The 52,834-nt window shown below is 53.4% G+C and carries 47 protein-coding genes, 1 other RNA gene, 1 pseudogene and 1 riboswitch (1 of these 50 running past the window's edge); of the genes and pseudogenes, 24 read left to right on the forward strand and 25 right to left on the reverse strand.

Translation table 11 applies throughout. The features are described 5' to 3' along the window. Nucleotides 1-618, reverse strand: partial view of a 3,4-dihydroxy-2-butanone-4-phosphate synthase gene (ribB, locus tag OB87_RS15575; protein ID WP_033570330.1) — the 5' portion only. 36 nt of this gene lie to the left of the window's left edge; 618 of the gene's 654 nt are visible here — the first part of the coding sequence; its start codon is at nt 616-618; its stop codon lies off the left edge, out of view. 126 nt (nt 619-744) lie between these two features. After that, nucleotides 745-906: riboswitch (FMN riboswitch) on the reverse strand. Between the two features lie 158 nt (nt 907-1,064). Here ribB and ubiK point away from each other — a divergent pair. After that, nucleotides 1,065-1,349: a ubiquinone biosynthesis accessory factor UbiK gene (gene ubiK / locus OB87_RS15580; RefSeq protein ID WP_033570374.1), complete on the forward strand. Its 285-nt coding sequence runs from the start codon at nt 1,065-1,067 to the stop codon at nt 1,347-1,349. A gap of 39 nt (nt 1,350-1,388) precedes the next feature. On the opposite strand, the gene yjeH is transcribed toward ubiK, so the two are convergent. Together yjeH and zipA are read right to left on the reverse strand one after the other, a co-directional pair. Then, nucleotides 1,389-2,642 carry an L-methionine/branched-chain amino acid transporter gene (gene yjeH, locus OB87_RS15585; protein WP_033570331.1) on the reverse strand — a complete coding sequence of 418 codons (1,254 nt, stop codon included), beginning with the start codon at nt 2,640-2,642 and terminating at the stop codon, nt 1,389-1,391. Nucleotides 2,643-2,870: 228 nt separating this feature from the next. Next, nucleotides 2,871-3,830 (reverse strand): cell division protein ZipA, encoded by a 960-nt coding sequence (zipA, locus tag OB87_RS15590; RefSeq protein WP_033570332.1) that lies wholly within the window; start codon nt 3,828-3,830, stop codon nt 2,871-2,873. 222 nt (nt 3,831-4,052) lie between these two features. On the opposite strand from zipA, the gene cysZ reads away from it, so the two are divergent. The 5 genes from cysZ to crr all read left to right on the forward strand — a co-directional run bounded on the left by cysZ (nt 4,053) and on the right by crr (nt 8,946). After that, nucleotides 4,053-4,823, forward strand: coding sequence for a sulfate transporter CysZ (gene cysZ / locus OB87_RS15595; protein ID WP_033570333.1), 771 nt, complete (start codon nt 4,053-4,055; stop codon nt 4,821-4,823). 161 nt (nt 4,824-4,984) lie between these two features. Further along, complete coding sequence (cysK, locus tag OB87_RS15600; protein ID WP_033570334.1) at nt 4,985-5,953, forward strand: cysteine synthase A; 969 nt, start codon at nt 4,985-4,987, stop codon at nt 5,951-5,953. 408 nt (nt 5,954-6,361) lie between these two features. Next, on the forward strand, nt 6,362-6,619 hold the full coding sequence (gene ptsH, locus OB87_RS15605; RefSeq protein WP_013316619.1) for a phosphocarrier protein Hpr: 258 nt from the start codon (nt 6,362-6,364) through the stop codon (nt 6,617-6,619). Between the two features lie 48 nt (nt 6,620-6,667). Beyond that, nucleotides 6,668-8,395: a phosphoenolpyruvate-protein phosphotransferase PtsI gene (gene ptsI / locus OB87_RS15610; protein WP_033570335.1), complete on the forward strand. Its 1,728-nt coding sequence runs from the start codon at nt 6,668-6,670 to the stop codon at nt 8,393-8,395. A 41-nt stretch (nt 8,396-8,436) separates the two neighbouring features. Beyond that, entirely contained in the window at nt 8,437-8,946 is a 510-nt protein-coding gene (gene crr / locus OB87_RS15615; protein WP_033570336.1) for a PTS glucose transporter subunit IIA, read from the forward strand. 155 nt (nt 8,947-9,101) lie between these two features. Here the strand turns inward: crr and OB87_RS15620 are convergent, their stop codons facing one another. After that, nucleotides 9,102-10,523 (reverse strand): ATP-binding protein, encoded by a 1,422-nt coding sequence (locus tag OB87_RS15620; protein ID WP_033570337.1) that lies wholly within the window; start codon nt 10,521-10,523, stop codon nt 9,102-9,104. 2 nt (nt 10,524-10,525) lie between these two features. After that, nucleotides 10,526-11,206: a response regulator transcription factor gene (locus OB87_RS15625; RefSeq protein WP_033570375.1), complete on the reverse strand. Its 681-nt coding sequence runs from the start codon at nt 11,204-11,206 to the stop codon at nt 10,526-10,528. A 228-nt stretch (nt 11,207-11,434) separates the two neighbouring features. Here OB87_RS15625 and OB87_RS15630 point away from each other — a divergent pair, with 228 nt between their 5' ends. Beyond that, nucleotides 11,435-12,652 carry an efflux RND transporter periplasmic adaptor subunit gene (locus tag OB87_RS15630; RefSeq protein WP_033570338.1) on the forward strand — a complete coding sequence of 406 codons (1,218 nt, stop codon included), beginning with the start codon at nt 11,435-11,437 and terminating at the stop codon, nt 12,650-12,652. A 3-nt stretch (nt 12,653-12,655) separates the two neighbouring features. Continuing rightward, nucleotides 12,656-14,602 carry a MacB family efflux pump subunit gene (locus OB87_RS15635; RefSeq protein ID WP_033570339.1) on the forward strand — a complete coding sequence of 649 codons (1,947 nt, stop codon included), beginning with the start codon at nt 12,656-12,658 and terminating at the stop codon, nt 14,600-14,602. Between the two features lie 15 nt (nt 14,603-14,617). Here OB87_RS15635 and cysM read toward each other — a convergent pair whose 3' ends face one another. From cysM to OB87_RS15655, 4 genes are all read right to left on the reverse strand, one after another. Beyond that, complete coding sequence (gene cysM / locus OB87_RS15640; protein WP_033570340.1) at nt 14,618-15,499, reverse strand: cysteine synthase CysM; 882 nt, start codon at nt 15,497-15,499, stop codon at nt 14,618-14,620. Nucleotides 15,500-15,589: 90 nt separating this feature from the next. Beyond that, on the reverse strand, nt 15,590-16,489 hold the full coding sequence (locus OB87_RS15645; protein WP_033570341.1) for a Dyp-type peroxidase: 900 nt from the start codon (nt 16,487-16,489) through the stop codon (nt 15,590-15,592). Nucleotides 16,490-16,660: 171 nt separating this feature from the next. Next, nucleotides 16,661-17,983, reverse strand: coding sequence for a purine-cytosine permease family protein (locus OB87_RS15650; protein WP_033570342.1), 1,323 nt, complete (start codon nt 17,981-17,983; stop codon nt 16,661-16,663). Nucleotides 17,984-17,997: 14 nt separating this feature from the next. Beyond that, nucleotides 17,998-18,675, reverse strand: coding sequence for a helix-turn-helix transcriptional regulator (locus OB87_RS15655; protein WP_033570343.1), 678 nt, complete (start codon nt 18,673-18,675; stop codon nt 17,998-18,000). Nucleotides 18,676-19,056: 381 nt separating this feature from the next. On the opposite strand from OB87_RS15655, the gene OB87_RS20025 reads away from it, so the two are divergent. Next, entirely contained in the window at nt 19,057-19,326 is a 270-nt protein-coding gene (locus OB87_RS20025; protein ID WP_072025492.1) for a helix-turn-helix domain-containing protein, read from the forward strand. A gap of 167 nt (nt 19,327-19,493) precedes the next feature. On the opposite strand, the gene OB87_RS15660 is transcribed toward OB87_RS20025, so the two are convergent. From OB87_RS15660 to OB87_RS15690, 7 genes are all read right to left on the reverse strand, one after another. Continuing rightward, nucleotides 19,494-20,768, reverse strand: coding sequence for a glycosyltransferase (locus OB87_RS15660; RefSeq protein WP_152605901.1), 1,275 nt, complete (start codon nt 20,766-20,768; stop codon nt 19,494-19,496). A 435-nt stretch (nt 20,769-21,203) separates the two neighbouring features. Beyond that, the gene (locus OB87_RS15665; protein ID WP_235425287.1) at nt 21,204-21,839 is read right to left on the reverse strand and encodes an RpoE-regulated lipoprotein; all 636 of its coding nucleotides are present in this window, start codon (nt 21,837-21,839) and stop codon (nt 21,204-21,206) included. A gap of 158 nt (nt 21,840-21,997) precedes the next feature. Next, complete coding sequence (locus tag OB87_RS15670; RefSeq protein ID WP_033570345.1) at nt 21,998-23,659, reverse strand: ABC transporter ATP-binding protein/permease; 1,662 nt, start codon at nt 23,657-23,659, stop codon at nt 21,998-22,000. Next, the gene (locus tag OB87_RS15675) at nt 23,656-26,448 is read right to left on the reverse strand and encodes a M16 family metallopeptidase (protein ID WP_033570346.1); all 2,793 of its coding nucleotides are present in this window, start codon (nt 26,446-26,448) and stop codon (nt 23,656-23,658) included. The genes OB87_RS15670 and OB87_RS15675 overlap by 4 nt, the downstream gene beginning before the upstream one ends. Nucleotides 26,449-26,546: 98 nt before the next feature. Then, nucleotides 26,547-29,114: a TonB-dependent receptor plug domain-containing protein gene (locus OB87_RS15680; RefSeq protein ID WP_033570347.1), complete on the reverse strand. Its 2,568-nt coding sequence runs from the start codon at nt 29,112-29,114 to the stop codon at nt 26,547-26,549. A gap of 42 nt (nt 29,115-29,156) precedes the next feature. Beyond that, on the reverse strand, nt 29,157-29,981 hold the full coding sequence (locus OB87_RS15685) for a TonB family protein (protein WP_235425288.1): 825 nt from the start codon (nt 29,979-29,981) through the stop codon (nt 29,157-29,159). Between the two features lie 389 nt (nt 29,982-30,370). Further along, the gene (locus OB87_RS15690; protein WP_033570349.1) at nt 30,371-30,796 is read right to left on the reverse strand and encodes a GNAT family acetyltransferase; all 426 of its coding nucleotides are present in this window, start codon (nt 30,794-30,796) and stop codon (nt 30,371-30,373) included. Nucleotides 30,797-30,998: 202 nt separating this feature from the next. Between OB87_RS15690 and hemF the strand changes: the two genes are divergently transcribed. Together hemF and OB87_RS15700 are read left to right on the forward strand one after the other, a co-directional pair. Then, a complete protein-coding gene (hemF, locus tag OB87_RS15695; RefSeq protein ID WP_033570350.1) occupies nt 30,999-31,937 on the forward strand; it encodes an oxygen-dependent coproporphyrinogen oxidase in 939 nt (312 codons plus the stop codon). After that, nucleotides 31,934-32,383: a YaiI/YqxD family protein gene (locus tag OB87_RS15700; protein WP_033570351.1), complete on the forward strand. Its 450-nt coding sequence runs from the start codon at nt 31,934-31,936 to the stop codon at nt 32,381-32,383. The genes hemF and OB87_RS15700 overlap by 4 nt, the downstream gene beginning before the upstream one ends. A 59-nt stretch (nt 32,384-32,442) precedes the next feature. Here OB87_RS15700 and maeB read toward each other — a convergent pair whose 3' ends face one another. From maeB to grpE, 4 genes are all read right to left on the reverse strand, one after another. Continuing rightward, complete coding sequence (gene maeB, locus OB87_RS15705) at nt 32,443-34,722, reverse strand: NADP-dependent oxaloacetate-decarboxylating malate dehydrogenase (protein WP_033570352.1); 2,280 nt, start codon at nt 34,720-34,722, stop codon at nt 32,443-32,445. A gap of 426 nt (nt 34,723-35,148) precedes the next feature. Next, entirely contained in the window at nt 35,149-35,733 is a 585-nt protein-coding gene (nudK, locus tag OB87_RS15710; protein ID WP_033570353.1) for a GDP-mannose pyrophosphatase NudK, read from the reverse strand. A 155-nt stretch (nt 35,734-35,888) separates the two neighbouring features. Next, nucleotides 35,889-37,124 (reverse strand): Nramp family divalent metal transporter, encoded by a 1,236-nt coding sequence (locus OB87_RS15715; protein ID WP_050515734.1) that lies wholly within the window; start codon nt 37,122-37,124, stop codon nt 35,889-35,891. Between the two features lie 378 nt (nt 37,125-37,502). Continuing rightward, nucleotides 37,503-38,090 (reverse strand): nucleotide exchange factor GrpE, encoded by a 588-nt coding sequence (gene grpE / locus OB87_RS15720; RefSeq protein ID WP_033570355.1) that lies wholly within the window; start codon nt 38,088-38,090, stop codon nt 37,503-37,505. 153 nt (nt 38,091-38,243) lie between these two features. On the opposite strand from grpE, the gene nadK reads away from it, so the two are divergent. The 3 genes from nadK to bamE all read left to right on the forward strand — a co-directional run bounded on the left by nadK (nt 38,244) and on the right by bamE (nt 41,345). Further along, on the forward strand, nt 38,244-39,122 hold the full coding sequence (gene nadK, locus OB87_RS15725; RefSeq protein ID WP_033570356.1) for an NAD(+) kinase: 879 nt from the start codon (nt 38,244-38,246) through the stop codon (nt 39,120-39,122). A gap of 83 nt (nt 39,123-39,205) precedes the next feature. Then, nucleotides 39,206-40,867: a DNA repair protein RecN gene (gene recN / locus OB87_RS15730; protein WP_033570357.1), complete on the forward strand. Its 1,662-nt coding sequence runs from the start codon at nt 39,206-39,208 to the stop codon at nt 40,865-40,867. Between the two features lie 133 nt (nt 40,868-41,000). After that, entirely contained in the window at nt 41,001-41,345 is a 345-nt protein-coding gene (gene bamE / locus OB87_RS15735; RefSeq protein ID WP_033570358.1) for an outer membrane protein assembly factor BamE, read from the forward strand. 56 nt (nt 41,346-41,401) lie between these two features. On the opposite strand, the gene OB87_RS15740 is transcribed toward bamE, so the two are convergent. Further along, nucleotides 41,402-41,695, reverse strand: a complete 294-nt coding sequence (locus OB87_RS15740; RefSeq protein WP_033570359.1) for an RnfH family protein — start codon at nt 41,693-41,695, stop codon at nt 41,402-41,404. Continuing rightward, nucleotides 41,688-42,122 carry a type II toxin-antitoxin system RatA family toxin gene (locus OB87_RS15745; protein ID WP_033570360.1) on the reverse strand — a complete coding sequence of 145 codons (435 nt, stop codon included), beginning with the start codon at nt 42,120-42,122 and terminating at the stop codon, nt 41,688-41,690. Before OB87_RS15745 ends, OB87_RS15740 begins: the two co-directional genes overlap by 8 nt. A gap of 155 nt (nt 42,123-42,277) precedes the next feature. Between OB87_RS15745 and smpB the strand changes: the two genes are divergently transcribed. The 3 genes from smpB to OB87_RS15755 all read left to right on the forward strand — a co-directional run bounded on the left by smpB (nt 42,278) and on the right by OB87_RS15755 (nt 44,549). Then, entirely contained in the window at nt 42,278-42,760 is a 483-nt protein-coding gene (gene smpB / locus OB87_RS15750) for an SsrA-binding protein SmpB (protein WP_016942314.1), read from the forward strand. A 50-nt stretch (nt 42,761-42,810) separates the two neighbouring features. Next, nucleotides 42,811-43,174, forward strand: a transfer-messenger RNA (tmRNA) gene (ssrA, locus tag OB87_RS20030). A gap of 184 nt (nt 43,175-43,358) precedes the next feature. Next, a complete protein-coding gene (locus tag OB87_RS15755; RefSeq protein WP_033570361.1) occupies nt 43,359-44,549 on the forward strand; it encodes an integrase domain-containing protein in 1,191 nt (396 codons plus the stop codon). A gap of 149 nt (nt 44,550-44,698) precedes the next feature. Here the strand turns inward: OB87_RS15755 and OB87_RS15760 are convergent, their stop codons facing one another. From OB87_RS15760 to OB87_RS21105, 3 genes are all read right to left on the reverse strand, one after another. Next, nucleotides 44,699-46,288: a hypothetical protein gene (locus tag OB87_RS15760; protein ID WP_152605903.1), complete on the reverse strand. Its 1,590-nt coding sequence runs from the start codon at nt 46,286-46,288 to the stop codon at nt 44,699-44,701. Nucleotides 46,289-46,942: 654 nt separating this feature from the next. Then, entirely contained in the window at nt 46,943-47,695 is a 753-nt protein-coding gene (locus OB87_RS15765; RefSeq protein WP_235425289.1) for a phosphoenolpyruvate carboxylase, read from the reverse strand. A gap of 425 nt (nt 47,696-48,120) precedes the next feature. Continuing rightward, a complete protein-coding gene (locus OB87_RS21105; protein WP_268745841.1) occupies nt 48,121-48,252 on the reverse strand; it encodes a hypothetical protein in 132 nt (43 codons plus the stop codon). Here OB87_RS21105 and OB87_RS15770 point away from each other — a divergent pair. From OB87_RS15770 to OB87_RS15790, 7 genes and pseudogenes are all read left to right on the forward strand, one after another. After that, on the forward strand, nt 48,239-48,499 hold the full coding sequence (locus tag OB87_RS15770) for a helix-turn-helix transcriptional regulator (protein WP_033570364.1): 261 nt from the start codon (nt 48,239-48,241) through the stop codon (nt 48,497-48,499). The genes OB87_RS21105 and OB87_RS15770 overlap by 14 nt on opposite strands. Next, on the forward strand, nt 48,496-48,642 hold the full coding sequence (locus tag OB87_RS20900) for a hypothetical protein (protein WP_167334393.1): 147 nt from the start codon (nt 48,496-48,498) through the stop codon (nt 48,640-48,642). The genes OB87_RS15770 and OB87_RS20900 overlap by 4 nt, the downstream gene beginning before the upstream one ends. Nucleotides 48,643-48,649: 7 nt before the next feature. Continuing rightward, nucleotides 48,650-48,949 (forward strand): annotated as a pseudogene (locus OB87_RS20035) (ash family protein); the annotation flags it as partial. 47 nt (nt 48,950-48,996) lie between these two features. Further along, nucleotides 48,997-49,194, forward strand: coding sequence for a host cell division inhibitor Icd-like protein (locus tag OB87_RS20740; protein ID WP_024104726.1), 198 nt, complete (start codon nt 48,997-48,999; stop codon nt 49,192-49,194). Continuing rightward, entirely contained in the window at nt 49,187-49,399 is a 213-nt protein-coding gene (locus OB87_RS15780; RefSeq protein WP_033570365.1) for a hypothetical protein, read from the forward strand. The genes OB87_RS20740 and OB87_RS15780 overlap by 8 nt, the downstream gene beginning before the upstream one ends. Nucleotides 49,400-49,409: 10 nt before the next feature. Then, entirely contained in the window at nt 49,410-51,734 is a 2,325-nt protein-coding gene (locus OB87_RS15785; protein WP_033570366.1) for a primase-helicase zinc-binding domain-containing protein, read from the forward strand. Between the two features lie 244 nt (nt 51,735-51,978). Then, complete coding sequence (locus OB87_RS15790) at nt 51,979-52,572, forward strand: hypothetical protein (RefSeq protein WP_033570367.1); 594 nt, start codon at nt 51,979-51,981, stop codon at nt 52,570-52,572. Nucleotides 52,573-52,834: the final 262 nt, after the last annotated feature.

Raw genomic sequence — 52,834 nt, forward strand, 5'->3', positions numbered from 1 at the left:
CACCAAATCCTCGATGGTCAGTACTGGCATATCGTGCTGCTTCGCAAATGCGATCACTTCCGGGGCGCGGGCCATAGAGCCATCGTCATTGGTCAGTTCGCACAGCACGCCGAACGGTTTGAACCCCGACAGACGCATCAAATCCACCGTGGCTTCGGTATGACCACCGCGCGCCAGCACGCCGCCCGGCTGCGCACGCAGCGGGAACACATGACCAGGGCGGTTGAGGTCGCTCGGGCGAGCATCATCGGCAATCGCCGCACGCACCGTGGTCAGGCGATCCGAGGCGGACACACCTGTGGTAACGCCTTCGGCGGCTTCAATCGTGACGGTGAACGCGGTCTGATAATGGCTGGAGTTGTGTTCCACCATCATCGGCAGTTCCAGCTTTTGACGGCGCTCTTCGGTGAGGCACAGACACACGATGCCACTGCCGTGACGAATGGTCAGCGCCATCTGCTCAACGGTCATGGTTTCGGCCGGGAAAATCATGTCACCTTCATTTTCCCGGTCTTCATCGTCCAACACCATCACGCCACGGCCGTGACGCAACGCATCCAGCGCACGTTCAACACGTTCAGCGGGAGTACCAAATTCTGAAAGTAAAGTCTGATTCATGGTAAAAAAACCTCATTATTAATATGGATTACCAGAATCAGGGCGAACTTGAGGAGTCGTCTTTGCACTGAGAAACAGCAGCAAAAACGCAAAAATAACGCGTGCAGGCGCAAACCTGTCAGAAACCGTTACTCTCTCCCATCCGGACTATTACCGTCGGCCCCGGAATTGCACCGGATCTGCTGACCTCAAACGATCTTGTCTGAGCGCTCGCGGGCTTCCAGCTGGCTTGATAGCGCAAACTGGTTTACCGCCGGTGGGGAATTACGCCCCGCCCTGAGAATAAGCAGGGTTACTATAGCGCTAACCAGAAGGACGGGCAATCTCTAACCCCGCTTATGGATCGCAAAATTCATCGTATGAAAATCACTTTTTGTTTATACCGCGTCAGTCAGGCATTACACTTGAGTCATATCGCCATTCGTCAAACCGTTCAGGAAAGCGTCATGATTGACCCGAAAAAATTAGAGCAGATCGCCCGTCAGGTACAGGAATCCATGCCGAAAGGCATCCGTGAATTTGGCGAGGATGTAGAGAAGAAAATCCGTCAAATATTGCAATCACAGCTGGGCAAGCTGGATTTGGTTAGCCGCGAAGAGTTTGATGTGCAGACCCAGGTATTGCTGCGCACTCGCGAGAAGCTGGCACTGCTGGAACAGCGACTGAGCGCGCTGGAAGCAAAAGCCGCAGGCAACGAACCAGCACAACAGCCGCCAGCCGACCCGCAATAATGCTCGTCAGCACGACAGGGCTCATCGCCCTGTCTGTTGTCAGTCTGCCGTCACCATTTCACGTCTGGCAGGCAGTATCAGCCATAACACCGCCAGCATCCCCAATGCATACAACGACTTCCAGCCGAGCGTCAGCAACAGCGCGGCGCACAGTATGCTACCGATGATCGCCATTACACGAGAACGCCCACGTAGCAGACGCCACCCCGCCAGCATACACAGCAGATAAATCAAAATGAAAATACCGTTGGCGTAAACAATCAGTTCGGACAGCGGCAGGTTCAACCAGTAAATGATCAGACAGCAGATCAGGCAACAAGCCACCACCAGTGACAACGCATTCACTGGCGTGCGCGACGCCGATAACTGCGCCAGACGGCTCTCTTCTGGTGCCTGTGACCACACCAGCCGGGCAAAGCCCTGAGTATAGATATTCACGCTGGCAAAACAGGCGAGGTAACCCACAATGCAGGCCAGCCATAATGCATGATCACCGAATAAACGCACCACAATACCGGGCAAAGAAGCAGTAGCCGCCTGATGAGGGCCATAAGCCCCGAAATGCAGTACTGCGACGGTACAACCCCAATAAACGGCACCAGCCAGCAACATACCGATCAATAACGCGCGGGGAAAATCCCGCTCGGGCGATTTGAACTCCGTCGCCAGATGGGCAAAAGCCTCCAGCCCGACGAAGCACCAGAACATCACCGCCAGCGCATCCAGCATCTTCGCGCCGTTGATATCCGCCAACGCAGGCCACGGAATCTGGGAGGGTTCAATCCGGCCCTGCCACCAGATCGCTGCCACCAGCAACACCACCAGCAGCGCAATCAGCGTCTGTACCGTAGCGCTGGAACCGGCACTGCGCATTCCCAGCAGCCAAATCACAGCCAGCGTCAGCAACTGCACCAACAGCAGGCCGCCAGCATGGAGGCCAAAAGCCGCCTGCCAAAAACCGGCCGCAATTTGCATTGCCGCAGGCAAACCGACCGGGATAACAGACAAGAACAACCAGCCGGTGACCCTCGCCAGCTTCGGGCCAAACGCCAACCGAACAAAATGCGCCGCACCACCCGCATTCGGAAAGTGTCGCCCCAGCGACGCAAAAGCGATGGCAATCGGAAATACCAGCGCAATCAGCAACGGCCAGGCCCACAGGCTATCGCCCCTCGCTTGCTCCGACACCAGCGCGGGCACGGCAAATACGCCGGTCCCCAGCAATGAGGTCGACAACAACCCGATGCCCTGCACCAGCCCCAACTCCTGTTTTAATGTATTGCTGCCGTCCACTGTTTACACCTTGTCGCCAGTCGGCGCGCCTCTCACCTTGCACCGAAATACTGAATGTGAACGCCGCCAGGACGATCACGGGGATAGTAAAATCACAACAAAAGTAGAATCACAATAAAAGTAAAAGCCTCCGCGGACGGAGGCTTTTGAACACTATAAGAATTAACAACACACTCGCCGTTATTAGCCCTGGGGGCTGTTTATTTCAAGTGCGATTCGTTCCGAGTGCTATTGGCCTTGAATATCATTAGCCTTGAGTACTGCTCGGATACGGGCTTTATAGGCTTCCACTTTCTGTGGTGTCACCAGACGGCGTTCGTCATCCAGCACCACACCGCCGACATCATCAGCGATACGCTGAGCCGACTGCAGCATCAGCTTGAAATTCTGGCTGGCATCGCCGTAAGACGGCACCATCATGAAAATCGACACGCCCGGCGTAGTGAACTCGGACATCGCTTCCACATTGAAAGAGCCGGGTTTGACCATGTTAGCCAGGCTGAACAGCACTGGACCACTCCCCGCCGGATTGACGTGACGGTGGAAAATGTTCATTTCGCCGAACTGGAAACCGGACTGCAACACGCTTTGCAGCAACAATTCACCGCCGATCACGCCACCCTGATGAGCCGCTACATGCAACACCAGCACCGCTTCCTGCTGAGGTTCAGGTTCATGCTGCGCAGATTGTGCGACCACCGGTGCCTCAGACACTGCCGGTTCAGGTTGCCGTGCATACGTTGCTGACTCAGTCTCGTCGACCATACGCGACGTCGGTTCAGAGATCGGCTGCGATTGCTGATACGGGGGAACGGGCTGAGGCTCTGCACGCGGCGCGGCAGGCTGAACGGGGGGACGCAGAGGCGCTTGCGGCTCAACGTCATCCAGCAAGGGATCATAGCCCGCAGGCTCCTGCCCGAAGGACGGCGCTGAACGCTCGCCCGAAGGCGCATAGTTGCCATGCGAAGGATTCTGCTGACCGCGAGAATGCGTTACCCGCACCTCACCGACCCCTTCGTCAAGCTCTTCCAACGGGGCGTCATCACGCTTTGGCTTCAAACGTTTTACCGGACGATCGCGGAAAAGGGACGAGCGCTCCTTACGGCTTGTCCAAAGACCATGCAGTAACAGTGCTATAATTGCGATCGCGCCAACAACAATCAAGATCAGACGCAGGTCCTGCATCATTGCTATCCCAGTTATTCCAATACGTTGCCACTACGGCAAATACACATACCTCTAACTGTATTTGCCTGTGTACCCAAGTGCAAGTCTGGGCACCAGTTTATGATAATAAAGATCAACAGCGGGCATTTTTTTGCCGTTTTTTCATGCAAATCGCAACTAGCCAGCTGAAAATCATCCCGATATGATGCCGTAACCTGCACATCATAGGGTGAGAACAGCACCATGTCTTATACGCAACACCTTGATCCCAAACACAGCGGCCTGCATTACTTTCTCAAAGGCTGGCAACTTCTTTCACTGCCTGGCATCCGCCGTTTTGTCATTCTTCCCATGCTGGTTAATATCCTGCTGATGGGCGGTGCCTTCTGGTGGCTGTTCCGCCAGCTCGGCACCTGGATACCTCAATTGATGACCCATGTACCGGACGGGCTTCAGTGGCTGAGCTACCTGCTCTGGCCGCTGGTGACCCTCTCCGTGCTGCTGGTGTTCAGCTATTTCTTCAGCACCATCACTAACCTGATTGCCGCGCCGTTCAACGGCCTGCTAGCGGAACAGCTGGAAGCCCGTCTGACCGGCCAGCCGTTACCGGCCAGTGGCATCCTCGATATCGCCAAAGACGTCCCCCGCATCATGCGGCGCGAAATTCAAAAACTGGCCTATTATTTACCGCGAGTACTGGTGTTGCTGTTGCTGTATTTCGTACCAGGCATTGGCCAGACGGTCATTCCGGTGGTGTGGTTCCTGTTTGGTGCCTGGATGCTCGCAATCCAGTACTGCGACTACCCGTTCGACAACCACAAAGTCGGTTTTTTAGCCATGCGCCAGGCACTACGGCAGAACAAACTGGCTAATTTACAGTTTGGTGCGTTGATCAGCCTGTGTACCATGGTGCCGTTGCTAAATCTGCTGATCATGCCGGTGGCCGTTTGCGGCGCGACAGCCTTATGGGTAGATCGTTACCGCCATCTGTCTAACACGCTGCACCGAAACTGAACGGAAAGCCGACTACGCTACGATGTTCTATAACTGGATATTGAGGAAAATATATTTCCTCAGAACATATCGATATAGCGATTCTTTACTTCACTGGCTGTCCCGAATGAGTATTCTCTTTAAGGTTCGCAAAAATTTCATACAGCTATTAAGGACGGGCTATGAGTAAGATCTACGAAGACAATTCTTTCACTATCGGCCATACGCCGCTGGTTCGTCTGAATCGCATCGGCAATGGGCGTATTCTGGCTAAGGTGGAGTCACGTAACCCGAGCTTCAGCGTGAAATGCCGTATCGGTGCCAACCTGATTTGGGATGCCGAAAAACGTGGCGTGCTGAAACCCGGTGTTGAACTCGTAGAGCCGACCAGTGGTAATACCGGTATCGCACTGGCCTATGTGGCAGCCGCGCGTGGCTACAAACTAACATTGACCATGCCGGAAACCATGAGCCTTGAGCGCCGTAAACTGCTCAAAGCGCTGGGTGCCAATCTGGTGCTGACCGAAGGTGCCAAAGGCATGAAGGGCGCGATCGCCAAAGCCGAAGAGATCGTGGCCAGTGACCCACAGCATTACCTGCTGCTGCAGCAGTTCAGTAACCCGGCCAACCCGGAAATTCACGAGAAAACCACCGGCCCGGAAATCTGGGAAGACACCGACGGCGAAGTCGATGTTTTTATTGCCGGTGTGGGCACCGGTGGCACGCTGACCGGCGTTAGCCGTTACATCAAAAACACCAAGGGTAAAGCCATCACCTCTGTTGCCGTTGAGCCAACCGACTCACCGGTCATCACCCAGGCGCTGGCTGGCGAAGAAATCAAACCCGGCCCGCACAAGATTCAGGGGATCGGTGCCGGTTTCATTCCCGCCAACCTGGACCTGAAACTGGTCGATCGCGTTGAGCGCGTTACCAACGAAGACGCTATCCACACCGCCCGCCGTCTGATGGAAGAAGAAGGCATTCTGGCTGGCATTTCTTCGGGTGCAGCGGTAGCCGCCGCCCTGAACCTGCTGAAGGAAGAGGAATTCGCCAACAAAACCATCGTGGTGATCCTGCCTTCTTCTGGCGAACGTTACCTCAGCACGGCATTGTTTGCTGATCTGTTCACCGAACAGGAACTGCAGCAGTAAGTTTTGGCTTGTCGCATATGTAATTTAAAAGTTAAAAAAGCACCCTGAAGGGTGCTTTTTTGTGGCCGAGTTCAAACTTTCTGTTACTTACACATTGCTTTTCAGGGTCAGGTTTAGTATTTAACCGAACAATTATTTTGATGCGTGAAATTAATATCCGTCGAGCCCCCCACATACGGATATCATTCCAGTGACATGAAGCAGCACGGCCGGACGCTTCATCATCGCGGGATCAACAGCACGGGGCATGTCGACGTTAACCAGGGGTAAGCGCACACCGTTTTCCTCAACCGCGCATCCCGGCCTGTCCTGACCCATTCAGGGCAACCAAACAGGCTAAAGTTCAGTACATACACTAAACTTTAGTTCCACAACATGAACCTAATCCAACAAGTTGGGGAAAACAGAATGTTCCAGCAAGAAGTAACGATTACCGCACCGAATGGCCTGCACACTCGTCCCGCCGCACAGTTCGTAAAAGAAGCTAAAGGATTCACCTCCGAAATCACCGTTACCTCCAACGGCAAAAGCGCCAGCGCCAAAAGCCTGTTCAAACTGCAAACCCTCGGTCTGACTCAGGGTACTGTAGTCACTATTTCCGCCGAAGGTGAAGACGAGCAGCAAGCGGTTGAACATCTGGTTAAACTGATGGCTGAGCTTGAGTAAAACGGCCCGCTCTCTTTAGTGAACATCAGAATCAAGTAAGGTAGGGTTATGATTTCAGGCATATTAGTATCACCGGGTATTGCTTTTGGTAAGGCGCTGCTACTGAAAGATGACGAGATTGTCGTCAACCGGAAAAAAATCTCTGCAGACCAGGTCGATCAGGAAATCGAACTCTTCCTGAGCGGTCGCGCCAAAGCCTCAAAGCAGCTGGAAGCTATCAAGCAAAAAGCAGCTGAAACGCTGGGGCCAGAGAAAGAAGCCATCTTCGAGGGGCATATCATGCTGCTGGAAGATGAGGAGTTCGAGCAGGAAATCATTTCCCTGATTAAAGACGACCACGCGTCCGCGGACGCGGCGGCGTTTTCCGTCATCGAGACACAGGCGAAAGCGCTGGAAGAACTGGATGACGAATACCTGAAAGAACGCGCCGCAGACATGCGCGACATCGGCAAGCGCCTGCTGAAAAACATTCTGGGCCTGCACATCGTCGACCTGGGCGACATCCAGGACGAAGTGATTCTGATTGCCAAGGATCTGACCCCGTCCGAAACCGCGCAGCTGAACCTGAACAAGGTGCTGGGTTTCATTACCGATATCGGCGGACGGACGTCCCATACATCGATCATGGCGCGCTCTCTGGAGCTGCCAGCCATCGTAGGCACCACCGATGCCACCCTGAAAATCAAGAACGGTGATTTCATCATTCTGGACGGGGTAAACAACAAGATTTACCAAAATCCTGATCAAGCCACCATTGACCAGCTCAAGGCGGTTCAGGAACAGTACAACACTGAAAAATACGAACTCGCCAAACTGAAAGATCTGCCGGCCATCTCGCTGGACGGTCATGAAGTGGAAGTGTGCGCCAACATTGGCACCGTGCGCGATATCGCTGGTGCTGAGCGTAACGGCGCAGAAGGCGTGGGCCTGTATCGCACCGAATTCCTGTTCATGGACCGCGATGCCCTGCCGACCGAAGAAGAGCAGTTCCAGGCTTATAAAGCCGTCGCGGAAGCGATGGGTGCTCAAGCAGTGATCGTGCGTACCATGGACATCGGCGGCGACAAAGACCTGCCGTACATGGACCTGCCGAAGGAAGAGAACCCGTTCCTTGGCTGGCGTGCGATTCGTATCTGTCTTGATCGCAAAGAAATTCTGCATTCGCAGCTGCGCGCTATTCTGCGTGCGTCCGCGTTTGGCAAATTGCGCATCATGTTCCCGATGATCATCTCGGTAGAAGAAGTGCGCACGCTGAAAGCCGAACTGGAGATGCTCAAAAGCCAGTTGCGTGCGGAAGGCAAAGTGTTCGACGAAACCATTGAAGTCGGCGTAATGGTAGAAACCCCGGCCGCGGCGGCCATCGCCCACCATCTGGCGAAGGAAGTTGACTTCTTTAGTATTGGGACAAATGACTTAACCCAGTATACTCTGGCGGTAGATCGTGGGAACGAGCTGATTTCTCATCTCTATAACCCAATGTCTCCGGCCGTGTTGACCCTGATCAAGCAGGTAATCGACGCTTCACATGCCGAAGGCAAGTGGACAGGCATGTGCGGTGAACTCGCTGGCGACGAGCGTGCTACACTACTGCTGCTGGGGATGGGTCTGGATGAGTTCAGCATGAGTGCCATCTCGATTCCTCGCATCAAGAAAATTATTCGCAATGCCAACTACGAAGATGCGAAAGCGCTGGCGGAGCAGGCATTAGCCCAGCCGACAGCAGAAGAGTTAAGCAGTCTGGTAAGCCGGTTCATTAAAGAAAAGACGCTTTGCTGATACCGCTGTGCTGACCCAATATTAATGCTTAGGAGAAAATCATGGGTTTGTTCGATAAACTGAAATCTCTGGTTTCTGATGACAAGAAAGAAACCGGCAGCATCGAAATCATTGCCCCGTTATCCGGTGAAATCGTCAACATCGAAGACGTACCTGATGTGGTGTTCGCAGAGAAAATCGTCGGCGATGGCATCGCTATCAAACCTAGCGGTAACAAAATGGTTGCGCCGGTGGACGGCACCATTGGTAAAATCTTCGAAACCAACCATGCTTTTTCCATCGAATCAGACAATGGCATCGAGCTCTTCGTTCACTTTGGTATTGATACCGTTGAACTGAAAGGCGAAGGCTTTAAACGTATCGCGGAAGAAGGGCAGCGCGTCAAGAAAGGCGATGTAGTGATCGAGTTTGATCTGTCATTGCTGGAAGAGAAAGCCAAGTCTACCCTGACCCCGGTCGTGATCTCCAATATGGACGAGATCAAAGAGCTGACCAAACTAACCGGTACTGTTGTCGTTGGGGAAACCCCGGTTATTCGCATTAAGAAATAAGCGATTTACCGTCCTGAAAAACGGCACCTTCATCAGGTGCCGTTTTTATTTCATTGGTTTCTTTGCGCCGTATAATCTGCCCTGATACCACGTTGGCAACCACGTGAAACCGATTCAAGCAGAATCGCTATTCCAATAAAACCATTCCAATAAAACTATTGCCAGCGAGGAAGGCAAATACGGATTTGTAACCCGCCCAGTTCCCGGTTTTCCGCTTCAATACGGCCGCCGTGCGCCACTACCGCCTTGCGGGCGATAGCCAGCCCCAACCCGTACCCCTTGCCCGACTGCGGCGAATCAATACGCATGAACGGATCGAAAATGCTGGAAAGCTTGCTTTCTTCCACGCCCGGCCCGCGATCGGCCACACCAACACACCACTCTTTCTCATCCCGCACTAGCGTCACCTGCACCTGCTGCCCACGAGACGAAAAACGCAACGCATTGCGAATGATGTTATCCAAGGCGTGCCGCATCAGCTCCGCCGAGCCTTTGACGGTGTAATCATCGTAATCACCCATGTTGAGCGTGATATCCACACCGGGCACCTGCGCTTCGTAACGCGCATCATTGACCACCGCATTCACCAGCCCGAGCAGGTCAAAATACTCTTCAGTGTTAACCGCGTTGTTTTCCGCGCGGGATAGCGTCAGCACCTCGCCGATCATCTTATCCATGCGTTCCGCTTCACGCTCAATGCGCTGCAAGGCATTTTCCACGTTGTCGGGGTTCTGACGTGCCAACCCGATCGCCAGTTGCAAGCGAGCCAGCGGCGATCGCAATTCGTGAGAGACATCGTGCAGCAGTTGTTCGCGTGCGCCCACCAGCACCGACAGGCGGCCAACCATCGCATCAAAGTCACGCGCCACATCGCCAATCTCATCATGGCGGCGACGCATCGACGGATAAAGCCGTACCGACAGGTCGCCCTGCGCGACACGCTCGAAACTGGCTCGCAACCGACTCAGCGGACGCGCCAGGTTCCACGCCAGCATACTGCTGAACAGCAACCCACCCAATGCACCAATCCAGATCATCGGCGGTGGTAAATGCAGGAAAAACGGTATCGGCACCGGGCCGTTCTCCGGCATCAAATCCTGTCGCCAGCGAGCCGTATTGAAGCTCACCCGGTAGCGTTGCCCATCAGGGCCGTCCACCACCTGTACCGATGCGGCGTCCGGCCGTTCCGGCAATCCGCCCGGCCCAGGTATGGGTCCCGGCCCGAACCCCGGCCCCGGTAAACCTGGCGGCTCACCCAGCATTCCCATTTCTGGTAGTGGCTCACCATCGCCTATCCCGGCCATATCGTCGTTGTCGCCGATAATCGAGACATTGATGTAACCACGTTCGCTCTTCGGCCAGTCAGCCAGTGTGCGCCCCAGTTCAGCCATGCCCCCCTGACGCAACGCCTGCGTTGCCAGCGCCATTTGCAACGACATGGTATGTCTTCCCAGACGAACTTCCGGCGGCTCGTTGCGCCCGCCGTAAAACGAGAAGCCAACCCACAGCAGTTGTGAAATGACGAAAAACGTCAGCCACAAACCGAGCAGGATCTTCCAGAACAGCCTTCCATGCATGATTAACGGATCCGGTATCCGACACTGCGCACTGTCTCGATGGTCAGGTTACAGCCATCCAGCGCCGCCAGTTTCTGACGAATATTACTAATGTGTACATCCACGCTGCGGTCATAGGCTTCCCGGCGGCGTCCCAGGCATTTCTCCGACAGCTCATCCTTGGTCACCACCCGCTCGGACGAACGCATCAGCAGTTCCAACAGATTGAACTCCGAAGCGGTGAGATCAAACGCCTTGCCACGCCACTCGCTACTGCGGGTGGATGGACAGATTGCCAGATCACCATAGTTCACCGTCCCGGTGTCCTCACTTTTTTCGGTCTTATCTTCATAACGGCGCAGCACTGCACGCAAACGCGCCACCAACTCACGCGGATAGCAGGGCTTCGGTACATAATCATCCGCCCCCATTTCCAGCCCGATCACGCGATCAATGTTATCGCCCTTGGCCGTCAACATAATGATGGGAATCGAGCGGTTGCGACGCACGTGCCGCAGTACGTCAATTCCGCTCATATCCGGCAGCATGATGTCCAAAATCATCGCGGTGTACTGATCGGACATGGCACCTTCCACGCCTTCCTTGCCAGTCATCACCTGTGAAGTGCTGAACCCTTCCGCCGTAAGGTATTCACACAGCATGTGTCCCAGTTCAGCGTCATCGTCTACCAGTAAAATTTTCATACTTTCATTCCCATACATTGTTACTGCTCCTATTGTCAGGGCTGGTTGCAATCTGCGCAGCACCATTTACGGAATCCTTACCTTTCACTGTTCAAAACATAACGCATTCGAAGCGGGATGACGGGTAAATTATACGCAGCCCGTGATCCCTGATTCAGGGACACGCCGCGAGCCCTGTTTCTGTTCTTCGTTTCGGCGTTTTACTTAGCCAAGGATGCTTTTGTTTTGATGAGATTCCACCCCAGCTTCCGTCGCTTTTGGTGGCTTTTAGTCGGCCTTGCCGTCATTGCCCTGTTCATCGTCTTTCGCTTGTCCCGTCCAGCGCCCCCGCCGAATTATATTACGGCCACGGCGGATGTCCGCGATCTGCAACAAACTGTGCTGGCCGACGGGACCGTCAACGCGCGCAAACTGGTGAGCGTCGGTGCGCAGGTTTCCGGGCAAATCAAAGCATTGCATGTTTCGCTGGGTGATAAGGTGAAACAGGGTCAGTTGCTGGCCGAAATCGACGACTTAACCCAGCAAAACGTGCTGCGAGATAGCAAGGCGGCCTTGGACAACATTCTGGCGCAGCGCGCCTCCAGACAAGCCACACTGCGTAATAACCAGCTCAGTTGGCAACGTCAGCAAAATCTGCTGCAAAAAGGTGTCGGTGTGCGGGCGGATTACGACGGTGCTAAAGCCACCCTGGACGCCACGCAAGCCGATATCGACGCGCTGGATGCCCAGATTGTGCGGGCGAAAATCGCCGTTAACACCGCGCAGGTCAATCTGGGTTATACCAAGATCGTCTCGCCAATGAACGGCACCGTGGTGGCACTGCCGGTAGAACAGGGGCAAACCGTCAACGCGGTGCAGAGCGCACCGACGATCGCCAAGGTCGCCAACCTCGATACCATGACGGTCGAAGCCAAAATCTCGGAAGCAGACGTTATCAACGTCAGGACAGGAATGCCGGTGTGGTTTACCATTCTGGGTAACCCCAATAAGCGCTATCAGGCGGTACTGCGCGCCATCGAACCGGCACCGGAATCCATCAGCAGCGAAAGCAGCAGCACCAGTGGTAACGGCAGCTCCAGCAACAACACCAGTAGCAGTTCTTCCAGCTCCGCCATCTACTACAACGGCCTGTTTGATGTCGACAACCCGGACGAAACCTTGCGTATTTCCATGACCGCACAGGTGTACATTCTGTTGTCAGAAGCGAAACACGCTATTGTGGTGCCAGTCAGCGCACTGATGGAACGTCAGGGGAAACGGTTTGTTCAGGTAGTCCAGCCGCAAGGCCAAACGGAGTGGCGCGAAGTCACCCTCGGCATCAGTGACAACGCCTATATCCAGTTACTTTCCGGCGTATTGCCCGGCGAAGCCGTGGTGATCAGCCAGCAGATGGCAAGCGATAATAGCAGTGCGTCATCCCCGCCGCCGCCACCGATGGGGTTCTAAGCCATGAGCACGCCTTTGTTAGTGCTGCGGCAAGTCCACCGTAGTTTTATCAACGGTGAACAACGTGTCGATGTGTTGAAAAACATTAATCTGGCGATTCATGCTGGTGAAATGGTGGCCATCGTCGGCGCGTCCGGCTCCGGTAAATCCACGCTGATGAATATCCTCGGCTGCCTGGATAAACCGACGCAGGGAGACTATCAGGTAGCCGACGTTTCGACCCTGACCCTGAATGGCGACCAGCTTGCTGCATTACGCCGCGAGCATTTTGGGTTCATCTTCCAGCGTTACCACCTGCTTAATGACCTGAACGTGGGCGATAACGTGGAAATGCCAGCGGTGTATGCCGGTCAAGCTCGCCACGAACGCCACCAACGCGCCGCCGCCTTGTTGGCGAGGCTGGGCCTCGCGGGTCGTTTGCAAGACTCGCCAAACCAACTGTCAGGTGGGCAACAACAGCGCGTCAGCATCGCCCGCGCGTTGATTAACGGCGGCCAGGTGATTCTGGCAGACGAACCTACCGGCGCGCTCGACAGCGCCAGCGGCGAGGAAGTGCTGTCGATTCTTCATGAGTTGCATCAGCAAGGGCACACTATCGTGCTGGTCACCCACGATATGCGCATCGCCCAAATGGCAGGCCGCATCATCGAGATTCACGACGGTGAAATCGTCGCTGACCGCAAAACAGCCGACGACATGACACCGGCAACGCCTACGCCCCCAACCCCGCTACCGTCTACAACGCTGACCAGCGGGTACGACCGGCTGCAAAATGCCTTCAGGATGGCGCTGCGAGCCATGAACGCCCAGAGGATGCGTACCTTCCTGACCATGCTGGGGATTATTATCGGTATCGCCTCGGTGGTGTCGGTGGTGGCGCTCGGCAAAGGCTCGCAGCAACAGGTGCTGGAACACATCAACGCTATGGGCACCAGCACGCTGGAGATCTTTCCCGGCAAGGATTTCGGCGATATGCACTCCGCCGCTATTCAGACGCTACGCGTCAACGACCTGCGGCCGCTGGAACAGCAACCCTACATCCACAGCGTTACCCCCACTGTCTCGACGTCGGTGACGCTGCGTTACACCAATAAAGCGGTATCGGTCAGCGTCAATGGCGTGGGTGAGCAGTTCTTCACCGTGCGCGGTTATGTCCTGTCGGAAGGCAACGGGTTCTCGCCGCTTAGCGTTGAACAGCTGACGCAGGAAGCCGTCATCGACCAGAACACCCGCAATAAACTGTTCCCCAACGGCGAAAACCCGCTGGGACAGGTAATTTTTCTCGGCACCCTACCCTGTCGCATTATCGGCGTCGCCACCCGCAAACAGTCTGGCTTCGGCAGCGATGAAAACCTGAACGTCTGGCTGCCCTACACCACTGTGATGCACCGCATGGTCGGCCAGTCATACCTGCGCAGTATTACCGTGCGAGTTAAAGACAATATCGACCTGAACGTCGCGCAACAAGGCATCACCCAGATTCTGACGCGCCAGCACGGCAACAAGGATTTTTTCGTCATGAACACCGACAGCATTCGTCAAACCATCCGGCAGACCACCGCCACCATGACGCTGCTGGTGTCCGCCATCGCGTTGATTTCGTTGATTGTGGGTGGCATCGGCGTCATGAACATCATGCTGGTATCCGTGACCGAGCGCACGCGGGAAATCGGCGTGCGAATGGCGGTCGGCGCGCGCACCAGCGACATCATGCAGCAATTTTTGATTGAGGCGGTGTTGGTGTGCCTGTGTGGCGGCGTATTGGGCGTGATGCTGTCGCTGCTGGCGGGCGCCATCGCCAGCCATGTCAGCAACGTGACATTTCTTTATTCCACCGCGTCGATGGCGGCAGCGTTTCTCTGCTCCAGCCTGATTGGCGTGATTTTCGGCTTCTTCCCGGCGCGGCGGGCGGCACAACTGCAACCGATCCACGCGCTGGAGCGGGAATAAGCACAGGCGTGACGTTTAGCCAAACACTCCCGTGGAAAGATAGCGATCGCCGCGATCGCACACCACGGTGACGATCAGGCTGCCGGGCTGTTCGGCGGCGATACGCAGCGCCCCCGCCACCGCACCGCCGGAGCTGACGCCGCAGAACACCCCTTCTACCCGCGCCAGTTGCTGCATGGTGCTTTCCGCCTCCTGCTGCGACATATCCATAATCCGGTCCACCAGCTGTGGTTGGAAGATGCCCGGCATATAGTCCGGCGACCAGCGACGGATCCCAGGGATCTGGCTACCGTCCTGCGGTTGCAGGCCGACAGTACAAACCGTCTCACTTTGGCTTTTCAGGTAACGACTCACACCGGTGATGGTGCCGGTGGTGCCCATGCAGGAGACAAAATGCGTCAGGCGGCCCTGCGTTTGCCGCCAGATTTCCGGGCCGGTGGTGGTGAAGTGCGCCAGCGGATTGTCCGGGTTGTTGAACTGGTCGAGTAATTTACCTTCGCCCGCCTGCGCCATCTGCCATGCCAGGTCGCGCGCGCCTTCCATTCCCTGCTGTCGGCTGACCAGCAGCAGTTCCGCCCCGTAGGCCCGCATCGAAGCCTGTCGTTCCAGACTCATGTTTTCCGGCATCAGCAGGCGCAGTCGGTAACCTTTCATCGCCGCCACCATCGCCAGCGCGATGCCGGTGTTACCACTGGTGGCCTCAATCAGCGTGTCGCCCGGCGCAATCTCGCCCCGGCGTTCCGCCTGCTGGATCATCGACAGCGCGGCCCGGTCTTTTACTGAACCGGCCGGATTGTTGCCCTCCAGCTTCAGCCAGACTTCGCTGCCGGTGTGCTGGGCCAGACGTTGTAATTTGATCAACGGCGTATTGCCGACGCAGTGTTCAAGCGTACTCACTTTCTCTCTCCGCACGACGTCAGACGTCGCCAAAAAAACAGGCACCGCGATGCAGTGCCTGTTTGTCACTCGTAGCAAAACCGGATTCTGTTATAGCGCTAACAAACGATCAAGCGAAGGGGCAAAGAAGTAACTGCCGCTGACCGCGCGGGTAAAACGCAGCATGTCGTCGCGTTTGCCGTCACGGTCGCCAAACATGCTCAGCAGTTGCTGCTCAATATTGTAGAGACGGGCGCAATAGGCGGTGAAATACAGGCCATGTTTGCCGCTGGCGGTGCCGTAAGGCAGGCTCTGACGCAGGATTTTCAGCCCCTTGCCGTCTTCCTTGAGGTCGACGCGGCTCAGATGCGAGGTCACCGGCCGCGACTCGGAGGACAATTCTTCATTATCCTGTTTGGTGCGGCCGATCATCTGTTCCTGCTGTTCCACGCTCATGCGATTCAACTGGCGCAGATTGTGCTCCCAACGTTGAACAAACACATAGCTGCCGCCTTCGCCCGCCTGCCCATCTGGCACGATGGCGACGTCACGCCGGGCGTCGCCCTGTGGGTTTTCTGTACCATCGACAAAACCGCTCAGGTCGCGGTCTTCCACCCAGCGAAAACCGTGGGTTTCTTCTTCGATGTTGATGGTGTTACCGAACGCCGCCAGCACCGCCTGCGCCAGCGAAAAGTTGACGTCATGACGCAACGACTGGATGTGAATCAGCATGTCACGCTGAGTGGCCGGTGCCAGCCCGTTACCCAGCGGCGTGAAAGGTTTGAGTTCTTGTGCGCTGTTGTCGCAATCCAGCTCGCGCCAAACGTCGTAACCAAAAGCGATTACCGCGCCAAGACCCGCGTCAGGAAAACGTTGCTGCAATTCGGCCAGCGCCTGACAGAACTTCTTACACCCCTGGCGGATGGCATCAAATTCTCCCTGTACCATAGCCTCCATGAAAATGGCAAAACGGCGATGCTCCAGCAAAATACCGCTTTGAATTTGTGTCATCTGTTGCTTCCTCACATTACTCGCACCGACAACCGACGCCAGGCCGCTATCGGAATCAATAAAAACATGAGGCGTGACCGCCACGCCCCAATATTCATCACATGATATCAGACGATGTTGACGATAACAGAATAACCTTACCAATAACGTTGGGAAGCATAGATGGCGGTTTTAACAAGCATGATCATTCCAGAAGCTGCATTCCCCCTGGATGGATTTCACTTTCGAGAACGTCACCTTGATCAGCCAATACAGCAGACTGGCTGCCAGCAGCGAATTCAGCGCCGGGATACCCCAATCGGTGAATAACCCAACGGCGCTCCCCGCCAGACTAGCGATAATCGCCGACCAACCGATGTATGGCGTGCTGCCTGCATCCGGCAATTCACCATGTTGGCGACTCTCGTCCAGCAACGTCCGGCTGGTTCGCAGAATATAGTAATCCACCAGCATCACCCCGATAACCGGCGGGAAGAACACCCCCAGCAATGTCAGGAAATCCACAAACCGATCCAAAATGCCGATAACCGACAGAAATGTGCCAATAAAACCGATCAGCAACGTGATGGACTTGTAGCTCAGCTTTCTGCCGGTAATACCTTCCACCGCATTGGCAATGCCCAGCGACGATGAATACAGATTGATATCGTTGATGCGCAAGGTAGAGAAAATCACAGTAATCAGCCCGATACCGCCTGCGGTTTGCGACATGATAGTCACGATATCAGCGGTATTAAGCGCGCGGGCAATCAAGATCGCCAGCCCATTGACGACAAATTCACCGATAATGATCGACAGCATCGTGATCCAGAAGACATGCCGCCCGCGACGAGAATAACGTGTCATGTCAGGAGTAATCAGACTTGCCACAATACAACCACCGACCACCATCGTCGCTCCGGCGCTCACTGAAATGGCCTCGCCGGATACGCTCTTTTGCAGTAACTCGGTAATACTGTGCCCGGTCAGCGTCATAGTCGAAATATAGCCGACCACCATGATAAATAGCGGCACCGCGACTCTGGCAGTGTAACGTAACGCACTGAAACCGAAGGTGACCAGTAGCGTCAACGCGCAGCCGGAAAGCGCCGCTGACCAGCCAAATCCCAGCCGATCACCTAACGCAAAATTAAGCGACTTGGCAAACACCGCATTTTGTACACCAAACCAGCCCAACAGGCTGACGGCGATAATCGCGCCGATAAACACCGCGCCCATCCGGCCAAAACCACACCAGCGCGCCAACAGACTGCCGGACAATCCCTCCTTCATGCCCGCGTAGCCCAGCCCCAGCGTGACAACACCAAAAATCGCGCTGCCGATAGCTATCGCCAGAAAAGCCTCGCCAAGCGTCATCGAATGACCCAGCACCGCCCCCAACATAAACTGGTCCAGTGCGGTGAGCATACCAATATGAACCAAAGCCACATTGAAAAACGGCAGCCGTACCGACGTCGGAACCCGGCTGACCGGATAATCATCAATGTTTTCCATTCCTGTCATCCTTATCAGATAAATAAAATGCCTTTGGTCAGCAATGAGTGCGGTATAAAGCCATCCAGCCCCTGTTGATAACAAAACTCTTCAAACTGACTAAACGAATGCACACCGGCTTTTTGGTACATGTTTTGGATTCTATTTTCGATCGTCCGGCTGGACAGGTTAAACCTCTTCGCAATTTCCTTACTGGAAAAACGCCGCAGTACCAGAAAGAGCGTATCCAATTCAGCTCGGGTGAACAGATCGGTCGTTATTTCAGTTTTCAGTACCGTGGGTTTACGTCGGTCAACATGAATAAGTGGTGACAATGTGGTCATCGGCCGTGCATTCCACAAAATGCCCACGCACTCTTTTTCCGGATTAAAAAGAGGAATTTTTTCACTGATAAATGGCGACAACTCTGCTTTACCAAACCAGTAATGGGTTTCAATGACGGTAACCCGTTCGGCACGACGCTCCGTTCGATGATCATGCTCAATAAAATCACTCGATAATTCCGCCCAGGCGAGTGGAAATTCCTCATCGAATTTCCCCTCAATATCAAAACTCACTGGCGTATTGGTGTAACTGTACGCGGACGCATTCATATACACATGGCGAGATGTCAGATCTTTAATCCCCCACGGCTCACTCAGACTATCCAGCAAGGGAATAAACGAGCACAGATAATTGTAGTTAGCAGCCATCACAATCAACATCCTGTTTATCAATTACTTTTTTTCAAAATATAATTATTTTACTGAAATCCGCCAGTACCTTTACTACCACTACAAACGATTAACAACCTAATTAAATAAACAAAACAATTACCTTTTGTGACTAATTCGAACAAACCATAAGCCATAGAAAAATTATTTTATTAGAGAAATAATTAAAACATTAACTGTCCATTACCTGACCAAACCAATTATGAAGTTAGCCTGACACCGTTATGATTAGGCACATAATATCCTTAATTTTATTAAATTAAATTTAATTCAAGAGTATTTTTTACCTATAGAAGTGTGTAATAGTAACAGGGTGTCACAAGCAAAATAACAATCAACCACAAGCATCGAGGATAAGTCATGCGCACAAGGAGAATGGACTGGCATTCTGCCGATATCATTGCTGCATTAAGGAAGAAAGGGACATCACTCTCAGCTGTATCACGAGAAGCCGGATTAAGCTCCAGTACTTTGGCAAACGCGTTATATCGCCCCTGGCCGAAAGGAGAATTACTGATCGCCAACGCATTAGGTGTTAAGCCTGAAAAAATATGGCCAAGCCGTTATTATGATCCCCACACTAATACCTGGATTGATCGTCAAAAACTGATGCGCAGTTCGCGTCAATAAGCCACATCCTTCGGCCTACGCATTCGCTAACACACAGACAAAGATAATTCGCCATACCGCCGCATCGGGGTGAAAAAACCACCGCACGGATGGCGGTGGTATTGTCATCAAGATCAGCGACTCAAGCAAATCGGTCAATCAAAGCCCGCCGTATATACAGCAAGCGCCTACCCGATCGCCCCCACTTCTTCCGCGATCGCCTCCAGCGCATGATGGCGCGCGCAATCTGCCTGTACCCAACGCGCCCGCTGGGTATAACCGGGTTGTTCGAGAATGCGCATCACCGCGTCGGCAATCTGCTGCTCACCCGGCGTGCTGGTGCCAAGGTTCAGTCCGCAACCGGCAAACACTACCCTCGCTGCGGTTTCCAGTTTGTCTTCACCCGTACCGGCCACAATCAACGGAACGCCGTGAGACAACGCCGCGTTGAGCGAGCCGTATCCCCCGTTGGTGATCAGCAGCGCCGCCTGCGGCAGCCAGTGTTCCAGCGAGACAAAGCGGCATACCCGCGCGTTTTCCGACGCTGAGGCGGCCAATTCCTCCACCGGTCGGCCGCCGGTGGTCGCCAGCACCCGAACGGGCAGATGAGCCAGCGCGCGTAACGTCGGGCCAATCAATTGCTGTAAGTCCACATTCGCCAGCGTTCCCTGCGATACAATCACCAGCGGCCGGGTGTCCTGCGGATCCCACAGCGCGTGTTCCGCGTCCTGTTCCGCCACCTTTAACGGCAACGGCCCCACAAAACGCACGCACGACGGCAAATCATCGCGGTGGTATTCCAGTTCGGTGGTGGACAGTTGCAGGAAGCGGTCGCACCCGCTGATCAGTGCGTCGGCAAAGGGGGCCGTTAGCGGCTTCTGCCCTGACTGCACCATCACTGTATCGAACGCCTCTTTCACACCGGCGATAAGCTCGCGGGTTTCCTCGTCGATCAGTTGCTCACGGGTTAAATCCGGCGGCAACAGCGAGGGCGGAATACGTGGCCCGTAAAAGATCGAATCGCGGGAAGAGAAAGACAAGGGTGTCACACCGATGCCGATCACCGGCGGACGTTCCTTGCTCGCCAGCAGCGGCAGAATGCCATAGAAACAGTTTTCGGCCATCACGACATCCGGCTGGGTTTGCGCCAGCACAGCGCGCAATTGGCGGTCGATCAACGGGATAGGCGCGGAGAAGAATTCGCGCAGCGCCAGCGCCATCTGTGCGTTGCCGGGCGGCAGAGTGGCGCGCTTGGGAAAATGGCGCTCCAGGTAACGGTAGTCAAAATCGATCTGCTCATCGAACGCGATAAACCCAGCACCGGCCGCTTGCGCCTGCTCACGAAATAGCGCGCCACTAAACAACGTGACCCGGTGCCCTTTGGTCAGCAGATGACGGGCGATGGTCAGCATAGGATAAACATGCCCCGGTGTTGCCACCGCGGCCATCAGGATATGAGACATTAACACTCCTTATTGATCGTTATCAGTGTGCAGGTCCTGACGCGATACCAATGCGCACACCAGACTTCCTGTACAGTTGATGTTGCAGCCACTACGGCCGCCTATCGCACACAGCGACGCATGTCGGCAATCTGTACGCAGACTTATATGTTAGCGTCAGGCGAGAGCAGATACAGCACCGAAAGCGATCTGGATCATATTCAGCAGTAATGACGAATGAGAAGGAAAAAAATAGGATAGTACGATGATGAAATGATTAAAATAAGTGAATGATTAGGATATTTTTTGATATATCAGCACAGAATAGGAGACAAATTCTTTAACCAACTTCAACAATAAATCTGATAGAAATTGCATTACAGAGCCAAACGTGGCGGCGACACGAACCGGGACCCCATCATCCCGGTTCATGTATTAATTAATCATACTGATCAATCATTCCCGCGCCTGCTCATGCCAGACGATCTTGCTGACTTTCCAGCTCTTGAGAATATCGTCGGACGGCATCAACCCTTCCGGGCCGTTCCAGTCGCCGGAAAACAGGTAGCTGACGTGTTTACCCTGCGGGGCCACGCATTCCACACTGCGGGCATCCGCGCCTTGTCCCGGCTGGCAGAGGCCAAACGCTTTGCTGTAAAGCGAGCTGAACTCATCGCCGATTTTCACGCCCCACTCGCTGGCGATCGCCTTGTCCATCACCGCCACCTGTTTGACCTGGCCTTTCGGCTCGCCGCTGATGACCAGCCCAACGCTGTCATTCTTGAGCGCTTCATAGACCGATACCAGCTTACCGTTACGGGTTTCCATACCACCGCGCAGACGGTAATCACCATTCAGCGCGTCATTCAACGCTGACTCCAGCATCGGCGTTTTAGCATTAATGTCACCCACACCCGCGTCCGATACCGTCAGACGATGACCGAACCAGTTGAACGGCGACAAACTGGACCAGGAAAAACCAGATAGCGTGCTGCACCCCGCGAGTAATAGCGGAAACACCAAAAACAACGGACGCACTTTTGTCACTCTCGACTCCTCAACATAAAACGGCGCACTCAACGAGTCAGCCATAGCATAGGCTCTTTGAGTGCGCCTCCGGCAGAAAGTGCCGTAAAAACTCACGCTGGTTAGTCCACAGCGCGTACATGGCGTCAAGATTACCACTGTTCGGGCGGGCCGGGGAAACGTTCATCCTGAGAAAAACGCTCCTGGCCGACGTGAAAGTACGGTTAGCGGAACGCGGCCAGATCGATGTGGTAATGGAACAGATCGGCCAGTTCCTGCTGGTGAGTGACCGCAATCACGGTGCAGTGTGGCAAGGCCTGTCGGATCACCCCCAATAGGTGCCGGGCCGCCGTCTGATCGAGATGGCTGGTGGCTTCATCCAGATAGAGGTGATCCGGGCGATTGATCAGCGCTCGCGCTAACGCCAGCCGCTGCCGCTCACCGCCGGAGAACACCCGATCCCAGTTCATCTGCTGCTGCAATCGGTCGCCCCAGTCACCTAGCCCAACCTGTTCTAGCACCTGACGCAACAGCGCGTCATCGTCCAGCGGCGCACGCGGGTAGCAAATCACCTCCGCCAACACGCCCTGCCCCAGATAACTTTGCTGCGGCAACAGCAGCGCCTGACCACGCCCAGCCTGCCAGGCACCGTGGTAATAGGGCCACAGCCCGGCCAGCGTGCGCAGCAGGGTCGATTTCCCCAGCCCGCTGTGGCCGGAAAGCCGGTTCCAGCTACCAGGCGCACACTGGAACGTCACATTGCGCAGCAGCGGTTGCCCCTGTGGCGTGGAGAAGCTGAGCCGCTCCACCTGCAATAGCTCACCTTGTACAACCGGTATCGCCGTATCCTGATGCGCTTCGATTTCCCGCCGGAACTGATCCAGACGCGTCATGCTGGCGGAGAGTTCCACCAGTGAGTAATACACCCGAATAAACCAGCTCAGCGCGCTGTGCACCTGCCCGAACGCGCTGCGGATCTGCATCAGCCCGCCGAGCGTGACGGTCTTGCTGAGAAACGCAGGCAGCGCGGCGAATACCGGCACAATCAGGCTGACGCGGGTATACCCGACGGTAAACAGGCCCAGGTTGCGCTCGGCATTCATCAGTGAACGCCAATTGCTGACGATCGACGAAAAATAGCCACCCAACTGACGCTTTTCCTGCCGTTCGCCGCCGTACAGCGCAATCTGCTCCGCGCTGTCGTGTTTGCGCAGCAACGAGGCGCGAAAATCGGCTTCCGCCTGCTGTTTATGGTAGTTGATGCCATGCAGCCGTTTGCCGATCCACTGGGTAATCAGGCTACCCAGCAAGGTATAGATCACCGCTACCCATACCAGATAACCGCTGACGGTCACGCTGTGTCCCCACAGCGTAAACTGCTGCACACCAGACAGATTCCACAAGATCAGCAGGAACGAGAACAACTGGGCGAAGGTGATGATAAACGATACCAGCAGCCGCACCGTTTGGGTGACGAACAGGTCGACATCCTGCGCGATGCGCTGGTCCGGGTTATCCACCCGGCCGCTCAGCGACAGGCGATAAAAGGCGCGCTTCGCCAGCCAGCTGTCGATAAACGCCGCCGTCATCTGTTCGCGCCAGCGAATAATCAGTAGCTTGGTCAGCCATTCCTGATACACGAAAACACCGATATAAATCAGGATATAGAGGCAATATTCCTTGATCAGGCGGTAAAGCAGGCCGCTATCGAATGCGCCCAGCGCATCATAAAAGCTTTTGCTCCAGTCATTGATGCGGACGTTGAGGTAAACAATGCTGCCGCCCATCGCCACGATAGCAGCCAACAGCAGCCAGCTTTGCCAGTAACGCCGGTTAAGCCAGAAGGGGCGGCACAGCAGGGCAAAAGCCCGCAGGAACGGTTTCACGATTTTTTCTCCTGCGGTAATGCGGTGTGTTGAGGCAAGGTGACATACACCACCTGATTCTGCGGATGCCACAGCTGGGACGCCGCATCACGCACCGCTTCAAACGTAATCGCCGGGGCCAGGCTATCCAGTTGGGTCAGATAGCGGGGGTCGTGGTAGTTCCGGTAACTCAGCATCAGCCGCGACATCAGGGTGGCGCTGTCCTGCTGGCGGGCACGCTCGCTGTGGATAAACTGCTTGCGCTCCTGCTCCACATCCTGCGGCGTGATGCGCGCCGCCAGCGTTTCCAGCACCTGTTGTGCATTACGTTTCAATTCCTCTGCCCGCTGCGGTGAGGTAGTAAAACGCAGCAACGTCTCGATGCGCTGGCTTTTATCATTCAGACGGCTTTCCATCTTCAGGTTATAAACACCCTGCGCGTCATCCCGCAGGCTGGCCTTGAGATAACGGGCCGCCAGCCGGGAGGCGATATTCACCTGCACCGCCTGCTGCGGCGTCCACGTCTGCGGCGAGAAGCTCCATAGGTAGATATCCGCCTTCGGTTCCAGATTGATGGCAGAGACGCGTTCGCGTTTCCCTGCCAGCGCCAGATGCTGTGGGCTTTGTGCGCCAGCCTGACGCGGCAGCGAAGCCAGGTAGCGCTCCACCAACGGGCGTAACTGCTCTGACGGCAGGTCCGCCAGCAGGTAATAGGTTACCGGTGCCGCCGTGGTCTGCCGCCACTGCTGTGCCAACTGTTCGGCGGTGACGGTATCCAGTTGCGTCGGCGTCGGGAAAGGCGTCGGCGCGTTGCCGAATTGCAGCTCGGCGATCTCCCGCTCCCGCCGGGAGCCAACACTTTGTTCGCGGGTCACCTGCTGTCGCTTCAGCACCGACAGGCTGTCGCGCATATCGTTTTCATCAATGGCTGCCGACCGATTCATGACATGGTAGAGATGCAACAGCGCGTCCAGCTTGTCCGGGCTGACGCTGCCGCTCCAGCGCAGTTCATCCGGTTGATAATCCAGGCTGAGCGAGAGCCGTTGCGCTTTTTTCCAGTCATTCAGATCCCGGCCTTTCCAGCCGGTTGGCCCGCTTTGGCTGATCAACTGACTGGCGAGTTGAGCCAGCCACGGCTCACGCCCCGGTGTCATAAAACCGGCCGACGATTGCACGGTCAGCGATACCGACTTGCCAGCCTGAGCGCTGCGCAACCACACCAGCCGATCGCCGTTACCCAGTTGCCATTCCTCCACGTGTTGCGCCGGGAACGTTCGTACCCGGGTGACCTCGCCACGGCCTTCCGCCACAGGCAACACCGGTGCTACCCGCGTAACGGACTTTTGCAGCGGTGCCAGCTCGCCGCGAGCCGCCTGCTGACGCAGTTGCTCAATATCGGCCGCCGACGGCAGCGTGAACGGCAGGCTGCCGGGAACACTGAACTGCACCAGTTGATCGGGCGATGACAACCAGCGTTGCAGGCAGGCGTTGATATCCGCGGCGGTAATGGTCTTCAGCTCAGCCAAAACCTGCTGCCCCAACTGCTGTTTACCGGTATAAGGGCGATCCTGCTGCCAGGACACCACCAGTTGCTGCACCCAGTCGGAAAATTCGCGCTGTTCCGGCGTCGCCGCCATTTTCTCCGCCGACTGGCGAATCTCATCTTTAACGGCTGCGATATCGGACTCGTAGAGCGGGTAATGACGCAGGCGTGCAATCTCCTGCAACAGCACCGTCAGCCCCTGCTGGTGCCCGTCCGGCAATACCGAGGCGAACAGCCCCAGCGCTACCGTGGTGCGCCCAATGTCGGACTTGCGCACCACCAGACTGCTAGCCGCCGTTGCCGGAATGATAGGCTGACGCTGTACCTGTCGGCTCAGGCTGTCCAGCGCGATCTGGTTGATTAAACGCTGGCGCAGCCCCTGCTCGCCGGACGCTCTGGCCGCCGCGTCGTCAAACCGGAACACGAACGACACCTGGCTGACGCTGCTCTGGCTGTCCTGCAAACGCACCACATGCAACTGTGGGCGCAACGCGGGTTCATACTGTTCCCGCGGCGGTATGTTGCCGTCTGGCAGCGTGCCCATCGCCTGCGCAATCGCCTGTTTCACCTGTTCAGGTTGCAGGTCGCCTATCACTATCAGGCGCATGTTCCGCGGGTGATACCAACGGGCGTAAAAATGGCGCAGCACCGTTACCGGCGTGGTCTGGATCGTGCTTTCGGAACCGATAACCGGGCGTTCAGGATAGCGGGAGTCATGCCGAATCGCGGCCACCCGCTGTTGATTCATGCGTTCCGCCACACCGAGCTTGCCGCGCCACTCCTCCAAAATCACCTGGCGCTCGCGCTGCCAGTCTTCCGGCTCGAAGCGCGCCTGCCCGGCTATCTGCGCCAGCACACTTAACGCCAACCCCAAAGACGGCTTTCCGGCAGGCGGGCTCAGCATGTAAACCGTGCGCTCGTAATTGGTCATCGCATTGTAATGCTGGCCACGAACCCAGCCCTGCTGGCCCAATGTCTGCGCCAGACCAGCCGGATAATCCCGCGTGGCGCGAAACACCATGTGTTCCACCATATGCGCTACGCCGGATTCGTCATCCTGTTCGTCCAGCGAACCGGATTCAACGATCAATCGGATGTCCAGCCGCTGCTGCTGTCCGGCCAGCGGCACAATGGTGTAACGCAGGCCATTATCCAGTTGCCCTTCGGTGATCACCGGCAGCGGGCTGGTGACGGTTTGCGCTGAGGCCAGCGCGCTGAACAGACAGAAACCGATCGTGCCTATCCAGCGGGAAGTCATTTTTCTCATTAATCGCTCAATCATGGGTATATAAAGCCGACGGAATAGTTCAAAAAATAAAGCACTTATCGCCGGGAGCGAGCACACCCGCTCCCGATGTCAGACCATTACCAGTTGTAAGCCACACCCAGCCAGAACTGACGCCCCAGTTTGTAGGTCACCGTATTGCCGGAAGTCTCTTGCGAGGTGGCGACCACGTTGTCGAGGACGTTGATCACATCCAGCGTCAGGTCCAGCGACTGGTTTTTATAGGTAGGCAGGGAGTAGTTGAATCGCCAGTCGTAGGAGACGTAATCCTGATACTGATGCTCGGTATACAGTGTGGCGCTACCGGTGTAATCGCCGCAGGCGCTGACGCTGCTGGTACTGCCGGAGCAGGTAATACTGCTGCTACGGTAACCTTTGTAACCGGCGGTGTAGGCCAGGTTATGATCCCAGTTAAGGCGAATGGCCGGGAAATAGGTGTTGATATTCAACGCCACCGACCACGGGGTGTTGTAGTCAAGCGCGTCCATGTCACGGCGATCGGTCAGGCGGCCTTTGAAGATCACCTTTCTGTCGTCCAGGTTGCTCTGGTCGTAGTAAAGCTGTGAGCTGGTCTTGTTATCCGCCATGCTGGCGCTCAGCCCCCAGCGAACATCGGCGTATTTCAACTTATACGGGCTGATAGGCTCCACCGTCAGCGACAGCGTATTGCCCTCGGTACGGGCATCGTTGGTCAGGTAGTAATAGCGCTGGCCGTCGGCATCCGTTTTGTTGCTGCGGCCAAACTGGTCGCGCCCCTGACGATTAACCCATTTCAGCGTCCACACGGTGTCGTACACCCGTTGCGACAACCCCAGCGACAGCTCATCGCTGTACGGCGTTTTCAGGTCGGAAATATCATAGTCATAGCTACCATAGCTGGTACTGCCGCTGGTCCAGGCGCTGCTGGCACTGGTACGGCTCTGCACGACTGACTCGTTAATCCCGGAACGCAGTTTGTACGCCAGCATATTCTGAGCGTAGTAGCGGTTAGCTCCGCCGAAAATGCGGGTAGTGCGATCGCCAAACACATCGTAAGACGCCGCCAGACGCGGGGCGATGTTCAGGTTTTTCAGGTAATCGTCATACTGCAAGCGCACGCCCGGCGTCACTTCCAGGTTCTGGTAACTCACGCTGTCTTGTAAATACACCGCATAGTTGAGGTAATTGCCTTCCACTTGACGCGCCGGGAACAGATTGCGATTGCGGTAATACTGCTCGCCATTAATACAGAAGTCGTCGTCGGCCTGGCACACCACGCTGGTGCTGATGGTCGGCGTATTACGGCTGGTATATACGTCGCTAAAACGGCGATATTGCGCGCGGTAAGAATCTACCTGCCAGCCCATATCCAACTGATGGCTGGTGCCCCACCACGCCAGCGGGTTCAGCTCGTAATCCTGTTTGAACGTGAAGGTCTGTTTTTCTGTGGCATATTTGCCATAACCACCGATTCCCGCTAGTTGCGCGGTCCTTCCTGGCACCCCCGTTCCCCAATCCACAACATTGGAGATAAACCGGGACGTCAGGTTATAGCGATACCAGGACTGGTAGGTATCGTCCTCATGCTCAATGCGGTTCTCCTCAAACTGGTAACCCGCCAGGCTGCTCACTTTCCCCCAGTCTGCATTGTGTTCCCATTCAATATTGCCGCGATAGCCGCCGCCAGTATTGGTATAACCGCCGTTTTTGATGTCTCTCTTGTAATAGCCGGATTCATGCGGCGCGTACATGCCGGTCAGCCGGAGAATATCGCCGTTGTCCGCCAGATAGGTGCCTTTGAGCAAATAGGTTTCCGCCTCGCGCTTCTGCGTGACCCATTCATCCATGACGCTGTTATAAAACGGGATCGACGACTGCTGACGGTTATAGGCAAAAATAAATCCGGCTTTGTCGCTTAATGGCTGATTAAAGGTAGCGGAATAAAAATTCTTACGGAATTTCGGCTGATAATAAAGTTGGCTGGCTGAATAAAAGTCGCTCTCAATATCGTCGTCGATATGGTAACGGGTCCAGGTGTCGCGGGTGGTGCGATAAGACACGCGGCCGGAAGCGCGGTCCAGTTTCGGGTCTTTTAATTTGGCATCGACCACACCGCCGGTAAAATCGCCATATTTCGCAGAGATATTGCTGTCGAACACCTGTAATTGCTCGATCAACTCCGAGTTAATCCAGAATGATTGCGCGCCGCCAGCAGGTAGATCGGTTGGTGAATAACCATCCGGTGTATTACTCAGTTCGCCATTATTCGCCCCAGGGTTGATAACGTTATTATTGGATAACCCATCGATCATGTAGTTATTTTGGTAAAACTTCTCGCCGTGAAACGATACATTCTCTGGTGCCAATTCACCGGGTGTCAGGCTGCTATCGAGATCATTGGAAAAACGCACGTTTGGATTCGAACGTAATAATTCCGTGACGCTGCCGTTACGCGTCGGTCGACGCTGAATCTGCTCGCTGGAAATAACCTGGGTTCCCATCGTCTGGCTGGTGGGGGTGGAGCGAACCAGAATGGTATCCTCATCCGTATTTTTCTTTTCCGCCGCCGGTTTATCGGCAGCGTTATTGGCTGTCTGAGTCGTCTGTTCGGCAGCCGTCGCCGTTGATGATACGCCGAGTATCATCATCAAATAGAGATGCTTATTCATGTAATTATTTCCTGTACCCTGATGATATTGAAAACAAAAAAATCAATTCTGAAGTTCGATATGGCCATTGAGCCGAAAAATAACGGATACCGTCTGGTCGGCAACCGGTGAACCCGCCTGATAACGCCAGCGCGCCATGTCTTTGATAACGTCGCTGCTAAACATCCCGTCGGGGTTTTCCGACAACACCCGAATATGGGTAACCGTGCCGCTGGCGGTGACGTCAAACTGCAGTCGAACCTGCCCTTCCACCCCCATCGAGCGTGCCCGCACGGGATAATTCACCCGCCGTTGCAACGCCTTTAGCGAGCCGGTCTGACTATTGCCCGCGCCCTGTGTCGCCTGCCCTTGGGTGCTCTCACCGGACAGTGCAGCCTGGCCACCTGCCGACACACTGGCAGGCGCAGACGCCGTTGCGCGATTTCCCGGCTCAGCCGGACTCGCTGCGTCCGCCACAGGCGTTGGCGTATCAGGCGTTTCATTGCGTGGAGAGGCAGGTGCTTTTTTGGCGTTTGTTTTTTCTTTCACCGGCACCGGGTCTTTTGGCGGGCGTGAGGTAGCGCGGGTTTTCTCCGTTGGGTTTGGTGAACGAGTCGTCACCGTGGAATCGGAAGACGCGGCTGTCACGATGGCGCGCGCATTAACGGGCAGTGTCGGCATCACCGCCGATGCCTTGGTAACCGGTGTTGATCTGGCCGCGGTTACCGGCTCGTCGGCCGTCAAGGTTGCCGTTTTGGTGGAAAACAGTTGTACGGCGTGGGCGGAGAACGACGTGACATTGATGCCCGTCACGCTTTCGCCGATACGACCAGCCTGAAGCACCTGCTGCTCATGAGGGGTGAACGCCCACAGTAAGGCCCATACCACCGACAGATGTATCCCAACGGACAACAGGAGAGAATGTGTAGCTTTCAACGTAATACCATGTTTTATTTATAGAAATAAGTATCAGATTTATGGGTAAGACCACAGCATCTACCCTGATTCCCTATCCTTAAAACAAACAGAAACATCCCTTTATAGATAATGAGAATTATTTTACAAATGATACCCATTATCAATAAATATTTACAGCATGTCAGTTCAACCTGACCTTTGGGACAGGTAAAAAGCCACTCGTGAGAAATGGGTAAAGGCGAGGACGGCAACCAAAAGGCGGCATACTGCCACCAGGCTGGTGGGGATATCAGACGGAAATAAGGCGGTTTATCCCCGTCAACGACCAACGGCGCGCAAACGCGGCCGGGAGGGAACCGTCAATACTCCTGATCTTCTATCAGGCGTTTGCCCAGCGTGATGCTGTCAACCATGTCGTAATTCATCTTTTCATACATACTGATGACAGCGGTGTTGCTCTCGCGCACCATCAGGTGGATCTTCGGGCAACCACGCGCGATCAGTTTTTTCTCCAGACGACTGATCAGCGCATTGGCGATGCCACGGCCGCGATAGTCAGGATGAACCCCCAGATAGTAGGCAGAACCACGGTGTCCATCGTAGCCCCCCATCAGCGAGCCAACCACCTCCCCCCCCACTTCTGCTACCAGAAACAGGTCGGGATCATGGTTGAGCTTACGTTCAATATCCATTTCCGGGTCATTCCAGGGGCGCAGCAAATCACAACGTTCCCAAAGGGTAATCACTTCTTCAAAGTCATCTTGCCTGAATACGCGGATTTCCATCGTTACTCGCCATCTAGAGTCAATAAGTAATGACCGATTATCCCGTGATTCACCGCAGACGCAATATCTCCGTCATACTCTTTTCAGCAACGGCACCGATTCACATCGACGGCATTTACCGGCGATGGGCGGCCCGGCGAATTTCGATATACTAAGGCGGTAATAAGTCCAACAGCCTCTCAACATCATCATAAGGGACACTATGAGCTCACCTGATATCGACGCAATCAAACACTTTCTACTCAGGTTACAAGATAACCTGTGTCGGCAACTGGAACTGGCCGACGGCGTTGCCACCTTCATTGAAGATGCCTGGCAACACGCTTCCGGCGGCGGCGGGCGCAGCCGTGTTTTGCGTCAGGGACGTGTGTTTGAACAAGCCGGGGTGAATTTCTCTCATGTTTCCGGCGCATCGCTGCCGCCGTCAGCCAGCACCCACCGCCCGGAACTGGCTGGGCGCAGTTTTCAGGCGATGGGCGTTTCGCTGGTGATCCATCCCTTGAACCCGTATGTGCCGACCAGTCACGCCAACATACGCTTCTTCATCGCGGAAAAACCGGGCGAACAGGCGGTCTGGTGGTTTGGCGGCGGCTTCGACCTCACCCCGTATTACGGTTTCGAAGAGGATGCTGTCCACTGGCACCAAACCGCGTTCGATTTGTGCCAGCCGTTCGGCGAGGATGTCTACCCACGCTACAAAAAATGGTGTGATGACTACTTCTTTCTCAAGCACCGCAACGAAGCGCGCGGTGTCGGCGGCCTGTTTTTCGACGATCTCAACACGCCGGACTTCGATACCAGCTTTGCATTTATGCGTGCGGTGGGTGAAGGTTTCCAGCAAGCCTACCTGCCGATCGTCAATCGTCGCAAAGATACGCCGTGGGGCGAGCGGGAACGCCAATTCCAGCTTTACCGCCGTGGACGCTACGTGGAATTCAACCTGGTATGGGACCGGGGCACCCTGTTCGGCCTGCAAAGCGGTGGGCGCACTGAATCAATCCTGATGTCGATGCCGCCGCTGGTGCGCTGGGAATACCAATACCAACCAGAGCCGGACAGCCCTGAGGCGGCGCTGTACCGCGACTTTCTGCCCGCCCGTGATTGGCTCGGCCTGAATACACCGTCGGGAGCACGCGGATGACCGCCATCTGGGTGGACGCCGACGCCTGTCCCAACGTCATTAAAGACGTGCTCTACCGTGCCGCCGATCGCACCGCGACCCGCCTGACGCTGGTCGCCAACCAGCCGCTCAGAACGCCGCCTTCGCCGCACATCCACAGCCTGCGCGTCGCCGCCGGGTTCGATGTAGCAGATAACGAAATCGTGCGTCGCGTCCAGCCGGGCGACTTGGTGATCACCGCAGATATCCCACTGGCGGCCGAAGTGCTGGCAAAACACGCGGTCGCACTCAACCCACGCGGTGAATGCTACACCCCGGATACTATCCGCGAGCGGCTGACGATGCGGGATTTCATGGATACGCTGCGCGCCAGCGGGGTACAAACCGGTGGCCCAGCATCACTAAGCCAGCGCGATCGCCAGCAGTTCGCTAACGAATTGGAGAAGTGGCTACGGCAGCAGGCGTAAAAAAAACCGGCTGGTCACCCTGCCGGTTTCATCTTTTCGTTACAGGCTGTCCTGCCGGATTACAGCGGTGCGGTCTGTGCTTCTACCACCGCCAGCGCCACCATGTTGACGATACGGCGCACAGAGGCGATCGGCGTCAGGATGTGTACTGGCTTGGCAACGCCCATCAGTACCGGGCCAACGGTCACACCTTCTGAAGAAGAGACGCGCAGCAGGTTGTAGCTGATGCGGGCGGCTTCCATATTCGGCATGATCAGAATGTTAGCCGAGCCTTTCAACGGACTGTTCGGCATCTGCTCACGACGAATGGCTTCTACCAGCGCGGCGTCGCCGTGCATTTCGCCGTCGATTTGCAGTTCCGGTGCCATCTTGTTTACCAGCGCCAGCGTCGCGCGCATCTTCTTCGCCGTCGGCGAATCAGAAGTGCCGAAGCTGGAATGCGACAGCAACGCCACTTTCGGCTCAATGCCGAAACGGCGCACGGTGCTGGCCGCCATCAGGGTGATTTCCGCCAGCTGTTCCGGGGTCGGGTCCGGGTTGACGTAGGTATCGGCAATAAAAGTGTTGCCGCTCGGCAGCAGCAGCGCGTTCATCGCGCCCGCCACATGCACGCCATCACGGTAGCCGAACACCTTCTCCACAACGTTGAAGTGCTCTTCATAGTTACCGACCGTACCGCAGATCATCGCATCCGCTTCGCCACGGTGAACCATGATGGAACCGATCAGCGTCGGGTTACCGCGCATATCGCGTTGTGCCTGCTCCTGAGACACGCCGCGGCGTTTCATCATCTCGAAATATTCGGTCCAGTAAGCTTTGAAACGCGGGTCGGACTCGTTGTTCACCACCTCGAAGTCCTTGCCGATAGCGATCTGCAAGCCCAGTTTCTGGATGCGTTTTTCGATAACGTTTGGACGACCAATCAACACCGGGAACGCCAGCCCCAGCGACACCAGTTCTTGCGTGGCGTGCAGCACGCGCGGGTCTTCCCCTTCCGCCAGCACCACGCGTTTCGGCTGGGTACGGGCCTGAGAGAAGATAGGCTTCATGAACAGGTTGGTTTTGTAGACGAACTGCGCCAGTTTTTCGATGTAATCATCGAAGTTTTCAATCGGACGGGTCGCTACGCCGGACTCCATTGCCGCTTTCGCTACCGCGGGTGCGATCTTGATGATCAAACGCGGATCGAACGGTTTCGGGATCAGGTATTCCGGCCCGAAGGAGAGATCCTGATCACCATAGGCAGACGCCACCACTTCGCTCTGCTCCGCCAGCGCCAAATCGGCAATGGCGTGCACGCAAGCCAGTTTCATCTCTTCGTTGATGGTGGTCGCGCCCACATCCAGCGCACCACGGAAGATGAACGGGAAGCACAGTACGTTGTTGACCTGGTTCGGGTAGTCTGAACGACCGGTACACACGATGGCGTCCGGGCGCACTGCTTTCACCAGCGGCGGCAGAATTTCCGGCTCCGGGTTCGCCAGCGCCATGATCAGCGGGCGCGCTGCCATGGTTTTCACCATGTCCTGCGTCAGCACGCCAGGACCAGAGCAACCGAGGAAAATGTCCGCGTTCGGGATAACATCGGCCAACGAACGGCTGCCGTTATCATCAATAGCATAGGCTGCTTTGGTTTCCGCCATGTTGGCTTCACGGCCTTTGTAGATTACGCCGCGGGAATCGCACACTACGATGTTTTCACGCTTCAGACCCAGCGCCACCAGCAAATTCAGGCAAGCGATGGATGCAGCGCCCGCACCGGATACCACCAGCCGAACGTCGGAAATCTGTTTTTCCACCACACGCAAACCGTTAAGCACCGCGGCGGTACAGATAATGGCTGTACCGTGCTGGTCGTCGTGGAATACCGGAATCTTCATACGTTCACGCAGCTTCTGCTCGATGTAGAAACACTCCGGTGCTTTGATATCTTCCAGGTTGATGCCGCCAAAAGTCGGCTCCAGCGCCGCAATCACGTCGATCAACTTGTCTGGATCCTGTTCATCCACTTCGATATCAAACACATCGACACCGGAAAATTTCTTGAACAGCACCCCTTTGCCTTCCATGACCGGCTTACCGGCCAGCGCACCAATGTTGCCCAGCCCCAGCACCGCCGTTCCGTTGGAGATCACCGCCACCAGATTGCCGCGCGCAGTGTATTTGTAAGCCGCTAGCGGGTCTTCAGCGATTTCCAGACAAGGCGCAGCAACGCCCGGAGAATAGGCCAGCGCCAGATCGCGCTGCGTGGCCAGCGGTTTGGTCGGGGAAACCTGAATTTTTCCCGGCACCGGATATTGATGGAAGTCCAGTGCGCTTTGCTTTAATTGTTCATCCATAGTCTATTACCTTGTCTTGTCGCTTGTTAGTAGGGTGGCGAGTCACCCAGTGTATCGTGTCTGTGATTTTCGAAACCATGAAGCATTACAAAATCCACGCCGGAATACCGCTTAATATAGTTAATTAATGAGAGTGAAAATCACTCACCATAACGACTATTTCCCCGGCCAAACATCACCAAATGCCGATGATATCGCGACCAGTGCATCCCTTCTCACAGACAAACCGACACACATTGACGGTGCTTAGGCTGTGTTAAGGCATGGAAGATCAAAGCGGGGAAGAGACTGTTCGAAGGTATTCGCTTGTTTGCCGCTGATCAGCAGAAACGGGAAGATGGGCTAGCCACCCACTAGTCAACAGGGCGCTACCGTCAACAACAAGGGGCCTGTCGGCCCCTTGTCATCAAGCATGTTGATATGGCGTTAGCGCAGGTTGGAAAACCAGCCGTTAATCTGCGCGTGCTGCAACAGCATGATGGTTTTACCATCACGGATACGGCCATCCTTAATCATCGCCAGCGCTTCGCTAAACGGCAATTCCAGCACTTCGATATCCTCATCATCCACACCGCCGCCGTTCGTTTTACGCTGTGAGCCGTCATATTCTGCGGCAAAGAAATGCAGTAATTCGGTCACACCACCCGGCGACATGTAAGCTTCAAACAACTTTTCCACTTCACCGATCTGATAACCGGTTTCTTCGATCGCCTCATTACGGATGCACTGTTCCGGCGACTGATCGTCCAGCAAACCGGCGCACGCTTCCAGCAGCATCCCGCTTTCATTGCCATTCAGGTAAGTCGGCATCCTGAACTGTCTCGTTAACACGACCGTCCCCTGAGCACGGTTGTAAAGCAGGATGGCAGCACCATTGCCACGGTCATAGACCTCCCGCATCTGGCGCACTGTGCCGCCATTCTTACGTTTCAAATCGAACACATATTTATGCAGCACAAACCAGTGATCGGACAACAGTTGCTTATCAAGAATAGTGATGGGCGACGACATCATGGAATCTCTGTATCAGAAAATCAGTCCCAGATAATAGGACGGCGATTGCCGGAATGCACGTGATCATAAGATGAAAGCAGAAAAGTCGGACGCCCAAAAGCAAACGCCCCTGCCATAATCGGCAGAGGCGTCGTAAACCGTGGACGAGCACGTTAACCCAGCAACGTGTCCAGCACCAGATACAGGTTAAGCGCAATCACTATACAGACGATCGCCTTGCCAAGATTCTGCACCCGGCGGCTGTTCACCAGGCAGCCCATCAACTCGCGATTACCGGTGAAAACCAACAACGGAATCAGCGCCAGAGCAATACCGAAGCTCAGCAAAACCTGACTTAACACCAGTACCCTGGTCGGGTTCATGCCGGACAGAATGACGATAAAAGACGGCAGCATCGTCACCACACGACGGACCCATATAGGAATGCTAAAGCGTACAAACCCCTGCATCACCACCTGACCGGCCAGTGTCCCAACGACCGTAGACGACAATCCTGCCACTACCAGACTCAAGCCAAAAATAGTCGCTGCAGCCTGCCCCAGTAAAGGTTTCAGCGTCAGATACGCCTGATCCAACTCGGCAATCGAAGTATTACCACTGAAATGAAACGCCGCAGCTGCCGTCGCCATCATCGCCAGATTCACAAACCCGGCGATAGTCATCGCCACAGCAACATCCACTTTGGTGGCGGAATAACGTTCGGCACGGGTGATGTTGCTCTGTTGCTGTGTCAATGATGAATGCAGGTAGATCACGTGTGGCATAATGGTCGCGCCCAGCACACCCGCAGCCAACAGTACCGCATCAGAATTGGGCAAACTCGGCATTACCATACCTTTTGCCAGCGACGACAGCTCCGGGCGAGAGAAAATCAGCTCGACAATGTAAGCAGCCGCCACAAACAACAACAACCCACCGATCACCATCTCAAGTGGTTTCTGCCCACGTTGCTGCAACGTCAGAATCAGAAAAGTGGCAATCCCGGTGAGAATCGCGCCTTCCAGCAGAGACACACCAAGCAATAACTGAAAACCGATCGCCGCGCCGATGAACTCTGCCAGGTCGGTCGCCATGGCTATGATTTCAGCCTGCACCCAGTAGGCCCAAACCGCAGGTTTCGGGAAACGATCACGAATATGTTCCGCCAGATTCTTACCGGTAGCGATCCCAAGCTTGGCGGAGAGCAATTGAATCAACATCGCCATCAGGTTAGCCCACACCACTACCCACAGCAGTTGGTATCCATAGGCTGCGCCTGACTGAATATTGGTGGCGAAATTACCGGGATCGATATAACCGATCGCCGCGATAAAAGCCGGCCCCATCAGTGAAAGCTTGAGCTTCCTCGACGTACGGCTGACTGACTCCATTACACGACTCCCCGGCATATGAGTAACCCTTCTGACGCTATTGTTTTATTACTCTCGCAAAGTTGATAATGGTTATCAAGTGCATTTAGGATGGCAATGATGATTGCTCTGATAGGTTATGATAATGATGCATTCATTCGACAAACGACACACGTTTTAACACGTAAAGATTAACAAAATATAAACAAAAAAACGATCAATATAGCATTTCGAAATTTAATGTTTTCTGCGGCAGAAACGTAGAGAAAATGCGTAAACCGCGGGGAAATGTTTTCCTGAAATGAAGGGAGAGAAAACAGCAAGACAGTAAAGGAAGGAAAAACAGGCAAGAACACATTCACGATGCATTCCGGGAAGAAGCCAGGCGACCACTCCCCGGAGAAAGCCAGAAAACGATTATTCTTTGGCTTTAGATACTGCGACCATCGCCGGGCGCAGCAAACGACCATTCAGGGTATAGCCCTTCTGCATCACCATCATGACATGGTTCGGCGCGTGATCAGCAGATTCAAGCAGCGTCATAGCCTGATGAATTTCCGGATTAAACGGCACGTTCACTTCCGCCACCACGTCAATACCGAACTTGTTCACAGCCGACAGCATCGCTTTCAGCGTCAGTTCGACCCCTTCAATCATACCGGACAGCGCATCATTGGATTTGTCCGCCATGTCCAGCGCACGTTCAAGGTTGTCGATCACCGGCAGCATTTCGCCTGCAAACTTTTCCAGCGCGAATTTATGCGCCTTTTCCACATCCAGCTCAGCACGGCGGCGAATATTCTCCATTTCCGCGCGGGCACGCAACGCGCTTTCGCGTTCACGCTGCTGGGCATCGTTCAGTTGCGCTTCCAGTTCTGCGATACGCTCATCACGCGGGTCAGCGACATCTGTCGTCTCTGGTACGGCATCCGCTTGCTGACCTTCCGCTGCTCCTTTTTGATCCAAGACTTGCTCGTCAGGCGACTTCTGTTCTTTACTACTCATGAAATTCTCCGCGTTTTTCGCATTCATCTCGCTAGTTCGCTTATTATGGGGATCAAAACCGGGGTTTCAAGGGAACCACTCACATATTGTTGGTCCGGCTATCGGTCCAAAAAGCGTGAGCCTCCGGTGCTCTCATGAGGATAAGGCACCCAAATGAACAGATCGTTTAACTGCATCGGTATTGTCGGTCATCCACGTCATCCAAATGCCTTGAGCACCCACGAGATGCTGTATCACTGGCTACGCGCGCAGGGCTACCAGGTGGTGCTCGAACAACAGATCGCCCGCGAATTGCGGCTAGCGGACGCCGCCACCGGCAGTCTGTCAGAAATTGGTCAGCAGGCGGATCTGGCGGTAGTCGTTGGTGGTGACGGCAACATGTTGGGCGCAGCGCGGGTGCTATCGCGCTACGATATCAACGTCATTGGTGTCAACCGTGGCAATCTCGGCTTTCTGACCGATCTCGATCCGGATCATACCCAGCAGCAGCTAAGCGAAGTGCTGGCCGGGCGTTACATCCGCGAACAACGTTTTATGCTGGAAGCGCAGGTATGTCGCGCCAACCACCCCAACAGCAGCAGCACCGCCATCAACGAAGTGGTTCTGCATCCGGGTAAAGTGGCACACATGATTGAATTTGAAGTCTATATTGATGACAAGTTCGCGTTTTCTCAGCGATCCGACGGCCTGATCATCTCTACGCCTACCGGCTCCACCGCCTATTCGCTATCCGGCGGCGGCCCGATCCTGACGCCTTCGCTGGACGCAATCGCACTGGTGCCGATGTTCCCGCATACCTTGTCGGCACGACCGCTGGTAATCAATAGCAGCAGCTCTATCCGCCTGAAGTTTTCCCACATCACCCAGGATCTGGAAATCAGTTGCGACAGCCAGATTTCGTTGCCAGTACAAGAGGGCGAAGAGGTGCTAATCCAACGTAGTCAGTATCACCTGAATCTGATCCACCCAGAAAATTACAGTTATTTCAATACATTGAGTAGCAAGCTTGGCTGGTCGAAAAAATTATTCTGAAAGTAACACTTGCTACTTTACTGTACAAAAAACCAGTCTATACTGTACGTAATAACAGTTGTTGTTACATACAGGACATTATCATGCTGGCGCAACTCACAATCAGTAATTTCGCCATTGTGCGCGAACTGGAGATTGATTTTCAGGCAGGAATGAGCGTCATCACCGGCGAAACCGGAGCGGGGAAATCCATTGCTATTGATGCTCTCGGCCTTTGCCTCGGTAACCGTTCCGATGCCAGCATGGTTCGCCCCGGAGCCAGCCGTGCTGACATCTGCGCCCGCTTTTCGCTGGCGGACACCCCGGCTGCGCTGCGCTGGCTTGAACACAACCAGCTTGATGACAACAACGAATGTCTGCTGCGCCGGGTCATTAGTGCCGACGGTCGCTCTCGTGCATTCATCAACGGCACGGCGGTGCCGCTGTCGCAACTGCGCGAGCTGGGCCAGCATCTGATTCAACTGCATGGGCAGCACGCCCACCAGTTGCTGCTAAAGCCGGAACATCAACGCCACCTGCTGGATGCTTACGCCGATGAATCACAACTGCTCAGCGCCATGCGCCAAATCTGGCAACAATGGCATCAAAGCTGCCGTGAACTGGCGCAACACCAGCAGGCGACCATCGAGCGGGAAGCACGCCGGGAACTGCTGCAATATCAACTCAAAGAGTTAAATGAGTTTGCTCCCCAACCTGGCGAGTACGAACAGATCGACGTCGAATATAAGCGGCTCGCCAACAGCGGACAGTTGATGTCCCTCAGCCAGCAGACGTTGCAGATCCTCAGCGAAAACGAAGACCAGAACCTGTTGAGTATGCTGCATAGCGCCAGGCATCAGTTGTCAGAACTGGTGAGCATGGATGACAAACTCTCCGGCGTATTTTCCATGCTGGAAGAAGCCAGTATTCACATCAGCGAAGCCAGCGATGAACTACGCCATTACTGCGACCGTATGGATATGGACCCAATTCGTCTGTACGAGTTGGAACAGCGCCTGTCACGTCAGCTAGCACTGGCACGCAAGCATCATGTCACACCGGAAGAGTTACCCACATTCCATCAGCAGTTGCTACAGGAACAGCAGTTACTGGAACAACAGGAAAGTGATCACGAATCCCTGAATCACGCGGTGCAAGAGTTCCATCAACAAGCCTTGCATGTAGCCGAACAGCTTCATACCCAACGCTGTCAGCACGCCAGCGAACTGGCGGAATTAATCACCACCAATATGCATGAGCTGGCAATGCCGCACGGTCATTTCACGATTAATGTGACCTTCGCTCCGGACTCGCTAACCGCCAACGGGGCCGATCACATCGAATTCTGTGTCACCACCAACCCCGGCCAGCCGCATCAACCGTTGATCAAAGTGGCTTCAGGCGGTGAGCTGTCGCGTATCGCACTCATCATCCAGGTCATTACCGCCCGCAAGATGGATACCCCGGCTCTGATTTTCGACGAAGTGGATGTCGGTATCAGCGGCCCGACCGCGGCGATTGTCGGCAAGATGCTGCGCCAACTTGGACAATCCACTCAGGTAATGTGCGTCACCCATCTGCCACAGGTAGCGGGATGTGGTCATCACCACTACTTCGTCAGCAAACGTACTGATGGCGCGGCAACGGAAACGCTGATGCAGCCACTGGGTAAACGCGAACGGTTGCAGGAACTGGCACGCCTGCTCGGCGGTTCCGCCGTCACCAAGAACACGCTGGCAAATGCCAGAGAATTGCTGGCAGCATAGTAAGAACCAAGAGAGAGTATAGTGAGAGCCAACTTTTTCGAATTCCCGCGGTCTTACAGACGTCTTGCAGGTTTTCAAGTCAGGCAAGGTCTATTATCATCTGCAACCTATGCCCTTAAGGAATGTAATCACTATGCGCTGTAAAACGCTGACTGTCGTCGCCGCGGTGGTTGTTGTTATGTTGACTGCCGGTTGTTCCACGCTGGAACGTATAGTCTATCGGCCTGACATCAATCAGGGGAACTATCTGGCTTCTGCCGACGTTGCCAAAATCCGTAACGGAATGACCAAACAGCAGGTCATCTACACGTTGGGCACCCCTATGCTGCAAGATCCGTTTGGATCAGACACCTGGTACTACGTCTTCCGTCAGCAACCGGGTCACGAAGCCGTGAAACAACAAACGCTGACCCTGACATTCAATAGTCAGGGCGAGCTAGCTAATGTGGACAATAAACCCACGTTGCAGGCGCAGTAAGTGAACAGGTCCGGCGAGGCTAGCACTCGCTGACTGGCCCCAAAAAATAAGGCACGTTACCGTGCCTTATTTTTTGAGCGTTCTGCACGCTGACGGCGCAGCTCTTTGGGGTCAGCTAATAGCGGCCGATAAATTTCGACCCGATCGCCATCCCTGAGAACATCGCTCAGTTTCGCCGGGCGGCTAAAAATGCCGATTTTATTGACACCCAGATCGATATCCGGGCGTAGAGTCAGCAGGCCGGATGCCTGAATAGCCTGTTCTGCGGTGCTCCCTTCTTCCAGTGTCAACGCTCGCAAATACTGGCGTTCCGGCAACGCATAGACCACGTCCACGTGAATCTCAGGCACAATAGACCTCTTTGGCGCGCTGGGTGAACGCCTGCACCATGTTGTTAGCCAATTCTTTGAAAATCCTGCCAAATGCCATTTCAATCAACACATTCTTGAATTCAAAATCCAGATTTAGCTCGACCTTACAGGCGTCATCACTCAATGGCGTGAACCGCCAGTCGCCGGTCAACTGACGGAACGGACCATCGACCAACTGCATCAAAATAGATTGGTTATCAATCAGCGTATTGCGGGTGGTAAACGTTTTGCTGATACCCGCTTTCGACACATCGACCGCCGCCGTCATTTCACGTTCGGAAGATGACAACACCCGACTACCGGTACATCCAGGCAGAAAAGCCGGATAAGACGAGACATCATTGACTAATTTATACATCTGCTCGGCACTGAACGGGACCAGCGCAGACCGGCTGATTTTAGGCATACAATTTTCCGTGATTCATAAAACGCGCAAAATAATACCATCGATGAGCGGTCAGACAAAAATTCTGCGAGAGGCATCGCACCCGTTCATAAAGAATGGCATGAATCCCGGCGAGGGATTTCATTCGCGACGACAACCAGTATAATGACGGCACTATGACAAAGAAAAAAGCACACAAACCCGGTTCTGCTACCATTGCGCTCAACAAGCGTGCCCGCCATGAATACTTCATAGAAGAAGAGATTGAAGCGGGATTAGCACTTCAGGGGTGGGAAGTTAAATCACTGCGCGCAGGCAAAGCCAATATCAGCGACAGCTATGTGTTGATGCGTGATGGCGAAGCTTATCTTTTCGGTGCCACATTCACTCCACTGCACGGTGCCTCCAGCCACGTGGTCTGTGATCCGACGCGTACCCGCAAACTGCTGCTGAACCAACGCGAGCTGGATTCGCTATACGGCCGAGTCAATCGCGAAGGCTATACAGTAGTGGCACTGTCGCTGTACTGGAAAAACGCCTGGTGCAAGGTCAAGATCGGCGTAGCCAAAGGTAAGAAAGAGCACGATAAGCGCGACGACATCAAAGAGCGCGAATGGAAGCTGGATAAAGCCCGCATCATGAAAAACGCAGCCCGTTAACGGCTGCTAGCGTCGCTACCCATCTTTCTGTTATAATAGTGAAATATCTTGGGGCTGATTCTGGATTCGACGGGATTCGCGAAACCCAAGGTGCATGCCGAGGGGCGGTTGGCCTCGTAAAAAGCCGCAAAAAAATAGTCGCAAACGACGAAACTTACGCCGTAGCAGCTTAATAACCTGCTTACAGCCCTCTCTCCCTAGCCTCCGCTCTTAGGACGGGGATCAAGAGAGGTCAAACCTAAAAGAGATCGCGTGGATGCCCTGCCTGGGGTTGAAGCGTTAAATCCAATCAGGCTAGTTTGTTAGTGGCGTGTCTGTCCGCAGCTGGCAAGCGAATGTAAAGACCAGACTAAGCATGTAGTACCGACGGTGTAGGAATTTCGGACGGGGGTTCAACTCCCCCCAGCTCCACCACTTACATATCCGGATACGTCCGGGAAAGTCCTTAAAGCCCGCATCCCACCTAGGTTTGCGGGCTTTTTTGTTTCCGTCATTGTCCGACGATATCCGGCTAAATCCGCTGATTATTGGTATATGAATTGGTATACGGTACGATATATACCAAAAGGCGTATACCAATCATCAAGGATATCTCCCAATGGCACGGACAACCCGCCCCCTCACCCATACCGAAGTGCAAAAAGCCAAAGCGGCAGACAAAGACCTGACGCTGCATGACGGCAACGGGTTATTTCTCTTAGTCAAAATCACCGGGAAAAAATTGTGGCGGTTCCGTTACCAGAAACCAACCACAGGCCAACGTACCATGATTGGTTTTGGCGCTTACCCGGCATTGTCATTAGCCGATGCCCGCGCCATGAGAGACGAAAAACTGTCGTTGTTAGCCAAGGGGATAGATCCACAGGAAAAAGTGGCTAAGGAAATCGAAGAAACGCAAATCGCCGTAGAAAGCCTTTTCATTAATGTGGCGCGTAGCTGGTTCACGCTGAAACAGACCACAGTTAGCACCGACCACGCCAAAGACATTTGGCGATCACTGGAAAAAGACGTGCTCCCGGCGATTGAAAATATCCCCGTGCAGCAAATCAAAGCCCGCACACTGATACAAGCGCTGGAGCCGATTAAAGCCCGTGGCGCACTGGAAACCGTCAGGCGGTTAGTACAACGCATCAACGAAATTATGGTTTACGCGGTTAACACCGGGCTGATTGACGCTAACCCCGCCTCTGGTATTGGTATGGCCTTCGAGCGCCCTAAAAAACAGCATATGCCGACCATTCGGCCAGAAGAGCTACCCGCGCTGATGCGCACCATTGCGATGTCTAACCTCTCCATTCCTACCCGCTGCTTGCTGGAATGGCAATTACTGACACTTATCCGCCCGGCTGAAGCCTCCGCCACAGCATGGGCTGAGATCGATATCGAGAAAAAAACGTGGAGCATTCCGGCTGAAAGAATGAAAGCCAAGCGCGATCATGTTGTGCCGCTCAGCGAACAGGCGCTGGAACTGCTCGACATCATGCGCCCTATCAGCGGCAACCGCGAACATGTTTTCCCCAGCCGTAACGATCCTAAAAAGCCGATGAACAGCCAGACCGCCAACGCAGCACTAAAACGCATCGGCTACGGTGGAAAACTGGTTGCTCATGGTTTACGCTCAATAGCCAGCACCGCCATGAATGAAGCCGGTTTTAATCCTGATGTGATTGAGGCTGCTTTAGCCCATTGTGATAAGAATGAGGTTAGACGGGCTTATAACCGCTCTACCTACCTTGAACAGCGGAAAGAGTTGATGGATTGGTGGGGGAAATCAGCCAAAAATAAATAAACCCTTCAAAAATCACCTTAGCAAAAATCAAATAAAAAAAGTATATTTAAAACCCCACCAACGCCAATCAAAATATTAAATGTCCCTTAATAAAAATGAACCACATAAAATATGATTATCAATCACCTAATCATTAAGAGCTAAAAAACTCATGTAGACTTAACATCTAAATGTTCTCCGCAATACCCTATCACTATTTTTCTTTTTTCTGCATCAACATGAAAGTGGGCTCTGATTGTTTCTGATTTTTTTCTAGCAGTACCAATTCCTACATGTTTAAACATTTTTATTTTTTCTCCATCATATTCAAATTCCCGAAGTTTATAATATGTCGCAGACCGTTCTACTGTTTCTGATTCATTAGCAGAGTAAGAATCACCTAAAATATCCTTCGCTGTATTGTCTCCATTTTCCAAATATTCAGACAAATAAGATGTACACAGTTTATAAAGGAGGAATATAAGTCTATGGCTATGTTTGAATTTTGATGATGCTTTAGCTGATATATATGCGCTTTTTAGAATAATGACATTTTCAGGAATCAAAATGGCCAATATATTAAGGACTGACTCAGGGCTTAATTTATTACCAATGATAGATATTAATTTCTCCACATCCACCTCATTATCCTGAGTTTTAACTTTAGAATGAATGTTTTTAATATCAACTCTGAGCCTTTCAAGCTCAGACTCAACCTTTATTTTATCAACTAACAACTCTTCACATTGCCCATCTAATTCTTCAATTTTTCTAAGATATTCAAGTTCAAGTTCTTCACTTGAATTCTTTAATTCATCTAATTCATGGAGAGCTTCATCAAAAAGCACTTGATATTGAGATACGTCTTTTAGCTTATTAACTCTTTCTTTAAATATAGAATTATCATCACGCTGATTTTTAGCGCGAACATTAACCGGAGATAAGTGAGATTTCTTTTTATATCCATTATATGAATGCGTTATAATGGAAAGAATGTAATTATTTATCAAAACACCATTATTCTTCATTTCTTCAATTTGTTTAGGAATAATTAATTTATTCCCGATATATCCAGAAGAATTAATAGGGTATATGATATTTATAGCACCGCTCCATGACGAATAATTCCGACCCAATAAGCGTTCCATTTCCCACGAATCCATTTGGCCGTGAGTAGCCACAACCTGGGCTAAGCCTATAAGTTGCTCTTGTAATTTTTCTGGTTTTACAGGAAAACCATTTTCACCCTCACTGATAAAAACAAGTGGGTAATTTCTATTATCCCTTGATATTTCGTGTATTAAATATTGAAAGTCGCCATATTGACTTTTGATATAATCAACCTTTACACCGATAACATCGCGATCAAACTCACAGTTTCTCTTTAAATACGAAACCAACATGGGTCTTGTTGCTACAGGTTTTGAATCAATAAGTGTGCTAACATCACTAATTTCAAGTAAAATAGAAACAAATGTATTAAAACCATCCCTCCTAATACCAATTTCTGTTATCCATTGCCTTCCTCCGACCTCTTTATCAGGATGAGTATACATAACAGAATATGCTCTGGGATCTATTTTATCCGCACTATATGTTCTGACATATTCTCTTTCATAATTAAAATCCCTCCGTGTGAGAATATCTTCTGGCGATATTTTTATATGAGACACCCTATAAATCCAACCACAAATTGAATGGATAACATCATAAAAGCTATTTTCACCAATGCAATTGAATGAATTAACATAAACAAGCATTTCAAACCTCTTTTTCAGTGAAAATTTAAAAAATGAAAATCAAAATAAAACAAAAAAATACCGTTATAAACAAACACTCCATAAAAAACAACGTTAAAAAATATTAGCAACCTCATAAATACGCTGAACCATAAATTTAGGATACAAAATTAGAATGTAAGAAATCAGAAAAAATTAAATCAGATATAATTAGAGAGCTAATTCTAAATAGCCTCATATAATAGTACGACACTTGCAGGACATGACACTCCGACAGTGTTGGCCTCGGACGATGAGAAGTAGAACATCAATGTGCAAAGCTGTTTAGTATTTACCATTTTCCTATTAGAAGCCAGATGCTTAACTAACATAACGCTCAATAGACTTAAAAGCTATTATAATACATATATGTAATCCCCGCGCGCAATCGTGCCCCCGCCACGCCTGCCCGCTTTATGTAGCAGTTTTCATGCAGGTGCATGGAAGCGCTCAGGCTGTACCAGTACTGGCGCGACAAGGGAAATTGAGAGGTAAGTTTTACATGCAAATTCATGCACTGTATACATGCACGATCAAAAAAGCGCTAGCCAGAGAAAAAACCTCAAAAAAAGCCCGCGCAATGGCGGGCGACATGTTGATATTAAAATCAATAAAATGATAATTCGGCTAATTAATTCAATCCGCAGTGTTGCGCCTGCGTGTTTTTAATGCGGCCTCTTTTTCTTTCAAGTCGCGGAAAAAATTCATTCGGCCGATCGGATTTGCCACGGGGGGAAAATCTGCATGTGGCAACGAAGGTGAATCAAGCCCCAGCACGGACAAGACTGGCTCGTTGTCCATTTCAAAGCGATAATTATTCGACTTGGCTATCAGGCAGTTGACCACCTGTTCCATGACCACTTTATCGGGTTTTTGATAGGAAAGTCCTTCGGTAAATTCAGACGTGGTGATACCCAGCATGTGCCGCTTTAACGTGATGGCCCGAATCAGCGCTGTACTGATGCGGTCTAACGCCTGGCTTAATTCCCACTCGGCATAATCACGCAGCGCGCTGGCATGTGCATTACAGCACGCTTTGGCCGATGCATGGCACGTTGCCTGCTGCCGGAGCTGGTCGATTTCCAACTGCGCCAGCAACCCATCATACTCGTGCGCCAGTTCGCGCTGTGCCAGACGCTGTAACTGCAGGGCTTTCAGTTCCTCCGTCATTTCCCCACGCGCTTTGAGAAAACGGGCGCGCCATTCGGTATCAGAAAGCTGATTCTCTGCTTCGGTAGCAGCCTGCTGCGCTTTGGCTCTCCTCATCGCCGTCGTGATGTTATCCAGTTCACTGGCGTTAGCGAGGTGAGCTTCTCGCGCCTTCAGGTAGTTGTCAGACACTTTTTTCAGAACATCCGGGATATCACTTTGTGGCGCAGTCTGGCTCATGGTCGTTCTCCGTATGGGTTATCATCTGGCCGCTATGGTGCAATTCACCACACAACGCCGCTATCTGGGCCGATTGTGCCCATTCCCACACAAGAGCGTGTTTATGACTGGTTGCCTCCCTCTATCAACCGCCACACTTTTATAAAACTGTTCACCACTCTTCACCTGAGAGAAAAAACAGATAAATCAATAAATAAAGGGATGAAGAGTGGATATAACACTCATCACCCGGTGTTCATACTGTTCACCTGAATTGTTGGCGCTTTTTTCTGGCGAGCGGTTTTCAGATGTTTTTTACTATCAATTCAGGCCATATAAATAGCCACCAATAATTTGATTTTTATCGAATGTGTAAAATTGACTTATATTGGCAAATATTGGGCAACGTTGAGAATTGACGGTAGTTCCCGACCGCTTTTTGTCCATCAATCTCCTTTTTTCCCCTTGTTGCCACCACTGCAAATATTCACATAATAGCGAGCTACCAGATAAATCCAGTGCCATCCGGCCAGAGCCGGGCGGACATTAACGAGGTAGCGCCCAATGTTGTCAGCCACACCCCAAGCTCCCCTTCCTGCTGTGCCTCCGATGCCACAGGCTCCGGCCAGAGAGCGCTTAATGCGCCTGCCGGAAGTGCTGTACGTCACCGGTATTTCCCGCTCGACACTGTATGAATTGAGCAACCGCAACGCCTTTCCCGCCCGTGTTCCGCTGGGTGGGAAGAACGTTGCATGGGTTGAGTCCGAAATTCATCACTGGGTGGCTGAACGTATCGCCGCCCGTCAACAGGAGAATCACGCATGATCACCTTAGCTATCGCCGGTCAGTCGGTCACACTCGATGAACGGGAAACTCTCAGCCTGTGCGATCAACTGCTGGCCGCAGCCTCTGATTCACCCCGGCATTACTGCGCATCACGTGCCGGTGATGCGCTGACCAACTGCTGAGGCTGTTATGAACGTGCAATTTATCCCTTTCCCTGGCTTGCCTGCCGGGGCGTTTTGGCGCTATAGTTCCGTCGCTGTCGCAAAATCGACAGCCGGGATTGGCGTCCTGAACAACTCAACGGCGACACCAGACGCGCCATGCGTCTTTTTTTACGTCGCAGCCTTAGCACACTTGCATAACGTGCGGCACACTTTATGCCGTCACCGCATCCAAATTATGGTGGCTCAGGCGGGGCAGCCTTCGGGCTGGCCGGTGTTCGTTGAGGCCGGTTACGCCAACCCCGTCTGGGCTACCACCCTTGAAATTGGCGTTTCTGGTGGTAGCAGTTTTAGCTACTCAACGGAGACTGCCACATGGCTACGACCCCAACCCCGTCACACCCGCAATTTACCTTTCTGTTTCTGGCCGTGCGCCGCGCGGAATTACGCGCCTTACCGCACCGTGAAGCGGTTATCGCCCCGGATGAAATCAGCGCCCGCCGTTTGCTGGCACGTGACTACGTGTTGTCGTTTGCTGGCCGCCTGCCGCTGCGGGGTGCCCGCCATGTTTGATGTCACGCCCCTGACCGCGGAAGAAATTACCGACCAGTGCCGCGCCCTGACCTATGCCGTGATTGAGCTGGATAACCCGATGGCAAAAGAAGTGCTGTTGTTTGTGCTGGCAGAACGCTTAGAAGTGCTCTCGGCCACGCTGGATATGCCCGATGCTATCGATAACCTGAACGACCCCGACCAGACCGACTCCACACTGCACTGAAGGGCAACACATGGCACAACCTACCGTGACACAGGCCGTGAAACGCGCCAGCGGCCACTGGCCGCAACTCCTCCCCCTGCTGGGTATTTCTGTTGACGCAGCCGGGCAGCATAGCGCCTGCCCGGTATGCGGTGGCAAGGACCGTTTCCGCTTCGATAACAAAGAGGAGCGCGGCACATGGTTCTGTAACCAGTGTGGCGCGGGTGACGGACTGAATCTGGTTGAGAAAGCCCTGAACCTGACGCCAACCGACGCCGCCCTGAAAGTGAGCGCGTTGCTGGGTGAGCTGCCGGATAGCCCGGCAGTCTCAACGCCCGACGACGATGATAACCACGCGGCCCGGCAACGGGCGGCGGTTCAGGCACAGGCCAAAATCAAAGAAACGGTTACACAGTCCGGTAATGCCTACCTGAGCGCCAAAGGCTGGCCGGACGTGGAGGTACTCACTCTACAGGGCAAACCGCTGCGCATGGGCGGCATAGTCTATCAGCCCGGTGATGTACTGGTGCCGCTGACTACGCACGATGGCGAGGTGGTGAACATCCAGTTGATTAATGCACAGGGCGACAAACGCACGCTGAAAGGCGGGCAGGTTAGAGGCACGTTTTACTGTTTCAGTGGCAAACACACCACCATTATCTGGCTGGCTGAGGGCTATGCCACTGGGTTAACGCTGTACCAGCTAACCGGTGATACCGTGTATGTCGCGCTCAGCGCTAACAATCTGTCATCCCTTGCCCGTGAACTGAAAACACGCCACCCGGCGGCGACCTTGCTGATCGCCACTGACCGGGATGAGAACGGCACCGGCCAGTCCAAAGCCGGTCAGGCCGCTTCTGCTGTACATGGACGTGTCGCTCTGCCGCCGGTATTTGGTGACTGGAACGATGTATACCGCCGTGAAGGCGCAGACGTCACCCGGCACTACCTGACTAAGTTTATCCAGCCGGAAAAGGCCAGCCCGTTTGAGTCGCTGGGCGAGGCCGAATTCAAGGCCATGAGCGCCAGTGAGAAAGCGGAGAAGATACGCGACCATTACCGCAACACGCTGGCTATTGATGCTTTTGGGGAAACCTTCTTCCAGTATCAAAACGGTGCATGGAAAGCCTTACCCTACCGCTTGTTAAGCCGGGATATCGCCGCGCTGTTTCAGAAGATACAGGCTCCCTTTACCGCGTCCAGCATTGGCAGCGTTTTAGACACACTGAAACTGATTATCCCCATGCAGGCCAAGCCCCAGCGCCGGTTAATCGGCTTTCGTAACGGCGTGTTTGATACTGTCAGCGGGGAGTTTAAGCCGCACCGCCGGGAGCACGGGTTGCATACCGTTAATGACGTGGACTACACGCCGCTTAAGGCAGGAGAAAACCTTGCCGACAATGCTCCGCACTTCTGGCGCTGGCTGACCCGTGCGGCAGGACACAACGAAGATAAACAGGCACGTATTCTGGCCGCGCTGTTTATGGTGCTGGCAAACTGCTATGACTGGCAACTGTTCCTTGAAGTCACCGGCCCCGGCGGCAGCGGGAAAAGTATTCTGGCCGAGATTGCTACTATGCTGGCCGGCGAGGACAACACCACGGCGGCGACCATCAACACCATTGAATCTTCCCGTGAGCGCGCGTCACTGATTGGTTTCTCATTCATCGTACTGCCTGATCAAGAGAAATGGAGCGGTGACGGTGCCGGCATCAAGGCCATTACCGGCGGCGATGCGGTGATGGTTGACCCGAAATACCGTGACGCCTATTCCACCCGAATTCCGGCGGTGATTCTGGCCGTCAACAACACCCCGATGCGCTTTAGCGACCGCAGCGGCGGCGTGTCTCGTCGCCGGGTGATTATTCATTTCAGCGAGCCCATTCCGGCCAGCGAACGCGACCCTAAGCTGAAAGAGAAAATTCGGGCAGAATTGGCCGTAATTGTGCGTCACCTGATGAAGCGCTTTGCCGACCCCAACAACGCCCGGACATTGTTACAGGCACAACAACATTCCGCCGAGGCGCTGGAAATCAAACGTCAGGCTGATCCATTGGTTGATTTTTGCGGCTACCTGCAGGCACACAGTGGCACCACCGGGCTGTATATGGGCAACGCCAACATCACGCCCCGGAACCCTCGTAAATACCTGTACCACGCCTATCTGTCCTTTATGGAGTCGCACGGCCATCAGAAGCCCATCAGCCTGACGGCGTTTGGCAAAGTGCTGCCTAACATCATGTCGGAATACGGGCTGGCCTACCTCAAGGGCAGAACCAAACAAGGCATACAAACCAACCTTGGACTGAAAGACGAATCAGACACCGACTGGCTGCCCAAATGTGACAGGGCCTGATACCTCATCAACAGTGGCAGACCGGCTTCGGCCGGTTTTGCCACAAATCCTTTTTCACAAAAAATTTAGAATATAATTAATTTACATTTTTATAAATAAAAATTATCTCATGAGCAATATATTATCTGAATATTGATTATTATTGAAATAATAATCAATTAATTAAAAATTCCTTAACAAATTATTGCCAAATGATTAACCAATGATATTTTTTCTCATAACAATGACAATACGGAGAAATACTATGCCATCACTAGGTGTTGCTGAGTTTTCATCAATTGCTGTTAATACCTCACCCCAAACAAAGATCAACAAAATAAAATCCATAGCAAACAGACCAGATTATCATCCGGGCAAGGATTTTTATAAGAAAATAAGAGATGCAATAAAAAGATTAATAGTAAAAAAAGGGCATATATCAGAGCTCTATGATTTATGCAGAAAAGAAAAAAAATCCTCAAAAAAGATATACTTTGAAAAAATAGTTAACGTATTCAATGAGTGGCAATCAGGAAAAAACATTACCGGATTCCCCGCTCCCAAAAGATACTATCACTATGCAAAAACAGATATATCATGCAACCCTGAATTAAATGTAAACTTTCAAGGAAGGTCAAAGTTAGTAAAATTACATTTTAGCAATAGTGAGAAAATGACTCAAGAGAGAGCTAATTTCATTTGTTTTTTAATGGAAAGAGCAATTGGCGATCAAGGTTTTGAATACTCAGTGCTTGATCTTACGTCAGGGAAAGAATTCTTCTTTTCAGGAAATAAAGAGAAGCAAGAGGTGAGAGTTAATAAAGAAATACAGTTCATTGAAGCCCACTGGGAGGATTGATAATTCATTTAACAGGGACGTTAAAAATTTCTACTATATTAGCACCATCCCACTCATTTTATTGCTCTCGCTAATAGTCGTAGTCTTTAGCCCCTTAGCTCAGAAAAGGGTGATGAGTCACCGTCACTTTCTGAGTGACTCATCACCCATTAATGCATTGATTATAAATAACAAAACTATCGAGTGTAGAGGGTGAACAGTTTTTCGAAGAATCTTTTTATTTGGGCGTGGATGTTCACATGAGAGGGTGTACGTAATTCTG

This window comes from Dickeya undicola (genome assembly GCF_000784735.1).
In the GTDB taxonomy this organism is placed as follows: domain Bacteria; phylum Pseudomonadota; class Gammaproteobacteria; order Enterobacterales; family Enterobacteriaceae; genus Dickeya; species Dickeya undicola.

Bases quoted from the DNA above. Each gene is read 5' to 3' on its own strand.
- OB87_RS15715 (WP_050515734.1), bottom strand. From the start codon at position 37,124: ATGCCGGGGAGTCGTGTAATGGAGTCAGTCAGCCGTACGTCGAGGAAG.
- OB87_RS15760 (WP_152605903.1), bottom strand. From the start codon at position 46,288: ATGCTTGTTTATGTTAATTCATTCAATTGCATTGGTGAAAATAGCTTT.
- OB87_RS15680 (WP_033570347.1), bottom strand. From the start codon at position 29,114: ATGAATAAGCATCTCTATTTGATGATGATACTCGGCGTATCATCAACG.
- OB87_RS15645 (WP_033570341.1), bottom strand. From the start codon at position 16,489: ATGACACAAATTCAAAGCGGTATTTTGCTGGAGCATCGCCGTTTTGCC.
- OB87_RS15765 (WP_235425289.1), bottom strand. From the start codon at position 47,695: ATGAGCCAGACTGCGCCACAAAGTGATATCCCGGATGTTCTGAAAAAA.
- OB87_RS15665 (WP_235425287.1), bottom strand. From the start codon at position 21,839: ATGGCTGACTCGTTGAGTGCGCCGTTTTATGTTGAGGAGTCGAGAGTG.
- OB87_RS15625 (WP_033570375.1), bottom strand. From the start codon at position 11,206: ATGAAAATTTTACTGGTAGACGATGACGCTGAACTGGGACACATGCTG.
- OB87_RS15755 (WP_033570361.1), top strand. From the start codon at position 43,359: ATGGCACGGACAACCCGCCCCCTCACCCATACCGAAGTGCAAAAAGCC.
- smpB (WP_016942314.1), top strand. From the start codon at position 42,278: ATGACAAAGAAAAAAGCACACAAACCCGGTTCTGCTACCATTGCGCTC.
- OB87_RS15655 (WP_033570343.1), bottom strand. From the start codon at position 18,675: ATGGCTGCTAACTACAATTATCTGTGCTCGTTTATTCCCTTGCTGGAT.
- OB87_RS15675 (WP_033570346.1), bottom strand. From the start codon at position 26,448: ATGAGAAAAATGACTTCCCGCTGGATAGGCACGATCGGTTTCTGTCTG.
- bamE (WP_033570358.1), top strand. From the start codon at position 41,001: ATGCGCTGTAAAACGCTGACTGTCGTCGCCGCGGTGGTTGTTGTTATG.
- OB87_RS15620 (WP_033570337.1), bottom strand. From the start codon at position 10,523: ATGCATGGAAGGCTGTTCTGGAAGATCCTGCTCGGTTTGTGGCTGACG.
- cysZ (WP_033570333.1), top strand. From the start codon at position 4,053: ATGTCTTATACGCAACACCTTGATCCCAAACACAGCGGCCTGCATTAC.
- OB87_RS15660 (WP_152605901.1), bottom strand. From the start codon at position 20,768: ATGTCTCATATCCTGATGGCCGCGGTGGCAACACCGGGGCATGTTTAT.
- OB87_RS20740 (WP_024104726.1), top strand. From the start codon at position 48,997: ATGGCTACGACCCCAACCCCGTCACACCCGCAATTTACCTTTCTGTTT.
- OB87_RS15780 (WP_033570365.1), top strand. From the start codon at position 49,187: ATGTTTGATGTCACGCCCCTGACCGCGGAAGAAATTACCGACCAGTGC.
- OB87_RS15770 (WP_033570364.1), top strand. From the start codon at position 48,239: ATGTTGTCAGCCACACCCCAAGCTCCCCTTCCTGCTGTGCCTCCGATG.
- nudK (WP_033570353.1), bottom strand. From the start codon at position 35,733: ATGTCGTCGCCCATCACTATTCTTGATAAGCAACTGTTGTCCGATCAC.
- OB87_RS15635 (WP_033570339.1), top strand. From the start codon at position 12,656: ATGAGCACGCCTTTGTTAGTGCTGCGGCAAGTCCACCGTAGTTTTATC.
- OB87_RS15700 (WP_033570351.1), top strand. From the start codon at position 31,934: ATGACCGCCATCTGGGTGGACGCCGACGCCTGTCCCAACGTCATTAAA.
- OB87_RS20900 (WP_167334393.1), top strand. From the start codon at position 48,496: ATGATCACCTTAGCTATCGCCGGTCAGTCGGTCACACTCGATGAACGG.
- ptsI (WP_033570335.1), top strand. From the start codon at position 6,668: ATGATTTCAGGCATATTAGTATCACCGGGTATTGCTTTTGGTAAGGCG.
- nadK (WP_033570356.1), top strand. From the start codon at position 38,244: ATGAACAGATCGTTTAACTGCATCGGTATTGTCGGTCATCCACGTCAT.
- OB87_RS15630 (WP_033570338.1), top strand. From the start codon at position 11,435: ATGAGATTCCACCCCAGCTTCCGTCGCTTTTGGTGGCTTTTAGTCGGC.
- OB87_RS15790 (WP_033570367.1), top strand. From the start codon at position 51,979: ATGCCATCACTAGGTGTTGCTGAGTTTTCATCAATTGCTGTTAATACC.
- maeB (WP_033570352.1), bottom strand. From the start codon at position 34,722: ATGGATGAACAATTAAAGCAAAGCGCACTGGACTTCCATCAATATCCG.
- crr (WP_033570336.1), top strand. From the start codon at position 8,437: ATGGGTTTGTTCGATAAACTGAAATCTCTGGTTTCTGATGACAAGAAA.
- OB87_RS15785 (WP_033570366.1), top strand. From the start codon at position 49,410: ATGGCACAACCTACCGTGACACAGGCCGTGAAACGCGCCAGCGGCCAC.
- grpE (WP_033570355.1), bottom strand. From the start codon at position 38,090: ATGAGTAGTAAAGAACAGAAGTCGCCTGACGAGCAAGTCTTGGATCAA.
- hemF (WP_033570350.1), top strand. From the start codon at position 30,999: ATGAGCTCACCTGATATCGACGCAATCAAACACTTTCTACTCAGGTTA.
- OB87_RS20025 (WP_072025492.1), top strand. From the start codon at position 19,057: ATGCGCACAAGGAGAATGGACTGGCATTCTGCCGATATCATTGCTGCA.
- ptsH (WP_013316619.1), top strand. From the start codon at position 6,362: ATGTTCCAGCAAGAAGTAACGATTACCGCACCGAATGGCCTGCACACT.
- OB87_RS15745 (WP_033570360.1), bottom strand. From the start codon at position 42,122: ATGCCTAAAATCAGCCGGTCTGCGCTGGTCCCGTTCAGTGCCGAGCAG.
- cysK (WP_033570334.1), top strand. From the start codon at position 4,985: ATGAGTAAGATCTACGAAGACAATTCTTTCACTATCGGCCATACGCCG.
- OB87_RS15690 (WP_033570349.1), bottom strand. From the start codon at position 30,796: ATGGAAATCCGCGTATTCAGGCAAGATGACTTTGAAGAAGTGATTACC.
- zipA (WP_033570332.1), bottom strand. From the start codon at position 3,830: ATGATGCAGGACCTGCGTCTGATCTTGATTGTTGTTGGCGCGATCGCA.
- ubiK (WP_033570374.1), top strand. From the start codon at position 1,065: ATGATTGACCCGAAAAAATTAGAGCAGATCGCCCGTCAGGTACAGGAA.
- recN (WP_033570357.1), top strand. From the start codon at position 39,206: ATGCTGGCGCAACTCACAATCAGTAATTTCGCCATTGTGCGCGAACTG.
- OB87_RS15650 (WP_033570342.1), bottom strand. From the start codon at position 17,983: ATGGAAAACATTGATGATTATCCGGTCAGCCGGGTTCCGACGTCGGTA.